The 57,671-nt window shown below is 71.9% G+C and carries 45 protein-coding genes (1 of these 45 running past the window's edge); 16 read left to right on the forward strand and 29 right to left on the reverse strand.

Annotation, left to right across the window (positions count from 1 at the left end; genetic code table 11):
* On the forward strand, positions 1-1,129 hold a 1,129-nt coding region (locus AC061S_RS28690; RefSeq protein WP_478688786.1), incomplete at its 5' end, for a hypothetical protein.
* A 74-nt stretch (positions 1,130-1,203) separates the two neighbouring features.
* Positions 1,204-2,418, forward strand: a complete 1,215-nt coding sequence (locus AC061S_RS28695; RefSeq protein ID WP_478688787.1) for a hypothetical protein — start codon at positions 1,204-1,206, stop codon at positions 2,416-2,418.
* Between the two features lie 211 nt (positions 2,419-2,629).
* Here AC061S_RS28695 and AC061S_RS28700 read toward each other — a convergent pair whose 3' ends face one another.
* From AC061S_RS28700 to iolC, 4 genes are all read right to left on the reverse strand, one after another.
* Positions 2,630-4,129 carry a CoA-acylating methylmalonate-semialdehyde dehydrogenase gene (locus AC061S_RS28700; RefSeq protein ID WP_478688788.1) on the reverse strand — a complete coding sequence of 500 codons (1,500 nt, stop codon included), beginning with the start codon at positions 4,127-4,129 and terminating at the stop codon, positions 2,630-2,632.
* An 11-nt stretch (positions 4,130-4,140) separates the two neighbouring features.
* A complete protein-coding gene (iolD, locus tag AC061S_RS28705; protein ID WP_478688789.1) occupies positions 4,141-6,129 on the reverse strand; it encodes a 3D-(3,5/4)-trihydroxycyclohexane-1,2-dione acylhydrolase (decyclizing) in 1,989 nt (662 codons plus the stop codon).
* A complete protein-coding gene (gene iolB / locus AC061S_RS28710) occupies positions 6,024-6,782 on the reverse strand; it encodes a 5-deoxy-glucuronate isomerase (protein WP_478688790.1) in 759 nt (252 codons plus the stop codon). Before iolB ends, iolD begins: the two co-directional genes overlap by 106 nt.
* Before the next feature lie 418 nt (positions 6,783-7,200).
* Positions 7,201-8,205 (reverse strand): 5-dehydro-2-deoxygluconokinase, encoded by a 1,005-nt coding sequence (gene iolC, locus AC061S_RS28715; RefSeq protein WP_478688791.1) that lies wholly within the window; start codon positions 8,203-8,205, stop codon positions 7,201-7,203.
* Between the two features lie 66 nt (positions 8,206-8,271).
* Here iolC and AC061S_RS28720 point away from each other — a divergent pair, with 66 nt between their 5' ends.
* From AC061S_RS28720 to AC061S_RS28735, 4 genes are all read left to right on the forward strand, one after another.
* Positions 8,272-9,186: a sugar phosphate isomerase/epimerase family protein gene (locus AC061S_RS28720; RefSeq protein WP_478688792.1), complete on the forward strand. Its 915-nt coding sequence runs from the start codon at positions 8,272-8,274 to the stop codon at positions 9,184-9,186.
* A gap of 44 nt (positions 9,187-9,230) precedes the next feature.
* Positions 9,231-10,244 (forward strand): Gfo/Idh/MocA family protein, encoded by a 1,014-nt coding sequence (locus AC061S_RS28725; RefSeq protein WP_478688793.1) that lies wholly within the window; start codon positions 9,231-9,233, stop codon positions 10,242-10,244.
* Between the two features lie 65 nt (positions 10,245-10,309).
* Entirely contained in the window at positions 10,310-10,846 is a 537-nt protein-coding gene (locus tag AC061S_RS28730; RefSeq protein ID WP_478688794.1) for a GNAT family N-acetyltransferase, read from the forward strand.
* Between the two features lie 259 nt (positions 10,847-11,105).
* On the forward strand, positions 11,106-11,306 hold the full coding sequence (locus AC061S_RS28735; RefSeq protein WP_053674774.1) for a helix-turn-helix transcriptional regulator: 201 nt from the start codon (positions 11,106-11,108) through the stop codon (positions 11,304-11,306).
* A gap of 44 nt (positions 11,307-11,350) precedes the next feature.
* On the opposite strand, the gene AC061S_RS28740 is transcribed toward AC061S_RS28735, so the two are convergent.
* Positions 11,351-13,597, reverse strand: coding sequence for an MMPL family transporter (locus AC061S_RS28740; protein WP_478688795.1), 2,247 nt, complete (start codon positions 13,595-13,597; stop codon positions 11,351-11,353).
* A gap of 141 nt (positions 13,598-13,738) precedes the next feature.
* On the opposite strand from AC061S_RS28740, the gene AC061S_RS28745 reads away from it, so the two are divergent.
* A complete protein-coding gene (locus AC061S_RS28745; protein ID WP_478688796.1) occupies positions 13,739-14,482 on the forward strand; it encodes a TetR/AcrR family transcriptional regulator in 744 nt (247 codons plus the stop codon).
* Here AC061S_RS28745 and AC061S_RS28750 read toward each other — a convergent pair.
* The gene (locus AC061S_RS28750; RefSeq protein WP_478688830.1) at positions 14,460-15,740 is read right to left on the reverse strand and encodes a cation:proton antiporter; all 1,281 of its coding nucleotides are present in this window, start codon (positions 15,738-15,740) and stop codon (positions 14,460-14,462) included. The two genes, AC061S_RS28745 and AC061S_RS28750, sit on opposite strands and share 23 nt — an antisense overlap.
* 175 nt (positions 15,741-15,915) lie before the next feature.
* Here AC061S_RS28750 and AC061S_RS28755 point away from each other — a divergent pair, with 175 nt between their 5' ends.
* Positions 15,916-16,149 carry a heavy-metal-associated domain-containing protein gene (locus AC061S_RS28755; RefSeq protein ID WP_266908685.1) on the forward strand — a complete coding sequence of 78 codons (234 nt, stop codon included), beginning with the start codon at positions 15,916-15,918 and terminating at the stop codon, positions 16,147-16,149.
* Positions 16,150-16,248: 99 nt separating this feature from the next.
* The gene (locus AC061S_RS28760) at positions 16,249-18,540 is read left to right on the forward strand and encodes a heavy metal translocating P-type ATPase (RefSeq protein WP_478688797.1); all 2,292 of its coding nucleotides are present in this window, start codon (positions 16,249-16,251) and stop codon (positions 18,538-18,540) included.
* A gap of 293 nt (positions 18,541-18,833) precedes the next feature.
* Here the strand turns inward: AC061S_RS28760 and AC061S_RS28765 are convergent, their stop codons facing one another.
* Together AC061S_RS28765 and recD2 are read right to left on the reverse strand one after the other, a co-directional pair.
* A complete protein-coding gene (locus AC061S_RS28765; protein WP_243335006.1) occupies positions 18,834-20,123 on the reverse strand; it encodes a citrate synthase in 1,290 nt (429 codons plus the stop codon).
* A 183-nt stretch (positions 20,124-20,306) separates the two neighbouring features.
* Entirely contained in the window at positions 20,307-22,553 is a 2,247-nt protein-coding gene (gene recD2, locus AC061S_RS28770; RefSeq protein ID WP_478688798.1) for an SF1B family DNA helicase RecD2, read from the reverse strand.
* Positions 22,554-22,853: 300 nt separating this feature from the next.
* Between recD2 and AC061S_RS28775 the strand changes: the two genes are divergently transcribed.
* Positions 22,854-23,450: a DUF937 domain-containing protein gene (locus AC061S_RS28775; RefSeq protein WP_478688799.1), complete on the forward strand. Its 597-nt coding sequence runs from the start codon at positions 22,854-22,856 to the stop codon at positions 23,448-23,450.
* 68 nt (positions 23,451-23,518) lie between these two features.
* Here AC061S_RS28775 and AC061S_RS28780 read toward each other — a convergent pair whose 3' ends face one another.
* The 3 genes from AC061S_RS28780 to AC061S_RS28790 are packed head-to-tail and all read right to left on the reverse strand — an operon-like array spanning position 23,519 to position 26,531.
* A complete protein-coding gene (locus tag AC061S_RS28780; RefSeq protein WP_478688800.1) occupies positions 23,519-23,893 on the reverse strand; it encodes a nuclear transport factor 2 family protein in 375 nt (124 codons plus the stop codon).
* Positions 23,894-23,949: 56 nt separating this feature from the next.
* On the reverse strand, positions 23,950-25,194 hold the full coding sequence (locus AC061S_RS28785; RefSeq protein WP_478688801.1) for an aminotransferase-like domain-containing protein: 1,245 nt from the start codon (positions 25,192-25,194) through the stop codon (positions 23,950-23,952).
* The gene (locus AC061S_RS28790) at positions 25,191-26,531 is read right to left on the reverse strand and encodes an MFS transporter (RefSeq protein WP_478688802.1); all 1,341 of its coding nucleotides are present in this window, start codon (positions 26,529-26,531) and stop codon (positions 25,191-25,193) included. Before AC061S_RS28790 ends, AC061S_RS28785 begins: the two co-directional genes overlap by 4 nt.
* A gap of 158 nt (positions 26,532-26,689) precedes the next feature.
* Between AC061S_RS28790 and AC061S_RS28795 the strand changes: the two genes are divergently transcribed.
* The gene (locus tag AC061S_RS28795) at positions 26,690-27,898 is read left to right on the forward strand and encodes an RNA-guided endonuclease InsQ/TnpB family protein (RefSeq protein WP_478688831.1); all 1,209 of its coding nucleotides are present in this window, start codon (positions 26,690-26,692) and stop codon (positions 27,896-27,898) included.
* Between the two features lie 12 nt (positions 27,899-27,910).
* Here AC061S_RS28795 and AC061S_RS28800 read toward each other — a convergent pair whose 3' ends face one another.
* The 11 genes from AC061S_RS28800 to AC061S_RS28850 form a co-directional block, all read right to left on the reverse strand.
* A complete protein-coding gene (locus tag AC061S_RS28800; RefSeq protein ID WP_478688803.1) occupies positions 27,911-30,523 on the reverse strand; it encodes an ATP-grasp domain-containing protein in 2,613 nt (870 codons plus the stop codon).
* A 98-nt stretch (positions 30,524-30,621) separates the two neighbouring features.
* The gene (locus tag AC061S_RS28805; RefSeq protein WP_478688804.1) at positions 30,622-31,902 is read right to left on the reverse strand and encodes an ATP-grasp domain-containing protein; all 1,281 of its coding nucleotides are present in this window, start codon (positions 31,900-31,902) and stop codon (positions 30,622-30,624) included.
* Positions 31,899-33,212, reverse strand: a complete 1,314-nt coding sequence (locus AC061S_RS28810; protein ID WP_478688805.1) for an amidohydrolase — start codon at positions 33,210-33,212, stop codon at positions 31,899-31,901. Before AC061S_RS28810 ends, AC061S_RS28805 begins: the two co-directional genes overlap by 4 nt.
* Before the next feature lie 13 nt (positions 33,213-33,225).
* Complete coding sequence (locus AC061S_RS28815) at positions 33,226-34,656, reverse strand: MFS transporter (protein ID WP_478688806.1); 1,431 nt, start codon at positions 34,654-34,656, stop codon at positions 33,226-33,228.
* The gene (locus tag AC061S_RS28820; RefSeq protein ID WP_478688807.1) at positions 34,637-35,374 is read right to left on the reverse strand and encodes a hypothetical protein; all 738 of its coding nucleotides are present in this window, start codon (positions 35,372-35,374) and stop codon (positions 34,637-34,639) included. Before AC061S_RS28820 ends, AC061S_RS28815 begins: the two co-directional genes overlap by 20 nt.
* Positions 35,375-35,448: 74 nt before the next feature.
* Complete coding sequence (locus tag AC061S_RS28825; RefSeq protein WP_478688808.1) at positions 35,449-36,783, reverse strand: diaminobutyrate--2-oxoglutarate transaminase family protein; 1,335 nt, start codon at positions 36,781-36,783, stop codon at positions 35,449-35,451.
* Between the two features lie 14 nt (positions 36,784-36,797).
* Positions 36,798-39,188, reverse strand: coding sequence for a carbamoyltransferase HypF (gene hypF, locus AC061S_RS28830; protein ID WP_478688809.1), 2,391 nt, complete (start codon positions 39,186-39,188; stop codon positions 36,798-36,800).
* A gap of 23 nt (positions 39,189-39,211) precedes the next feature.
* A complete protein-coding gene (gene hypE, locus AC061S_RS28835) occupies positions 39,212-40,237 on the reverse strand; it encodes a hydrogenase expression/formation protein HypE (RefSeq protein WP_478688810.1) in 1,026 nt (341 codons plus the stop codon).
* A 43-nt stretch (positions 40,238-40,280) separates the two neighbouring features.
* Positions 40,281-40,865 carry a cysteine hydrolase family protein gene (locus tag AC061S_RS28840; protein WP_266908656.1) on the reverse strand — a complete coding sequence of 195 codons (585 nt, stop codon included), beginning with the start codon at positions 40,863-40,865 and terminating at the stop codon, positions 40,281-40,283.
* A gap of 317 nt (positions 40,866-41,182) precedes the next feature.
* Positions 41,183-41,764, reverse strand: coding sequence for an N-acetyltransferase family protein (locus AC061S_RS28845; RefSeq protein WP_478688811.1), 582 nt, complete (start codon positions 41,762-41,764; stop codon positions 41,183-41,185).
* 170 nt (positions 41,765-41,934) lie between these two features.
* Positions 41,935-42,738, reverse strand: a complete 804-nt coding sequence (locus AC061S_RS28850; protein ID WP_478688812.1) for a hypothetical protein — start codon at positions 42,736-42,738, stop codon at positions 41,935-41,937.
* Positions 42,739-43,139: 401 nt separating this feature from the next.
* On the opposite strand from AC061S_RS28850, the gene AC061S_RS28855 reads away from it, so the two are divergent.
* Entirely contained in the window at positions 43,140-44,015 is an 876-nt protein-coding gene (locus tag AC061S_RS28855; protein ID WP_478688813.1) for a helix-turn-helix transcriptional regulator, read from the forward strand.
* A gap of 63 nt (positions 44,016-44,078) precedes the next feature.
* Here the strand turns inward: AC061S_RS28855 and AC061S_RS28860 are convergent, their stop codons facing one another.
* Entirely contained in the window at positions 44,079-45,098 is a 1,020-nt protein-coding gene (locus AC061S_RS28860) for an EamA family transporter (RefSeq protein ID WP_478688814.1), read from the reverse strand.
* Positions 45,099-45,214: 116 nt separating this feature from the next.
* Between AC061S_RS28860 and AC061S_RS28865 the strand changes: the two genes are divergently transcribed.
* Both AC061S_RS28865 and AC061S_RS28870 read left to right on the forward strand, forming a co-directional pair.
* Complete coding sequence (locus AC061S_RS28865) at positions 45,215-46,171, forward strand: LysR family transcriptional regulator (RefSeq protein ID WP_478688815.1); 957 nt, start codon at positions 45,215-45,217, stop codon at positions 46,169-46,171.
* A gap of 10 nt (positions 46,172-46,181) precedes the next feature.
* Positions 46,182-48,044, forward strand: a complete 1,863-nt coding sequence (locus AC061S_RS28870) for a glycoside hydrolase family 3 protein (protein ID WP_478688816.1) — start codon at positions 46,182-46,184, stop codon at positions 48,042-48,044.
* A 42-nt stretch (positions 48,045-48,086) separates the two neighbouring features.
* Here AC061S_RS28870 and AC061S_RS28875 read toward each other — a convergent pair whose 3' ends face one another.
* The 3 genes from AC061S_RS28875 to AC061S_RS28885 form a co-directional block, all read right to left on the reverse strand.
* On the reverse strand, positions 48,087-49,568 hold the full coding sequence (locus AC061S_RS28875) for a S28 family serine protease (protein ID WP_478688817.1): 1,482 nt from the start codon (positions 49,566-49,568) through the stop codon (positions 48,087-48,089).
* A gap of 85 nt (positions 49,569-49,653) precedes the next feature.
* A complete protein-coding gene (locus AC061S_RS28880; RefSeq protein ID WP_478688818.1) occupies positions 49,654-50,067 on the reverse strand; it encodes a hypothetical protein in 414 nt (137 codons plus the stop codon).
* Between the two features lie 71 nt (positions 50,068-50,138).
* Complete coding sequence (locus tag AC061S_RS28885; RefSeq protein WP_478688832.1) at positions 50,139-51,200, reverse strand: aldehyde dehydrogenase family protein; 1,062 nt, start codon at positions 51,198-51,200, stop codon at positions 50,139-50,141.
* A gap of 635 nt (positions 51,201-51,835) precedes the next feature.
* On the opposite strand from AC061S_RS28885, the gene AC061S_RS28890 reads away from it, so the two are divergent.
* Complete coding sequence (locus AC061S_RS28890) at positions 51,836-52,390, forward strand: EF-hand domain-containing protein (protein ID WP_478688819.1); 555 nt, start codon at positions 51,836-51,838, stop codon at positions 52,388-52,390.
* Positions 52,391-52,412: 22 nt separating this feature from the next.
* On the opposite strand, the gene AC061S_RS28895 is transcribed toward AC061S_RS28890, so the two are convergent.
* Positions 52,413-56,282, reverse strand: coding sequence for an ABC transporter ATP-binding protein (locus AC061S_RS28895; protein ID WP_478688820.1), 3,870 nt, complete (start codon positions 56,280-56,282; stop codon positions 52,413-52,415).
* A 47-nt stretch (positions 56,283-56,329) separates the two neighbouring features.
* Here AC061S_RS28895 and AC061S_RS28900 point away from each other — a divergent pair, with 47 nt between their 5' ends.
* Positions 56,330-56,716, forward strand: a complete 387-nt coding sequence (locus AC061S_RS28900) for an ATP-binding protein (RefSeq protein WP_478688821.1) — start codon at positions 56,330-56,332, stop codon at positions 56,714-56,716.
* Here the strand turns inward: AC061S_RS28900 and AC061S_RS28905 are convergent.
* Together AC061S_RS28905 and AC061S_RS28910 are read right to left on the reverse strand one after the other, a co-directional pair.
* Positions 56,706-57,371, reverse strand: a complete 666-nt coding sequence (locus tag AC061S_RS28905; RefSeq protein ID WP_478688822.1) for a hypothetical protein — start codon at positions 57,369-57,371, stop codon at positions 56,706-56,708. The genes AC061S_RS28900 and AC061S_RS28905 overlap by 11 nt on opposite strands.
* Positions 57,368-57,671, reverse strand: the end of a protein-coding gene (locus AC061S_RS28910; RefSeq protein ID WP_478688823.1) for a hypothetical protein. It continues 356 nt past the right edge of the window; the window shows 304 of its 660 coding nt (coding positions 357-660); its start codon lies beyond the right edge, outside the window; its stop codon occupies positions 57,368-57,370. Before AC061S_RS28910 ends, AC061S_RS28905 begins: the two co-directional genes overlap by 4 nt.

Here is a 57,671-nt window from a genome sequence, read left to right on the forward strand (position 1 = left end):
CGGCCCCCCCACCACCCTTCCGCGCACCACCCTTCCGCGCACCACCCCTCCCCCCGCGATCCCCCAGCTCACCCCCTCCCCGTCCGGCCCGACTGGAGAACCGCCCATGCGCACCCGCACCCTCCTCCTCGGCCTGCTCCTCGGCCTCGCCGCCCTGCTGCTCCCCGCCCTCCCCGCGACGGCCGCGGACAACGGCACCTGGGGCGTCTTCCCGACACCCCCGGCCGGTGCGGCGATGACCGACCGCGCGTACTTCTTCCACCAGGGCGAGGCCGGCACCACCATCAGCGACAGCGCGACGATCGTGAACTCCTCCGACAAGGAGCTGACGTTCCAGATATTCGCCACGGACGCCGTCAACACCCCGGTGGGCGGCGGCTTCGCGCTGCTGCCGGTGGAGACGAAGCCCAAGGACCTGGGCACGTGGGTCGCGCTGCCGCCCGAGACCAAGAGCACCGTCACCGTGCCGCCCAAGGGCCGCAAGGACATCCCGTTCTCCGTGAAGGTCCCGGCGGACGCGACGCCCGGTGACCACGTGGGCGGGATCGTCGCCCTCAACACCGCCGTGGAGGGGATCCAGCAGGAGGGCAAGGTCCAGGTCGGGGTGAAGCGCCAGGTCGGCGCCCGGCTGTACTTCCGGGTCCCGGGGCCGGTGACCCCGGGGCTGAGCGTGGAGGACGTGAAGGTCAGCCGGGCGGCGCCGCTGCTGCCCTGGGCCAAGGACGCCCGCGCCAAGATCACGTACTCCCTGGTCAACCGGGGCAACGTGGTCGTCGAGCCGAAGGTCGCCGTCTCCGCCGAGGGGCTGTTCGGCCGCCGGGTGCTGGACCGGCCGGCCCGCGAGCTGAAGATCGTCCTGCTGCCGGGCCAGCGGATCGAGCTGACCGAGGAGTGGGCGGACGCGCCCCAGTCCGACTGGGTCACCGTCGACATCACCGCCGGCGCCTCGGCCTACCCCGACCTCGTTTCCTCCTCCTCCACGGAGTTCCTCGCCGTGCCGTGGACCGCGCTCGGCGCCCTCCTGGTGCTGGTCGGTGCCGCCATCGCCGCCCGGGTGCTGCGCCGGCGCCGCGGAGCCGCCGCCTCCGAACAGCCGGAACCGGCACCGGACTTGGCTGAAGTGCGCTGATCGGCAAAGGTGTCCCCCAGGGGGACGGCATTCGGCCATCCCCGGGCAGGGGCAGGCGCCCGGAGGCACCACACATGGCACGACAGCACGGCGAAGCGGAGCCCGGCCGGCCCGCGCACGGAACCGTCCCCGCAGGCCGGCCCGCGGATCCCGTCGACGCGGGGATCGGGCTGCTGACCCTCGTCGAGCGGACCCTGGGCACCGGCACCGCGGTGTACGTCCCGGGGGACGGCTGGATCCGGCTCACGCTCCCGCTCGACGACGGCGGTCCGGCCCCGGTCACGGTGGACGTGGTCGCGGACACCCGGCGGGTCCCGCGCGGGATCGCGTACCTCCTGCCGGGCGGCGGCCTGAACTTCTGCGCGGGCTTCTTCACCCCGTCCCACCTGAACCTCGCCCACCGGCTGCGCCGCGAGGGCCTGCTCGTCGTCGGCGTCACCCCGCGCGAGGACGCCGCGACCGCCGAGGACATCGGCCCCGACCCGGGGCTCGCGGCGCACCGCCGGGATCTGGCCGCGGTCGTGGAGGCGCTGGACGGGGCGCTCGGGCTGCCGTACCAGTACGTCGGCCACTCCGCCGGGGCCCTGCTCGCCCTGGACGCGGCCGCGCACGACGACTCGCCCCGCCTGACCCGGGTGGTGGCCCTGGACACGACGGGCCCCTACTCCGGCGACCTGGCCGTACGGGCGGCCCAGACCCGGGACGCGTACGAGGCCGGGCTCGCGGGGGGCGCGTACGCCGTGGACCCGGGCCTGAAGGCGCTGGTCGCCCGGGCCGTCACCGACCCGGCGGGCCCCTCGGAGGTCCCCTGGCCCCCGGACCCCCGGCTCCGCTTCACCAACGCCGGGCTCGCCCATTTCGTGCTGGTCCGCACCTCCCGGCTGCCCGGCCCGGCGGACTGGATCCACACCCAGGGCCAGGCCGCGGGCTCGTACGTCTTCGGAGCCACCCCGGCCGAGGACCGCTTCAGCCTCACCCACACCCCGCTCGCCACCTGGCACGCGGCCACCGACGCCCTGGGCAGCGGGCTGATCCCGGCCGCCCTGGCGCGGGACCTGGCCGCGGTCTGGGCGGGCGACGAGAAGACGTACGCGATCGACTGGGAGCGGATCTCCGCCGAAGTGGTGTGGATCAACACGGAGCTGGGCCGCGGCGACCACACGCGCGGCCCCCGGCTGATCCGGGCGGGCGGCAACCGGCGGGTCCGCTTCACCGTCGTCCCGGGCTACGGGCACGGCGACCCCGTCTGGTCGAGGACGGCGACGGCGGACGTCTGGTCGCTGCTCTGAGCCCGGCCGGAAAGCCCCGCCGGAAACGGGCTCGCCCCCCGCGGTGAGGGTTGCGGGGGGCGAGCGGTCTTACGAGGCGAGCGGCCTTACGAGGCGTGCGGCCGGACGGGGCTCCGGCCGGGGACGCCGGACGGAGGCCGAGCCCGGGAGCTCCGGCCGAGGGGGCCGCGCGAGGACCCCTCGGCCGGAGAGCTGCCGCCGGGGACTCCCGTCAGTGGTTCCGCGGGAACCCGAGGTCCACGCCGGCCGGGGCGTCGGACGGGTCCGGCCAGCGGGTCGTGACGACCTTGCCCCGGGTGTAGAAGTGGGTGCCGTCGTTGCCGTAGATGTGGTGGTCGCCGAAGAGCGAGTCCTTCCAGCCACCGAAGGAGTGGTAGCCCACCGGCACCGGGATCGGCACGTTGACGCCGACCATGCCCGCCTCGATCTCCAGCTGGAAGCGGCGGGCTGCGCCGCCGTCGCGGGTGAAGATGGCGGTGCCGTTGCCGAACGGCGAGGCGTTCATGAGCGCCACGCCCTCCTCGTAGGTCTCGACGCGCAGCACGCACAGGACCGGGCCGAAGATCTCGTCGCGGTAGGCGTCGGAGTCGGTCTTGACGTTGTCCAGCAGCGAGAGGCCGATCCAGTGGCCGTTCTCGTTGCCCTCCACCGTGTAGCCGGTGCCGTCCAGGACCACGTCGGCGCCCTGCGCGGCCGCGCCCGTCACGTACGAGGCGACCTTGTCGCGGTGGGCGGCGGTGATCAGCGGGCCCATCTCGGAGGTCGGATCGTTGCCGGGGCCGATCTTGATCTTCTCGGCGCGCTCGCGGATCTTCTCCACGAGGGTGTCGCCGATGGAGCCGACGGCCACGACCGCGGAGATGGCCATGCAGCGCTCGCCGGCCGAGCCGTAGGCGGCCGAGACGGCCGCGTCGGCGGCGGCGTCCAGGTCGGCGTCCGGCAGCACCAGCATGTGGTTCTTGGCGCCGCCCAGGGCCTGTACGCGCTTGCCGTTGGCGGAGGCGGTGGTGTGGATGTGGCGGGCGATCGGGGTCGAGCCCACGAAGGAGACGGCCGCGATGTCGGGGTGCGCGAGGAGCGCGTCGACGGCGACCTTGTCACCGTGGACCACGTTCAGCACGCCCGCCGGCAGACCGGCCTGGCTCGCGAGCTGGGCGAGCAGCGTGGAGGCCGAGGGATCCTTCTCGCTCGGCTTGAGGATGAAGGTGTTGCCGCAGGCCACGGCCAGCGGGAACATCCACATCGGCACCATCGCCGGGAAGTTGAACGGGGTGATGCCCGCGACCACGCCGATCGGCTGGCGGATCGAGGAGACGTCCACGCGGCTGGACACCGAGGTGGACAGCTCGCCCTTGAGCTGCACGGTGATCCCGCAGGCCAACTCGACGATCTCCAGGCCGCGGGCGACCTCGCCCAGCGCGTCCGAGTGCACCTTGCCGTGCTCGGCGACGATCAGGTCGGCGATCGCGTCGCGGTTGGCGTCCAGCAGGGCGCGGTAGGCGAACAGCACCTTGGTGCGGGCGGCCAGCGAGGACTGCCCCCAGGAGAGGAACGCCTCCTTGGCGACCTGTACGGCCGCGTCGACCTCGTCGGCGGACGCGAGGGCGACCTGCGTGGTGACCTCGCCGGTGGCCGGGTCGGTGACCGGGCCGTAGTTGCCCGACGCGCCCTCGACGGTCTTGCCACCGATCCAGTGGTTGACGGTCTTCATGCCTAACTCCTTCACAGATGGCGACGTCGCTGCGCGGCTTGCCGGTCGTACTCTTCACGGGCCTGGGCCGCCGACGCACGGGTCGCGGTCTCGGCCACAGGGACATCCCACCACGCCTGTGCGGGGGGCGGGCCCGACACTGTGTCGGGTGTTCGGGTCTGCGCGTAGACACATGTGGGACGGTCCGCCGCGCGCGCCTCGGAGAGGGCTTTGCGCAGGTCACCGATGGTGCGGGGGCGAATTACGGTCATCCCGAGAGAGGCCGCGTTGGCCGCCAGGTCCAGCGGCAGGGGTGCACCGCTGTACGAACCGTCCACCGCCCGGAAGCGGTAGGCGGTACCGAACCCCTCGGCGCCCACCGCGTCCGAGAGGCCGCCGATCGAGGCGTACCCGTGGTTGTCGAGGATCACCAGCCTGACCGGGATCCCCTCCTGCACCGCGGTGACGATCTCGGTCGGATTCATCAGGTACGTCCCGTCGCCGACCAGCGCCCACACGGGCCGGCCGGGGGCGGCCAGTGCGGTGCCGATCGCGGCGGGGATCTCGTAGCCCATGCAGGAGTACCCGTATTCGACGTGGTACTGGTCCGCGGAGCGGGCCCGCCACAGCTTGTGCAGGTCCCCGGGGAGCGAGCCGGCGGCATTGATCAGGATGTCGTCACCGTCGACGAGGCCGTCCAGCAGACCCAGCACCTGTGCCTGCGTCGGGACGGCGTCCTCGTCGGGAGCCGCGTAGGCCCGGTCGACCAGCCGCTCCCACACCCTCTTCCCTTCTTTGTACGCCGCCTCGTACGGGGGGTCCACCCTGTACCCGGCGACCTCGGCCGAGAGTTCCTCCAGGCCCGCCCGCGCATCGCAGACCAGGGGGCGGGCGGCGAGTTTGTGGGCGTCGTACGGGTCGAGGTTGAGCCCGAGGAACCGCACGCCGGGGTGCTGGAACAGTGTCGCGGAGGCGGTGGTGAAATCGGTGAGCCGGGTCCCCGCGGCGATCACCAGATCGGCTTCGCGGGCCAGTGCGTCGGCGGTGGCGGTGCCGGTGTGACCGATCCCGCCCACGTCGGCGGGGTGGTCCCAGGGCAGGGCCCCCTTGCCCGCCTGGGTCGAGGCCACCGGGATCCCGGTGGCCTCGGCGAACTCCGCCAGCGCCGCCCCCGCCGCGCTGTGCCGAATCCCGCCGCCGGCGATGATCAGCGGCCGCGCGGAGCCCCTTACGGCCCGGGCGGCCGCCGCCAGCTCGGTCCGGTCGGGGCGGGGCCGGCGTACGCCCCACACCCGCTCGGCGAAGAACTCCGCGGGCCAGTCGTACGCCTCGGCCTGTACGTCCTGCGGCAGCGCGAGGGTGACGGCGCCGGTGCTCACCGGGTCGGTGAGGACCCGTACGGCCTGCAGGGCGGCGGGGATCAGGGCTTCGGGACGGGTGACGCGGTCGAAGTGGCGGGAGACGGGGCGCAGGGTGTCGTTGACGGAGACATCACCCGCATGGGGGACCTCCAGCTGCTGGAGCACGGGGTCGGCGGGACGGGTCGCGAAGGCGTCCCCGGGCAGCAGGAGCACCGGGATCCGGTTGATGGTGGCGAGGGCGGCCCCGGTGACGAGGTTGGTGGCGCCCGGGCCGATGGAGGTGGTGACGGCGTGCGCGGACAGCCGCCCGCTCTGCCGGGCGTACCCGACGGCGGCGTGCACCATGGCCTGCTCGTTGCGGCCCTGCAGGAAGGGCATCTCCTCACGGCCGCTCTCCAGCAGGGCCTGGCCGATGCCGGCGACGTTCCCGTGACCGAAGATCCCCCAGGTGGCGGCGATCAGGCGCCGGCGGTGTCCGTCGCGCTCGGTGTACTGCCGGGCGAGGAACCGGACGAGGGCCTGCGCGACGGTGAGCCGGACGGTCTGCGATGTGCTCACGCGGGGTCCTCCGCTCGGTGGAAGGGCAGCCGGGGGTCGACGTCCCGGCCGGTCCAGGTGGAGCGGATCCACCCGTGGTCGGGGTGGTCCCGGATGAGCCATTCCCGGGTGGCGCCGGGTCCCGCCATGACGTTGAGGTAGTACATGTCGTGGCCTGGCGCGGCGATGGAGGGGCCGTGCCAGCCGTCCGGGATGAGGACCGCGTCGCCGGTCCTCACCTCGGTGAGGATGTCGGTCTTCCCCGCCGGGGAGGGGCTGACACGCTGATAGCCGAGGCCGGGTGTGTCCCCGTGCGGGGCGATCTCGTAGTAGTAGATCTCCTCCAGCCGGGATTCCACGCCGGGGTGGTGCTCGTCGTGCTTGTGGGGCGGGTACGAGGACCAGTTGCCGCCGGGGGTCAGCACCTCCACGGCGATGAGCCGGTCGCAGTCGAAGACGCCGGCGGCGGCGAAGTTGTTGACCTGGCGGGAGCACTGTCCGGCTCCGCGGAGCTCTACGGGCACCTCGGCGGCGGGCCCGTACCGGGCGGGGAGGCGCTGCTCGCAGCGGGCGCCGACGAGCGCGAAGCGGCCGCCGCCGGCGGAGGTGACCTCGGCGTGGCCGTCCCGGGGGAGGTAGGCGAAGTCGGTGGGGCCGTCGAACACCCCGCGGCGCCCCCGCAGTCGGAAAACCCGCGCTCCGCTCCCGGGGCGCCGCCCCGGACCCCGCTCCTCAAACGCCGGAGTGGCTGGATTTTCACCGGCGTCAGCCGGCACGTGCGCGTGGCGCACCGTGCGACCTGAGGCGCGGGGTGCACCTCCGGCCTCGCCGGCACTGGGCGCGCGGGCAGCCTCGCCGGCACTGGGGGCGCGGGCAGCCTCGCCGGCGCTAGGGGCGCGTGCGGCCCCGCCGGCGTTTGAGGCGCCCGGGGCAACTCCAGCCTCGCCGGCGTTTGAGGCGCGGGGGTACGGGGGCGGAGCCCCCGCCGGGGCCGGGGCGGAGCCCCGGGACGGGGGGCTGGGGGCGGAGCCACCAGTTCCGGGAAGGGGCGGGGAGGGGAACGGCTCCGCGCAGCGGACCTCGCAGCCGCCTGCCAGGGGGAGCACGATCCACTCCGACTCCCCGCACGCGTGCGCGTACACCTCCCCCGGCGCGAGGTCGAGCACGCGCAGCCCCGTCCACTCCATCGCCCACTCAGACACCACCGGCACGGCCGAGCACCTCCTCCACTTCCTCTCCGAACGGCATCGCCGTCGAGCACGCCAGCCGCGAGGCCACGATCGCCCCGGCCGCGTTCGCATAGCCGATCACCCGCCTCAACTCCCATCCCGCGAGCAGCCCGTGGCACAGGGCCCCGCCGAAGGCGTCTCCGGCGCCCAGCCCGTTGACGACCGTCACCGGTACCGGAGGGAGCTCCGCCACCGTCCCGTCGCGGTGGACGGCCAGGACCCCCGCCGGGCCCCGCTTGACCACCGCCAGCTCCACTCCGGCGCCGAGCAGGGCCCGCGCGGCCGCGTACGGTTCGGTCTCGCCGGTGGCGATCGCGCACTCCTCGGCGTTGCCCACGGCCACCGTGGCGAGGGACAGCGCCCGGCGGTACCACTCCCCCGGCCCGGCGTCCCCGTCCTCGGATCCGGCCCCGGACCCGGCCCCGTCCCCGGAGGGCCACAGCATGGGCCGCCAGTCCAGGTCGAACACCGTCAACGGGCTCCTGCCACGCGCCTCCAGCGCGGCCAGGGTGGCCGTCCGGCTCGGCTCCGCGCTGAGCCCCGTACCGGTCATCCAGAACACTCGCGCCGCCCGCACCGCGTCGAGGTCGAGCTCGTCCGCGGCGATCTCCAGGTCGGGCGCCTTCGGGTGGCGGTAGAAGTACAGCGGGAAGTCGTCCGGCGGGAAGATCTCGCAGAAGGTCACCGGCGTCGGATAGGCCGCCACCTCCCCGGCCCACCGGTCGTCCACCCCGAACCCGCGCAGCTCCGCGCGGAGATACGCGCCGAAGGGGTCCGCGCCGGTCCGGGTGATCACCGCCGTCCGCCGGCCCAGCCGGGCCGCAGCGACGGCGACGTTGGCCGGGGAACCCCCCAGGAACTTCCCGAAGGTGTCCGCCTCGCCGAGCGGTACGCCCGTCTTCAGGGGGTAGAGATCCACCCCGATCCGCCCCATCGTGATCAGGTCGAACGCCAACGGATCCGCAGCCATCACCACACCATTCCTCCCGACCGAGTGCTCCCCGTACCCAAGAGCCTCGCACCCTAAGGTGGCCGTATGACGTCCTCACCACCCGCGTTGACCCGTATCCGCGTCGGTTCGGCTCCGGACTCCTGGGGGGTCTGGTTCCCCGACGATCCCCGGCAGACCCCGTGGGAGCGGTTCCTCGACGAGGTCGCCGAAGCCGGGTACGAGTGGATCGAGCTCGGTCCCTACGGCTATCTCCCCACCGATCCCGTCCGGCTCGCCGACGAGATCGGGGCGCGCGGCCTGCGGGTCTCCGCGGGAACCGTCTTCACCGGACTCCATCACGGGCCCGCCGTGTGGGAGGACACCTGGGCTCACGTGTCGCGGATCGCGGAGCTCACCCGGGCCATGGGCGCGGCGCACCTCGTCGTGATCCCGTCCTTCTGGCGGGACGACAAGACCGGCGAGGTGCTGGAGGACCGCACCCTCACCCCCGGGGGCTGGCGCGAACTGACCACACAGACCGAGCGGCTGGGGAAGCGGGTCCAGGACGAGTACGGGCTGCGGATCGTCGTCCACCCGCACGCGGACACGCACATCGACACCCCCGAGAACGTGGCGCGCTTCCTCAACGCCACCGATCCCGCGCTGGTCTCCCTCTGCCTGGACACCGGGCACTACGCGTACTGCGGCGGGGACAGCGTCCGGGCGATCGAGACCTTCGGCGAGCGGATCGGCTACCTGCACCTCAAGCAGGTCGATCCGCGGATCCTCGCCGAAGTCGTCCGGGACCAGGTCCCTTTCGGGCCGGCCGTGGCCCGCGGGGTGATGTGCGAGCCGCCGGCGGGGGTGCCCGCGCTGGAACCGGTGCTGGCGGCCGCCGAGCGGCTCGGCGTGGACCTGTTCGCCATCGTGGAACAGGACATGTATCCGTGCCCGCCCGACCAGCCGCTGCCGATCGCCCGCCGCACCCGCGCCCACCTGCGCTCCTGCGGCGCCCGCTGAACCGCGTCCCCAGGCCGTACGAACCCTCGTGGAGGATACAGAACATGACCAGCACGCTCGGCATCGCCGTCATCGGTACCGGGAAGATGGGCTCCGACCACGTCCGCCGCTTCGGCCGGACGGTCGGCGGGGCCCGGGTGGTGGCCGTGGCCGACCCGGACGGGGACCGGGTCAAGGAGGTCGCGGCCGGTCTGGAGGGGGCGAGCGCGCACACCGATCCGGCGGCCGCGATAGCGGCGCCCGGGGTGGACGCCGTACTGATCGCCTCGCCCGGGCCCGCCCATGAGGAAGCGATCCTGCACGCGCTGGAGCGGCGGCTGCCGGTGCTGTGCGAGAAACCGCTGACCCCCGATCCTGCGGGCGCGCTGCGGATCATGGAGGCGGAGGCGCGGCTGGGCCGCCGGCTCGTCCAGGTCGGCTTCATGCGGCGCTACGACGCCGAGTACGCGCGGCTCAAGGAACTGCTCGACGCGGGCGGCATCGGGCGGCCGCTGTTCCTGCACTGCCGGCACCGCAACGCCTCCTCGCCGTCCTTCTTCACCAGCGACATGCTGATCAGCGATTCGGTGGTGCACGAGGTGGACGCGGCCCGCTGGCTGCTGGGCCAGGAGATCACCGCCGTGACCGTGTTCTCCCCGACGCCCGCCGCGGCCGCCCGGGAGGGACTGCGCGATCCCCGGTTCGTCCTCATGGAGACCTCGGGAGGCGCCGTGGTCGACGTGGAGATCTTCGTCAACTGCGGCTTCGGCTACCAGGTGCAGTGCGAGGCGGTCGGCGACTCCGGCACCGCCCGGATCGGCGACGGCCACGCGATGGTCGTCCAGTCGGCGGGCCGGTGGGGCGGGGAGATCGACCAGGACTTCACGGTGCGGTTCGCCGACGCCTACGACCGCCAGCTCCGCCGCTGGGTCGCGGCGGCCGCGCTGGGCCGGGTGGACGGTCCCGACGCGTGGGACGGCTACGCGGCGGCGGCCGTCTCCGAGGCGGGCCTCGCCGCGGCGCGCAGCGGCGTACGGACCGAGGTGGCGCTGGCCCAACGCCCGGCCCTCTACCGCTGATCCGCCCGCCCCGGCCTCGGGACGCACGCCCTCGGCCGGTCCCGGAGGAGGGGCATCATGGAGGGATGTCCGAGATACCTCCCTCCGCGGCCCCGACCGCCATGCGGCTCCCCCGGTACACGAGGACGGAGCAGGACGAGATCCTCGGCGGCGGAGCCGACCCCTTCGGTGTGGGCTCCACCGGCTTGACCTGGCTTCCCAAGGAGCAGCACTTCGGCGTCGGTTACGGCGACCGCCTGCTGGCACACGCGGGCCTGCTCCGGCTGCCCGTCGCCATCGGCGGCGCCGAGACGGAGGTGGTGGGCGTCGGAGGAGTGGCCGTCGCACCGGACGTGCGGGGGCGCGGACTGGCCCGGCTCGTCGTCGCGGCCGCACTCGACCACGCGCGCACGATGGGCCCCCGGCACGCGCTCCTGTTCTGCCGGCCGCCGCTCGTGCCACTGTACGAGCGCCTCGGGTGGCACCCGCTGGACGAGGAGGTCCTCGTCCAGCAGCCCGGAGACCACGTGGTGACCATGCCGCTGCGCACCATGGTCACCCCCTTGCACGATGACGCACCCTGGCCCCCGGGGCCGGTACGGCTGCTCTCCCTCCCGATTTGACGCGGCACCGCAGGGGGCGCCCCACATGTGCCACCCGCGCGGTGTGCCCCACATGTGCCACCGGTGTCACGACCGTCGCCCTTGTGTCACGCATGTCCGCATGACGCGGGTCTTCCGTCACAGGCGGACGACAGCCCCTCCCCTGGCCTCACCCTGCGTCGTTCCCCCGGCACAACCTGAGTGATCGTCAGTGTCCACGCGCCGGCTCCCCCGACGGCCTCCCGGCCGGCCCCGCGGCGTGGACAAGGAGGTGTCGAGGATGAGCGACCGACAGCTGTGGTCGTACAAGGAGATCGCCGCTCACATCCGGGTCCAGCCGGACACGGTGCGCTCCTACCGCAAGCACGGGCTGCTGCCCGCACCCGACCACGTGGAGGGCGGCAAGCCCTACTGGTACGCCGATACCATCCGCGCCTGGGTGGCGCGCCGGCCCGGCAACCGCGGACGCCGCGAGGACTGACACGGCGTCCGGTCCAGGGACGGGACCCTCCCGGGCCCCGTCCGCTAGCGGCTTCCGGCGGTCACCGGCTCGGGCTCGGGCCGCTCGGCGGCCGGCGCCGGCTCCCCCTCGCTCAGCCCGAAGCGCTCGTGCAGTCTGCGCAGCGGCGCCGGCGCCCACCAGGTGGCCTTCCCGGTCAGCTTCATCACCGCCGGCACCAGCAGGCTCCGCACGACCATCGCGTCCATCAGCACCGCCAGCGCGATCCCCAGGCCCAGCATCTTGGTGTTGGTCACCCGCGAGCTGCCGATGGCGACCATCACCACCGCCAGGATCACGGCGGCCGCGGTGATCAGTCCGCCCGTGCGGGTCAGCCCGGCGCGCACCGCGCCCTCGTGGTCCCCGGTCCGGTCGTACTCCTCCTTGATCCGGGATATGAGGAACACCCCGTAGTCCATGGAGAGCCCGAAGGCGATGCAGAACATCAGCACGGGCAGCGTGGTCTCGATGTCTCCGGTCGGGGTGAAGGAGAGCAGTCCGGAGAGGTGGCCTTCCTGGAACACCCACACCACCGCCCCGAACATGGCCGTCAGGCTCAGCGCGTTGAGCAGCACGGCCTGGACGGGTATCAGCAGGCTCCCGGTGAGCAGGAAGACCAGGAGCAGCGTGGCCAGCACCACGACGGCCAGGGCCAGGGGCAGTTTCTCGGCTATGGCCTCACGGGCGTCGACGAGCACCGCCGCCTGTCCGGTCACGGCGGTGTCGAAGGGCGCGTCCACCGCCCTGACCAGGCCCACGAGGTCCTGGGCTTCCTCTCCCACCTCCTCGCCTTCGGTGAGCACCGAGAAGTAGGCGTATCCGGTGCCGGCGGCCGAACTCACCGGCCCTTCCACCCCCACCACGCCGGGCAGGGCTTCCACCCGCCGCTTGTAGGCGTCGAGATCGGCGGTGCCGGAGGCCCCCTCGGTCAGTACGGTCAGCGCTCCGCCGGGACTGCCCGGGAAGCCGGAGCGGATCTGCTGCTGCACCACGTGCGATTCGGCGGTCGTCGGCAGTTGCCGGTCGTCCACGGTGCCGAACTTCACGCCGAGGAAGGGCAGTCCGAGGAGCAGCAGTCCGGCCGTGGTGGCCACGGCGAACACCGGGGCACGGCGCATCACCAGACCGGTCAGCCGGTCCCAGCCCCGCCCGCCCCCGGCCCGGCCCTGGTCGCTCCCGGACGGCCCGGACCGGCGCCACAGCCGGCGCAGGTCGAAGGAGTTGACCCGCTCCCCCAGCAGCACGAGCGCCGCGGGCAGCAGGATGAGCGCGGCCGCCGCGGCGAGCAGGACCACCGCGACTCCGGAGTAGGCGAAGGAGCGCAGGAAGTACATCGGGAAGAAGAGCATGGCCGAGAGGGCTACGGCCACGGTCAGCGCCGAGAACAGGACCGTCCGCCCGGCGGTGCGCAGGGTGATCCCGACGGCCGCCACCGGGTCGTGCCCGGCGGCCAGCTCCTCGCGGAACCTCCGCACGATGAACAGGGCGTAGTCGACGGCGAGTCCGAGCCCGAGGGCGGTGGTCAGGTTCTGCGCGAAGACGGAGACCTCGGTGAACTCGGTGAGTCCGCGCAGCACGGCATTGGTTCCGAGGACGGCGACGATGCCGACCCCGAGGGGCAGCAGGGCCGCGACGGCGCTGCCGAAGACGAGGACGAGCAGGACGAGCGTCACGGGCAGGGCGATCAGCTCGGCGAGCAGCAGGTCCTCCTGGACGGTGGAGGTCACCTCGCGCTGGACGGCGGCCGGCCCGCCCAGGGAGACCTTCACCGGTCCGTGCGCGCCGCGGTAGCTCGGAGCGATGCGGTCCAGGACGGCGTTGGCCGCCTTCTCGTCGCCGAGCACCCGGGCGATGATCAGGGCCTGCCGGCCGTCCTCGGAGCGCAGGGTGGGCAGAGCGGTCCGCCAGTACGAGCCCACGCCGGTCACCCCCTGCTCGGCGGCGAGCCTCGCTGTCAGCCGCTCCGCTTCCGCGGCGACGGCGGGGTCGTCCACCCCGGCCGTCCCGGCGGCGGCCCCGGCGTCGACGAGCAGCAGCAGATTGGGCTGGGAGCCGGGGAACTCGCGCTCCAGCGCTTTGGTGGCATAGGTGGAGCGGGCGCCGGGATCCTCCCAGCCCCCGCTTCCCAGACGGTCGGCCACGCCGCCGCCGGCGAAGACGGCCAGGGCCGTGACCACGAGGGCGAGCAGCAGCGAGAGCCTCGGCCGTGTGGTGACGAACCCCGTCCACCGGCCGCCCTCCCCAGGCGACGGCGGATTCTTGACTTCGGACATGTCTCGGTGTCCCCTTCACCGTGATTGCCAGGGCACTTAGACTGGCAAACACGAGCAGTCGCTCGCGTTCCTCCAGAATGCGAGCGACCTCTCGTGTTTGTCAATCACCCACGGGAAGCAACGGGAAGCAAGGGATTGGACATGCGGCAGACCTCTCGGGCCAAGAGCGCGGCCAAAGCGGGTGAAACGACCGCCGAGACGGCCCTGGGCGCAACCCCGGGAAAGGCTCCGGGAACAGCCCCGGAGAGCCCCCCGGAAGCCGCCCCCCGCCGCCGCCAGGCCCGCGGTGAGCGCCGGATCGCCCAGCTCCTGGCAGCCGCCGCCGGAGTGTTCTGCCGTACGGGTTACGCGGCGGCCAGCACCAACGCCATCGCCCGCGAGGCCGGCGTCTCCCCGGGCACGCTCTACCAGTTCTTCCCGAACAAGGAGGCCATCGCCGTCGAGCTCGGCGGCCACCTCCTCCAGCGCGCCCACGAGGCGCACGGCCGGGCGTTCCTCCCGGAGAACCTGGACCGGCCGCTGCCCGAACTGCTCGACGCCGTCCTGGACCCGGTCATCGCCTTCAACTGCGAGAACCCGGCCTTCTGGGCGCTCATGCACGGCTCCGGCGTCCCCGGCATCGCCCAGGAGCACGATGAGCTGCACGTCGGCATGCTGACCCGCGTCGAGGAGGTGCTGCGCGCCTGCGTCACCCCGGACCCGGATCCGGACACCACCCCCGCCGAGCTCACCCACGTCGCCCACATGGTGCTCGGGATCGTCAAGAGCTCACTCGAACTGATCCTGGCCAGCGAGGGGGCCGAACGGGCCGCGTACGTCGCGGAGCTGAAGACCGTCCTGTTCCGCTACCTGGACCCGATGATCACCACGCCTCCTCCTCGCTGACCATCTTCCCGACGTCCGCGGGCCCACCATTCCCAGGCCCACCATTCCCGGGCCCACCGGACCCGGGCCCACCGGTGCCGGACTTGCCACCGGACCCCGCCCGCAACCGCAGCCCCACCAGCGGGAAGACGAGTACGGACACCATCCCGGCCCCGACCAGCGCCGCCGCCTCCCCGGACTCCAGCTTCCCGTCCTGCACGCCCAGGGTGGTGATCGCCACCACCAGCGGCAGCGCCGTGGAGCCGAACAGCACCAGCGCCGACCGGTCCCGGCGCCCGAGGTCCCGGGGGGCCAGCAGCCACATCGGCAGCCCCCGCACCAGGAGGAAGAGCAGCAGGAACACCGGGAGCAGCACCAGCGCCCACCCGCCGCCGAGCAGTGCGGCGAGGTCGAACTCGATCCCGGTGACGACGAAGAACAGCGGTACCAGGAAGCCGAAGCCCATGGCCTCCACCTTCGACAGCACGGCCTCGCTGCTCTCCGGGGCGGCCCCGTGCAGCACGAGCCGGGTGATCAGGCCGGCGGCGAAGGCGCCGAGCAGGACGTCGAGGCCGAGCACCTCGGACAGCGCCAGGAACGCCACGAGGATCAGCACGACCAGGCGCACCGCGAACTGACCGCTGCTGTGCAGGGTCTTGGAGATGACCCGGGCGAACCACGGCGGCTTGGGCCGCATCGCCCAGAACACGGCGGCGGCCGTCAGCACCGCGAAGCCGATCAGCAGCGCCGCCGACTGCCCCGGCGCCCGGCCGCTGAGCAGCAGCGCCATCGCGATGATCGGCCCGAACTCGCCGACCGCGCCCATCGCCATCATCACCGAGCCGAACCGGCTCTGGAGGTCCCCGGAGTCCCTCAGGACCGGCAGGATCGTACCGAGGGCGGTACTGGTGAGCGCGGTGCCGATGTAGACGCCCTTCTCGAATCCGCCGCCCGAGAGCAGCAGGCCGAGCCCGAGCCCCAGCGCGAGGGCGGCCACCCAGGCCCACACCGACCGTTTCAGGGTGTCGCCCTTGACCTGGGCGAACTGGATCTCGTAACCGGCCAGGAAGATCAGCATCGCGAGGCCGAGCTCGCTGAGTACGTCGATGACCTCGGTGGAGTGTGCCCAGCCGAGGACGTCGGGCCCGACCAGGACGCCGAGGACGATCTCGAAGATCACCAGCGGAACGGGGAGCCAGCGCGAGACCCCGTACGCGAGCAGGGGCGCGAGCACTGCGATCGACATGATCAGGATGAGAGTGGTCCCCGAGTGCGCCATGTGTGCCATTTACATACGCTTCACGACGATTGTCCACCGCAAAAGATCTCGTCGAATAGTCGCGTCGATACCCCCTAGGGGTATAGTCTCGAAGTGTCGGTATGAACGGTGGACTCTCCACGAGCGATCCGCCGTCTTCCGGCCGCCCGGAAACGCCCTTGAAGAGGAGAACGACATGAGCGCCGACACGGACACCCAGACCACCACCGTCTACCGGGTGACCGGCATGACCTGCGGGCACTGCGAGGGCGCGGTGACCACCGAGCTCTCCGCCCTGGCGGGCGTCAGCTCGGTCAAGGCCGTCGCCGCGACCGGCGAGGTCACCGTGGTGTCGGCCGCCCCGCTCGACGAGGCCGCTGTACGCGCCGCCGTCGACGAGGCCGGCTACGAGTTCGCCGGCCAGGCCTGAGCACCTCCTCTTCGGCAGTACCCCGCAGCACCCCGCCGGGCCGTACCGGCCAGCTCATACTGGTTCCGTACGGCCCGGCCCTCCCCCTGGAGCCGGAACATGAGCAGCAGCACAGTGCACGACGGACCCATAGCGGCGGCCGGCGCGGCCGCGCCCACGGCCGAGGTCGAGCTGACCATCGGCGGGATGACCTGCGCCTCCTGCGCGGCCCGCATCGAGAAGAAGCTGAACCGGATGGACGGGGTCACCGCCTCGGTGAACTACGCCACCGAGAAGGCCAAGGTCTCGTATGGCGCCGACATGCAGGTCGCCGACCTCATCGCGACGGTCGTCAAGACCGGCTACACCGCCGAGGAGCCCCCGCCGCCGGAGCCCGAGCCCGGATCCGAGGCTCAGGACGCCGCGCCCCAGGAAGCGCGCGACCCCGAACTGGCCGCGCTGCGCCAACGCCTCCTGGTCTCCGTGGCGCTCTCGCTGCCCGTCGTCCTGCTCGCGATGGTCCCGGCCCTCCAGTTCGACAACTGGCAGTGGCTCTCGCTGACCCTCGCCTCCCCCGTCGTCGTCTGGGGCGCCCTCCCCTTCCACAAGGCCGCCTGGACCAACGCCCGGCACGGCGCCGCGACCATGGACACCCTGGTCTCGGTGGGTACCGGGGCCGCCTTCGCCTGGTCGCTGTGGGCCCTGTTCTTCGGCCACGCCGGAATGCCCGGCATGCGGCACGGCTTCAACTTCACGATCTCCCGTACGGACGGCTCCTCGGCGATCTACCTGGAGGTGGCGGCCGGAGTCGTCAGCTTCATCCTGCTCGGCCGGTACCTGGAGGCCCGCTCCAAGCGGAAGGCCGGCGCGGCCCTCAAGGCCCTCATGCGGCTCGGCGCCAAGGACGTGGCGGTCCTGCGCGACGGGACCGAGGTACGGATCCCCGTGAGCGCGCTCGCGGTGGGTGACCGCTTCCTCGTCCGGCCCGGCGAGAAGATCGCCACCGACGGCACGGTCGTCGAGGGCAGCTCCGCCGTGGACGCCGCGATGCTGACCGGTGAATCCGTCCCGGTCGAGGTCACCGTGGGCGACACCGTCACCGGAGCCACCGTCAACACCTCGGGGCGCCTCGTCGTCGAGGCCACCCGCGTCGGCTCGGACACCCAGCTCGCCCGGATGGCCAAGCTGGTCGAGAACGCGCAGAACGGCAAGGCCGAGGTCCAGCGCCTCGCCGACCGGATCTCCGGGATCTTCGTACCGATCGTGCTCGTACTGGCCCTGGGCACCTGGGTCACCTGGCTGCTGATCACCGACGACCCGACGGCCGCCTTCACGGCCGCCGTGGCCGTCCTGATCATCGCCTGCCCCTGCGCCCTGGGCCTGGCCACCCCGACCGCGCTGATGGTCGGCACCGGCCGGGGCGCGCAGCTCGGCATCCTGATCAAGGGCCCCGAGGTGCTGGAGTCCACCCGCCGCGTGGACACCGTCGTCCTGGACAAGACCGGCACCGTCACCACCGGCCGGATGACCCTGATCGGCACCCACCCCGCCGAGGGCGTGGACCCGACCGAACTGCTGCGCCTGGCCGGGTCCCTGGAGCACGCCTCCGAGCACCCGATCGCCCGGGCCGTCGCCGCAGCGGCCGCGGACCTCGCCGAAGGCCTGTCGATCCCCGAGGGCTTCGAGAACCACGGCGGCCTCGGCGTCCAGGGCGTGGTCGACGGACACGCCGTCCTGGTGGGCCGCGAGAAGCTGCTCGCCGACTGGTCGATCACACTGCCCGCCGCCCTCGCCGAGGCCAAGGCCGCCGCCGAGACCGAGGGTTCCACCGCCGTCCTGGTCGCCTGGGACGGGGAGGCCCGCGGGGTGCTGACCGTGGCCGACGCGGTCAAGGAGACCAGCGCAGAGGCCGTGTCCCGGCTGCGGGCGCTGGGTCTGACCCCGGTCCTGCTGACCGGAGACAACCGGGCCGTCGCGGAAACGGTGGCCCGTGCGGTGGGCATCGACGAGGTCATCGCCGAGGTCCTCCCGCAGGACAAGGTCGACGTCGTCCGCCGGCTCCAGGCAGAGGGCCGTACGGTCGCCATGGTCGGCGACGGGGTCAACGACGCGGCCGCGCTGGCCCAGGCCGACCTGGGCCTGGCCATGGGCACCGGCACCGACGCGGCGATCGAGGCGAGCGATCTGACCCTCGTACGGGGCGACTTGCGGGTCGCGGCGGACGCGATCCGGCTCTCGCGCCGGACCCTGGCCACCATCAAGGGCAACCTCTTCTGGGCCTTCGGCTACAACGTCGCGGCGCTGCCGCTGGCCGCCGCCGGACTGCTCAACCCGATGATCGCGGGGGCCGCGATGGCCTTCTCCTCGGTCTTCGTGGTCACCAACAGCCTGCGGCTGCGCTCCTTCCGCTAGTGATCACCCTTCACGTCTCACGCACATCCCCTTCACACGAGACGCAGATCACAGCGATCCCAACGTAACCATCGGGCGGCCCCGTGGGTCTAATGGGGCGATGCCGGAAACGTGTTGGGATGACTACACGTTGCCTCGGCACGCAGACACCCGGTCCGGGTCCCGTGGGGGGAATCCGTTCCGGGGTAAGGAAAGCGCCCCGACCTTCGACCCGTGGGGGGATCGATGGCGGGGCGCTTTTCCTGTTTTGAGCGTTCTACGAGTCCTGCGGGTACTGCGGCTCGACCCTCGGGTCAGCGGGACTCGACCGGAACGAAGTCGCGCAGGACCTCGCCGGTGTAGATCTGGCGCGGGCGGCCGATGCGGGACCCGGGCTCCTTGATCATCTCGTGCCACTGGGCGATCCAGCCGGGCAGCCGGCCGATCGCGAAGAGCACGGTGAACATCTCGGTCGGGAAGCCCATGGCCCGGTAGATCAAGCCGGTGTAGAAGTCGACGTTCGGGTAGAGGTTGCGCTCGACGAAGTACTCGTCGGCCAGCGCGTGCTCTTCCAGCTTCAGGGCGATGTCGAGGAGCTCGTCGTCCTTGCCGAGCGCCGAGAGGACATCGTGCGCCGCCGCCTTGATGATCTTCGCCCGGGGGTCGAAGCTCTTGTAGACGCGGTGCCCGAAGCCCATCAGGCGGACGCCGTCTTCCTTGTTCTTCACCTTGCGGATGAAGGCGTCGACGTCGCCGCCGTCGTTCTTGATGCCTTCGAGCATCTCCAGAACCGACTGGTTGGCGCCACCGTGCAGCGGACCCCACAGGGCCGAGATGCCGGCGGAGATCGAGGCGAACATGTTCGCCTGCGAGGAGCCGACCAGGCGCACGGTGGAGGTCGAACAGTTCTGCTCGTGGTCCGCGTGCAGGATCAGCAGCTTGTCGAGCGCGGCGACCACGACCGGGTCCAGGTCGTACTCCTGGGCCGGCACCGAGAAGGTCATGCGCAGGAAGTTCTCGACGTAGCCGAGGTCGTTGCGCGGGTAGACCACCGGGTGGCCGACGGACTTCTTGTACGCGTACGCCGCGATCGTCGGGAGCTTGGCCAGCAGCCGGATCGTCGAGAGGTTGCGCTGCTTCTCGTCGAACGGGTTGTGGCTGTCCTGGTAGAACGTCGACAGCGCGCTGACCACGGAGGACAGCATCGCCATCGGGTGCGCGTCGCGCGGGAAGCCGTCGTAGAAGCGCTTGACGTCCTCGTGCAGCAGCGTGTGCTGGGTGATCTCGTTGCGGAACGACGCGAGCTGGTCGACGGTCGGCAGCTCCCCGTTGATCAGCAGGTAGGCGACCTCGATGAAGGTCGAGCGCTCCGCCAGCTGCTCGATCGGGTAACCGCGGTAGCGCAGGATGCCCTGCTCACCGTCGAGATAAGTAATGGCGGACTTATAGGCGGCGGTGTTTCCGTAGCCGCTGTCCAGGGTGACCAGCCCGGTCTGAGCCCTGAGCTTCGAGATGTCGAAGCCCTGGTCACCGACGGTGCTCTCGACCACCGGGTAGGTGTATTCACCGTCCGCGTACCGCAGTACTACAGAGTTGTCGCTCACGTCATCCCTCACCGACGTAGTGCCTCTTCTTCGAGGTGCCCTGACTGCCTCTACCTTCCCCCATTTGGCGCAGGTGAGTGCACTCGGGGTCGAGCTTTGGTGTTTTCGACGGCACTCAGTGCCGCCAGCGTGCACATCCTGCCCCCTCCGCAACCGTTGTAGGAACCCCAAATGATCGATCATCTAGGTGATGTTTCCCACCGGTATGCGGCCGGACAGCCTGGGTGCGACGGCCGTGTACCTCCTGCCTGCGGAAACCGTACGCACCGCCTGCCCCAGGGCTTTGCGGGACCCGACCAGGACGACCAGTTTCTTCGCCCGGGTGACCGCGGTGTAGAGGAGGTTCCGCTGGAGCATCATCCAAGCACCGGTCGTGACCGGGATCACCACGGCCGGATATTCACTCCCCTGGGAGCGGTGGATGGTGACGGCGTACGCGTGGGCCAGCTCGTCGAGCTCCGCGAACTCGTAGGCCACTTCCTCGTCTTCGTCCGTGCGCACCGTCAGCCGCTGTTCCTCCAGGTCAAGGCCGGTGACCACGCCGACCGTGCCGTTGAAGACCCCGTTGGCGCCCTTGTCGTAGTTGTTCCGGATCTGGGTGACCTTGTCGCCGACCCGGAAGACGCGGCCGCCGAACCGCTTCTCGGGCAGGCCCGGCCGGGCCGGGGTGATGGCCTGCTGGAGCAGCGCGTTGAGGTTTCCGGCGCCGGCCGGGCCGCGGTGCATGGGGGCGAGGACCTGGATGTCCCGCCTCGGGTCCAGGCCGAATCTGGCCGGAATACGACGTGCGGCGACATCGACGGCCAGCTTTCCGGCCTCCTCGGTGTCCTCCTCGGGGAAGAGGAAGAAGTCGGGCAGCCCGTCGGTGATCGGCGGCAGGCCGGTGTTGATCCGGTGGGCGTTGGTGACCACGCCGGACTGCTGGGCCTGCCGGAAGATGGTCGTCAGCCGGACGGCCGGAACCGGTCCGCCCTCGGCGAGCAGATCGCGCAGCACCTCGCCCGCGCCGACCGAGGGCAACTGGTCCACGTCCCCGACCAGCAGCAGGTGTGCACCCGGTGCCACCGCCTTGACCAGCTTGTTCGCGAGGAGCAGGTCGAGCATCGAAGCCTCGTCCACGACGACCAGGTCCGCGTCGAGCGGCCGCTCCCGGTCGTACGCCGCGTCCCCGCCCGGCTTGAGCTCCAGGAGCCGGTGCACGGTGGAGGCCTCGGCCCCGGTGAGCTCGGCCAGCCGCTTCGCCGCCCGGCCGGTGGGGGCGGCGAGCACCACCTTGGCCTTCTTGGCCCGGGCCAGCTCCACGATCGAGCGGACGGTGAAGGACTTCCCGCAGCCCGGCCCGCCGGTGAGGACGGCGACCCGGCGGGTGAGGGCGAGGCGGACCGCGTCCCGCTGCGCGGGAGCCAGCGTGGCTCCGGTCCGGCCGGCAAGCCAGCCCAGGGCCTTGTCCCAGTCCACGTCCCGGAAGGCGGGCAGCCGGTCCTCCTCCGCCTGCAGGAGTCGGCGCACCTGCCCGGCCAGGGACAGCTCTGCGCGGTGGAACGGCACCAGGTACACGGCGGTGAGGGGGTCCGGGCCGCCCTGCGGGTCGGGCACGGATTCCCGTACGACCCCCTCCGGATCGGCGGCGAGCTCGGCCAGGCAGTCGATGACCAGCCCGGTGTCCACCTGGAGCAGCTTGACCCCGTCGGCGATGAGCCGGTCCTCGGGCAGGAAGCAGTGGCCCTGGTCGGCGGACTGGGACAGGGCGTACTGGAGTCCGGCCTTGACCCGCTCCGGACTGTCGTGCGGGATCCCGACGGCCTGGGCGATGCGGTCGGCGGTGAGGAAGCCGATGCCCCAGACGTCGGCGGCGAGCCGGTACGGCTGGTTCTTCACCACGGAGATGGAGGCGTCGGCGTACTTCTTGTAGATGCGCACCGCGATGGAGGTGGAGACGCCGACTCCCTGGAGGAAGACCATGACCTCCTTGATGGCCTTCTGCTCATCCCAGGCCGCGCCGATCATCCTGGTGCGCTTGGGGCCGAGGCCGGGCACTTCGATCAGCCGTTTCGGCTGCTCCTCGATGACGTCGAGGGTGTCCAGGCCGAAGTGCTCCACGATCCGGTCGGCGATCTTCGGGCCGATGCCCTTGATCAGGCCGGAGCCGAGATAGCGCCGGATCCCCTGGATGGTCGCGGGCAGCAGCGTCGTGTAGTTCTCCACGGTGAACTGCCTGCCGTACTGGGGGTGCGAGCCCCAACGGCCCTCCATGCGCAGCGATTCACCCGGCTGGGCCCCCAGGAGGGAGCCGACGACCGTGAGCAGGTCACCGGCGCCGCGCCCGGTGTCCACCCGGGCGATCGTGTATCCGCTCTCCTCGTTGGCGTAGGTGATGCGCTCCAGCACCCCCTCGACCACCGCCGGCGCCACGGCCGCGTTCGTCGTCATGGCCCGAAGCTACAGCCCGGGTGCGACAGCCATACCGGGGCTGTGGAAAACGAAGGCGGCCGGAGCCGACAAACCAAAAGGGGGTCCCGCCTTCCGGCCGGACCCCCTCACGGTTACCCCTCCCTCATCGGACTTCCCGTATCCCCCCGGATCCCCCCCGGAAGTCCCGACGCAACATACGACCCACGACCCCTGCCCGTGGTTGCACGCGAATCCGGAACTTTACCTTTCCATTACCCAAGGGGGTTCCGGACGCCATCCGAGGTGCCGCCGAATCGCCACAGAAGTAGCGTTTCGGGCATGAGCGAACCTTCCTTCCAGGACGACGTGCTGACCGAACTCGGCGACGACCGGCTGACCGAGATCGCCGGCCTCCTCGGCACCGACACGAACGGCGCCCGTGACACCGTCGCGACCACGGTCGGGGCGATGACCGGCGACCTCCAGCAGAAGGCCGACGCCGATGACGACGACGGCAACGAGGTCCGCCAGGCCTTCGCCGAGGTCACCCAGGCCCCGCTGGAAGGCGTGGCCACCCTCGGCGGCGGTCTGGGCGGCATGCTCAGCGGCGGGATGATGGCCGGGGTGCTCGCCAAGGTGAGCAGGCCCGTGGCCAATGCCGTCTCGAAGAAGACCGGCATCCCCGCGCCCACCGTCGCCCGGGTCATCGAGCTGCTGATCCCGGTCCTGCTGGCGGTCTTCGCCAAGCGCGCGGCCTCCAAGAAGGGCGGCGGCGGAACCCCGGCGGCGGCCGGCGGCGAATCCCCCATCCCGTCTCCCGGAGCGGTACCGGGAGCGGCGGGCGCCGCCCCCGCGGGTCAGGCCGGCGCGGCCCCGGCGGCCGGAGGCAGCCTCGGCGACCTGCTCGGCCAGATCCTCGGCGGCGGCAAGAAGTAGGGCGGTTCACCCGTTCGGACGAAGCGGACCCGGCCCACTGCCAGAGGCCCGCCGCCAGAAGCCCGCCGTCAGATCGCCGGACGGTAGAAGAAGGTCTTGCGGCGCTCGATCCTGCCGTCGCGGACGAGGTAGGTGTCGGCGAAGGCCTCGTCCAGGGTCCTGCCGTCCTTGTCGGCACCCTGGAAACGCCCCCAGCAGGCGGCCGCGGCCAGGCCCCCGGTCACCTGGCTCACCTCGTGGGCACCCGAGGTGATGATCCGTTCGTGCTCGTAGAACCGGCGGATCCGGTCGAGACCCTCCAGCGCCGGGTAACCCGGCCGTTCGTACACGGCGTCCGGCGCGAAGACCTCGCCGAGCCGGTCCCACGAACGGGTGTCGATCACCTGGAACAGCCGGGCCACCAGGGATTCGGCGGTCACCGGTGCGGGCGACGTCGTTGTCACGGCCTTGCTCCTTAAGGGTGTGGACGAAAGACGGAACACGGAACGCAGAGGACCCGTCACGGCCCGTCGGCGAGGGCCTTCTCCCAGGCCGCGGCCAGCCGCGAAACCCCCTCCTGGCGCTGCGCGCCGTCCAGGGAGGCGAAGGACAGCCGCAGGACCCGCGAGCCGTCCTCCTCTATACAGAACGGCGTACCGGGCACGATGGCCACTCCCTGCGCCAGCGCGTGCGCGTACAGCGCGTCCGAACCCACCCGGGGATCGGTCAGCCGGCACCAGAAGAAGAGCCCGCCGCGCGGCCGTTCGAAGTCCAGCCAGGGCAGCCGCTCGCGCAGCAGCGTCTCCATGTCGCGGGCCCGGCCCCCGTACAGCGTGCGCAGGCCCGCCAGGTGGGCCGGCAGGAATTCCGGGTCCCCCAGCAGATCGGCGAGGAGGTACTGGCCGAAGGTGTTGGTCTGGAGGTCCCCGCACTGCTTGGCGGCGACCAGCTCCCCGATCAGCTCGGCCGGGGCGACCAGTCCGGCCACGCGCAGTCCCGGGCAGACCGTCTTGGAGAGGCTCATGAGCCGGACCACCCGCCCGCTGTGGACGTCGGTGGACGGGAGCCTGCTCCCCTCGTAGGCCAGGTCCCCGTACGGGTCGTCCTCGACGACGAGGAAGCCGAACCGTTCGGCCAGCGCGGCCAGGTGGCGGCGCCGCTCCTCGGAGAGCACGGCTCCGGTGGGGTTGTGGAAGTGCGGTACGACGTAGACCAGTTTGGGCCGGGCCCCGGCGAGGAGGCGCTGCTCCAGGACGTCGGTGCGCATCCCCTCCGCGTCGCCGGGCACCGGCAGCAGCCGTGCTCCGGCCCGCCGGAAGACCTGTACGGCGCCCAGGTAGCTCGGGTCGTCCAGGGCCACCTCGTCGCCCTCGTCGACGATGGTCTGGGCGACGAGGTCCAGGCCCTGCTGGCTGCCCGCGGTGACCATCACCCGGTCGGGGCCGACGGGGGCCCCGGTCGCGCTCGCCCGGGCGGCGATCACCTCGCGCATCGGGGCGATGCCGTCCGTGGGGGCGTACTGGAGCGCTCGTGCCGCAGACCCGCCCGCCCCGCCCGACCCGGCGAACAGCCGGTCGGTGGCCTCGGCGAGCCGGGCCACGGGGAAGCTGTCGGGGGCCGGGATCCCGCCGGCCATCGACAGCACCCCGGGGGCGGCGGCGGCCGCCAGGATCCGGCTCACCGCGTCGGAGCGGCCCCAGCCGGTCCGGCGGGCGAGCAGGCTCCCGATGGCGCCGGGGGCGGCGGGTTGCTGCGCTGTGCTCACCTTGCTTCCACCTTCCGCGGCTGCGCGACGATCTGGGGCGGGAAGTCCTTCAGTCGCCACACCGGCGATTTCAGGACCACAAGGACCGCGGTCAGGAAGAGCGCGGAGGTGACGAAGAGCGTTTCCCGCAGCCCGATGAGGTCGCCGAGCCAGCCGCCCAGCAGGGCGCCGAGCGGGAGCGTGCCCCAGGAGACGAAGCGGTACCCGGCGTTCATCCGGCCCAGGAGGTGATCCGGGGTCATGGACTGGCGCAGGCTGATGATGTGGATGTTGGCGATGGTGCCGCCCGCGCCGATCAGGCCGAACGCGGCGACGAACAGGACCAGCGAGAGCGCCCCGCCGTTCGCCGGAGCGGCCGGGATGGCCACCGGGGCCAGGCAGCACAGCAGCAGGGCCGTCAGGATGGCCGGGCCGAGCCCGGTCCTGCGCTTGAGCCACTGGGCGGCCATCGAGCCGGCGAGCGAGCCCACCGCCCCGGTGCCCAGCAGCAGGCCGATGCCGCCGGGCGAGATGCCGAGCGTGCGGGCCGCGTAGAGCACGAACACCGTCTGGAGGGACATCCAGCACAGGTTGTACAGCCCCGACTGGAGGGCGCAGGCCCGCAGGTGGGCGCTGTCCCAGATGATCCGGATGCCCTCGGCGATGCTGGTCCGGATCCCGGTCCGCTCCTGCTGGGGCTCCGGCTCCGGCTCGACGCGCCGTACGGCGAGCAGCGTCAGCACGGAGACGAGGTACGAGATCCCGTTGATCAGCAGGGCGTAGGGGGCGGTGACCCAGCCGATGAGCAGCCCGGCCAGTCCGGGCCCGCCGATCTGGGCCAGCGAACTGGTGCCCTGGAGCTTGCTGTTGCCCTCCACCAGGTGTTGCTTGCCGACCAGGGTCGGCAGGTAGGACTGGTAGGAGACGTCGAAGACCACCGTGAGGGTGCCCACGAGCAGCGCGGCGACGTACACGTGCTCGATGCGGAGCAGGTCGAGCACGGCCAGCAGCGGCACCGCGCTGACCAGCAGCGCACGCCCCACGTTGGCCATGATCATCAGGGGCCTGCGCCGCACCCGGTCGACCCAGACGCCGACCAGGAGGGTGACCATCAGGAACGGGGCGTAGGAGGCCGCGTTGACGAAGCCCACCTGGGAGGAGCTGGCGTCGAGCGTCAGCACCGCGGTGAGCGGCAGCGCCAGGGTCGTGACCTGGGCCCCGACCTGCGAGATCGCCTCCCCGGACCAGAACTTGAGGAACTCCGGGTCCCGCCAGAGCGTGGCGGGTGCGGCGGCGGCCGGAGCTGCGGCCGCCTCCTCCTCCACCGGCTCGGCGGCCCCGTTCCCGATGTCGGTCACTTCATCTCTCCCAGGACGGCCTGGGCATCAGCCCGGGGAAGAACGGGTCCTTGAAACGGAGCCGCGAAGCGGCTGAGCGCACTGCGCATCTTTTGCGACCTGCACATTCTTGGATTGTCAGTGGCCTTGGTTAAGTTGACCGCGTGACGACAGCGCAGATGGCCGAGGATGCCGGGCACGCCCGGTACACCTATCGACTTCGCGTGTCGGCCACTGCCTGCGGCGCTCTGGAGGCGGAGTGGGCGCGGTGCCGGTGGATCTGGAACGAGTCCGTGGCCCGGTCCAAGAAGGCCCACGCCGAGGACGAGAAGTGCGGTCCGGCCCGACTCGACAAGATGTTGACCTTGGCCCGCACGGCGAACACGTGGCTGCGTGAGGGCAGCAGCGTTCCGCAGCAGCAGCTCATCCGGGACTTCGGAAAGTCCCGCGCCAAGGCGCTCAAGGACATCAAGGCACGGCTGCCGCTGCGCCAGAGGGCCGGGATGCCGAGGTACAAAAAGAAGAACCAGGCCGGCCCGAGTCTGAATTACACGCAGCGCGGATTCCGGTTGAAGGACGGGTGTCTGCACCTGGCGGGCGGCATCGCCGTGACGGTCGTGTGGTCGCGGAACCTGCCCAAGTCTCCGTCCTCGGTACGGATCTACCGCGACACCCTCGGCCATTGGTACGCATCTTTCGTCGTCGCCGCCGAGGTGCAGCGGCTTCCGGAAACGAGTGCGGTGATCGGGATCGACTGGGGCGTGAAGGAGACCGCGACCACCACCAGCGACGCCCACGACCTCCCGCACCCCGAGCACGGGCGGAAGGCCGCCGCCGGGCTCGCCCACTACCAACGGATGATGGCCCGCCGGAAACCGGCGAAGGGCAAGCCCAGTTCGAGGGGCTACCGGGCGGCGAAGAGGCTGACGGCGAAGCTCCACAAAAAGGTGGCCCGGCAACGCCAGGACACCGCCCGCAAGTGGGCCAAGACTGTGGTTCGAGACCATGACGCCCTCGCGGTCGAGGACTTCCGACCGAACTTCCTCGCCAAGTCCACCTTGGCCCGCAAAGCCGCCGACGCAGCGATCTCCGCCACCAAGACGGCGCTGATCGAGATGGGCCGCAAGCACGGGCGCATCGTGCACCTTGTCCACCCCGCGCACACCACCATGGACTGCGCACAGTGCGGAGCGAGAACCAAGCACGCGCTACCCCTCTCGATGCGAACGTATACGTGCACCGCCTGCGGAGCCGTCTCCCCCAGAGACAAGAACTCCGCACGCGTCATGCTCGTCCGGGCTGGTCTCAACCCGGCTGGTGCTGATCTCGTAAGACCTGCGCGCCCGCCGGGCCGCGGGCGAAGTGAGCCAGGAATCCCCGCCCGTTAGGGCGGGGAGGACTCAATTCGCGTTCACTCCCTCGGCCGCCGGGTCGACGTGGAACGCGCAGCCGATCTGGGCGCCGCGCAGCATGCTCACGATGCCCACGGCCGTGTCGGTGACGCCGCGGGCCAGGGTGCCGGCGTAGCGTCCGTCGACCATCAGCGTCCCGTAGGCGACGGCCATGTCCTCGCAGGTCTCGCCGTCCTCGGAGAGGAACCGCTCGGTGGTCGGCAGCAGGCGGTGCTGGAGGACGTACGGGCCGTCGACGGCCTGGCGCAGCTTGGCGACCCATTCCTTCTGGTCGGTGGTCCAGCCGGGGGTGACGCCGACGCCGCCGTAGAGCAGGGTGGGCTTGAGGACCAGGTGGTCCTTGTTGGCGATGGCGTAGGGCAGCAGGTCGATCTTCTCGCCGCCGAAGGTGACCTTCTCGTCGCGGACGAAGCGGGTCCAGGGCAGGATCCGGTCGATCAGCTCGCGCTCGGCCTCGGTGAAGACGGCGCGGTTGCGCTCGTCGCTGAGCATCGCGAGGCTGCCCTTGTTGCCGTACAGCTCGCAGTCGAGCGGGGCGAACAGTTCGACCGTGCCGGCCTCGACGGCGTCGAGCAGCGGGTTGACGAGGTCGTAGGTGCGGGGCTCGTCGGGCATTTCCCCGGGCAGGAACATCCGGTAGACCACGTCGACCTTGCGGCCCTCGTGGAGGACGTTTCCGTTCTCGTAGGCGAAGTCGCCCAGGTGGCAGACGACGGTCTCGAAGCCGAGGCGCTCGAAGGCCGGTACGACGAACTCCATCCAGCACTTGGACTTCTCGAAGCCCTCGGGCCAGTCGGTGATCGCCAGCAGCGGCCGCTCGATGCCTTCGAGGGAGGGTGCCTGGCGGCGCAGCACCTCGGTGATGCGGGCCAGCGGGTCGGGGTAGACCAGGCCCTCGGCGGCCGCGAACTCGGCGAAATCGGCGTCCTGGATCAGGGCGCGGGCGAACTCGCCCATCTGCCAGCCGCCCAGCGAGGAGCCGGTGTTGAGCTCCATGACGCGGAAGCCGCCGGTCTCGCGGTACAGGTCGGCGCGGGAGAGCGGGGCGAGCTCGTCCACGGAGCCGCGCAGGACCAGGTCGGCCTGGGTGGGGGACATCCCGACGGCGGTGGCGAAGGCGCGCAGGTCGCCGCCGAAGAGCCGGGCGGGCACCGCCTTGAGCAGGTCGAAGAGGCCGTTCAGGTCGTTCTCCAGGCCCGCCACGTCGGCCTCGCTGAGGAAGACGGGGCGGTTGAGCCCCTCGCCGCCGCCGGCTCCGTAGCGGAACCACTCCACGCCGCGGACGCCGGAGACGGTCTGGCGGCGTGCGGTGCGCTCGTGGTCGAAGAAGCGGCGGGTCACGGCGTTCTCGACGCGGGCGCCGAGCCGGTGCGCGGCGACTCCGGAGACCTCCGTACGGGAGAGCGCCTCGGCGCGGTCCAGGGCGCGGCGGGTGCCGGCCGGGGTCTCGCTGACCGCGACGAGGGCGGCGGAGCGGGGGGTCAGGCCGCGGGGCGGGAGCAGCAGCTCGTCGCCGGGCTCCACCAGGGCGACGGCCTCGGCCAGGTCTTGGACGTCCTCGGGGCTGGGCAGGACGACGCGGTCGACGGCGCCGTCGTAGGCGGGGTAGAGGAAGCGGACCTCGGCGCTGAGGGCGCGGGTCGGGGTGATGTCCGGGGTCTCCTCGAAGGCGATCCGGGCGGCGGCCAGCGGCAGGTCCACGCCGGTGGCGAGCTCGTTCAGGTGCGGGATGAGGTCGCCGCCGAGGCGGCCGTTGAGCTCGATCAGGCGGGGGCCGTCCGCGGAGACGCGCAGTTCGGTGTGGGTGACGCCGTAGTCGACTCCGGCGGCGCGGTGGGAGTCCTGGACGAGCTGGGTGACGGCCTCCGCCCACGGCTCGTGGCGCCAGTCGGTGACGAGGTGGCCGACCTCTTCGAAGTACGGGTGGGCGCCGAGGCGCTTGCGGGCCACGCAGACCGGGGTGGCGACGCCGTCCACGACGACGCTGTCCACGCTCAGTTCGGGGCCTTCGACGAACTCCTCGATGAGGACCGAGGCGGTGGTGCCGGCGCCGCGGAGCCGGCTGGTGGAGGCGAGCCGGAAGGCCCGGCGCAGGCCGTCGACGTCCCGGGCCATCATCACGCCGAAGCTGCCGCCGAGGGTGCGGGGCTTGACGACGACGGGGAAGCCGATGGATTCGGCGGCGGCGACGGCCTCGTCCTCGGTGGTGGCCGGGACGTAGCGGACGGCGGCCATGCCGGCCGCTTCGAGGGCCTGGCGGGTGGCGTACTTGTCGCGGCAGATCTTGGCGGCCGCCGGGTCCATGGCCCGCATGCCGAGCTTCTTGGCCACCGAGGACACGGCGACGAGCGACCACTCGTCCCAGGTGACGATCGCGGCGTTGGCGACCTCGCCGCGCAGGTCGGCGACCGGGGCGTACAGCTTGGCGGCGTCCGTGGTGTCGGCGATCCGGTGGGTCTCCACGTAGCGGGCCTGCCAGGTGGGCGCCTCCGGCGCGACGAGCGTCACCTCGTAGTGCCGGGCGAGGGAGGCCAGGGCGTACTCCCGGTACTGCTGTATGCGGCTGCCCACGAGGATGACGCGGCGGGGTTCAGAGGTCATGACGACCACGGTGGATTCCTTTCCGGTACGGGGCGTGGAGCTGGTTCGCCCCGGAGAACAGGGGGTGCGAGGGGTGGTACGAGAGGTGCGGTGGGGGGTCAGCCCGCGTCGGCGGGCGGGGACCCGACCGGTACGCAGGTCAGCCGGAAGGAGTTCGCGGACTCGGTGATGGCCGCCTCGACCTCCCGGGTGGTGGCGCCGCGGAAGCGGAAGCGGGTCCCGACGTGCTCGTAGCCGCTGATCGCCGGGGCCGTGGCGCCGACCGGGGTGTGTTTGACGGCGTACGGGAGCCGGCCCGGCGCGGGTTCCCGTACCCAGCCGGCCGCTTCGACCCGGCAGGGGGCGGGGACCGGGAGCGGGAGCAGCAGGTAGCCGCCGACCTCGCCGGTCTTGAGCGGCGGCAGGACCGGGGTCAGGCCGAGCTGGATGTCCACGGCCGCGGCCATCAGGTCGATGCCGTGGACGTCGCGCCAGGTGAAGGGGATCTCCCCGCCGCCCACCCGGGCCCCGCACTCCAGGAAGACCAGCGCGGGTCCGCCGCCGGGCGCCGGGGTGACGAAGGCCTCCAGGTGGAAGACCCAGGGCTGGGAGCCGCCGAGGGCGGGTCCGACCGCGGTGGCGAAGGCCTCGACCGCGTCCAGCAGCGCGGGGTCGTCCTCCTCCACGGAGCCGAGCCAGGTGCCCTGGGTGAAGTCGGCGCAGGTGCCGCCCACGTAGCGGGAGACGGTCCAGCTGCCGAGCGAACCGCCTTCCCACAGGCCGTCGATGTGCAGGATCGGGCCGTCGACGTAGCTCTGCACGAGGTGCGGCTCGGCGGCCAGGGCGGCTTCCAGTCTTCTGTCCTGCCCGGTCAGCGCGGCCAGTTCGGCGGCCGAGTCGATCTGGACCACTCCCCGGCTGGCGGTGCCGCGGTGCGGTTTGACCACCAGCGGCCAGCCGTGTAACTCGCCGAAGGCGAGCACGGCGGCCACGTCGGGTGCGGGGGCGAAGGCGGGCACCGGCAGGCCGGCGGCCTCGGCCGTGCGGCACATGGTCAGCTTGTCGCGGAACACGGCCAGTTCGGCGGTGTGCTGGCCGGGGATCGCGAACTCCTCGCGGATCAGCGCGGCCATGTCCAGGTCCCCCTCGTTGAGGGCGATGAACCGCGCCGGGGCGCCGAAGCGGTCCACTAGCCCGGCGACGGCCGCGCGGACGGCGGGCAGGTCGTCGGTCAGCCCGACGGTGGTCACCGCGGCGGCGGCCTCCGGCAGCGAGGCACGGCCGAGCTCGGTGCTCACGTAGGTGACGTGGGCGGAGTCGTGGTCGAGGTAGTCGGCGTAGTGCGCGTGGGTGTCCCGCCAGCGGTGCAGGACGATGATGTGCGGCCGGTCGGCGCTCATGCCGTCTCGCCTCCCTCACCCGCGTCGGCGACGGCCGGGGAGGTGGCGGCCAGGGCGGCGGCGAGCCAGGGCAGGGCGGCCGTCGCCATCGTGCGGACCCCGACGGACAGCGCGGGTCCGGCGACCGGCGCGAAGGTGGAGGAGTGGTTCTGCGGGAGCTCGTCCAGCTTGCCGGCCGCGAAGGCCTCGCCGAAGGCCTGCGGGTCGAGGCCGCCGTAGAACCAGTACACGGAGGGGACTTGGGCGGTCGTGGCGAGGATCCCGAAGTCCTCGCTGGCGGTGGTCGGGCCCATCGTCATGACGGCTCCGGCCCCGAAGTGCTCGCGGTGGGCGTCGGCGACCCGCTCGGCGGCCGCCGTGTCGTTGACGGTCATCGGCAGGTGGTAGACGGCGGTGATCTCCGGGTCGGCGGTCGCCCCCGCGGCGGCCGATTCGGCGCGGGCGAGCCGCTCGATGGCCGCGAGGACCTTCTCGCGGACCGGCGCGGAGCTGGTGCGCACGTTGATGCCGAGCTCGGCCGTGTCGGGTATGACCGCGGCGGTGGTGCCGGCGTGCAGCTTGCCCACGGTGACCACCACCGGTTCCTGGGCGGCGATCTCGCGGGAGACGACCGTCTGGAGCCGCAGCACGAGCGAGGCCGCCATCACCACGGGGTCCACGGCCGCTTCGGGCTTGGAGCCGTGGCCGCCGCGCCCGAAGAGCGTGACGGTGATGGAGTCGGTGGCGCCCATGACCGTGCCCGGCAGGGTCGCGATGAGCCCGACGGGGCCGGGTCCCACGTGCGAGCCGAGGATCACGTCGGGGCGCGGGAAGCGCTCGAAGAGGCCGTCCTCGACCATCTCGCGGGCTCCGTAGCCGCTCTCCTCCCCCGGCTGGAAGACGGCGACGACGGTGCCGCTCCACGCCCCTCGGTTACGGGCGAACAGGGCGCAGGACCCGATCAGCGCGGCCACGTGCAGGTCGTGGCCGCAGGCGTGCATCACCGGGACCTCGGCGCCCGATTCGTCGGTGCCGGTCTCGGTGCTCGCGTAGGGCAGCCCGGTGGCCTCCTTGACGGGCAGCGCGTCCATGTCGGCGCGCAGCATGGCCACCGGTCCCTCGCCGTTGCGCAGGACGGCGACCACGCCGGTGCGGCCGACGCCGGTGGTGATCTCCCAGCCGCCCTGGGAGGTGAGCCGCTCGGCGACGAGGGCCGCCGTCCGCTTCTCCTGGAAGGCGAGTTCGGGGTGGGTGTGCAGTTCGCGGTAGTCGGCCTCCAGGGCCGGCATCAGCGCGTCAAGGCCTTCGAGCAGGGCATTCGTGTCGGTCATAGCGGTGACGTCCTTATCGGGCATGAGGGGTTACGGACGCGGGGTGTTCGCGCACACCCCAGGAGGCGGCCAGCGCCGCCGCGGCGGTCAGTGCGGGCCACCACGGCAGCCAGGCGTTGTGGCCGGCCGACCTCAGGAGTTCCGCGAGCATCGGGAACGTGCCGCCGAACAGGCTGATCGCGGCCGCGGTCGGCAGGCCGACGGCGACGGCGCGCACCGCCGGCGGGAAGAGCTGCCCCGTGAAGACGTTGCTCACCGCGAGCGGGAGGCCCAGGAGGAAGAGCAGGACCACGGTGACGACGGGGACGGGGACCCGTCCGGAGGTCATGGCCGCCAGCAGCGGGACGGTGCCCAGGGCGAGTCCGGCGAAGCCCAGGCGCAGCACGGGCAGGGCGCCGAACCGGTCGGCCGCCTTGCCGCCGCCGAGCATCGCCGCGAGCAACGCCACCATGCCGAGGAGCAGTGCGGCGGAGGTCTCCTCCTTGGTGGCGGCGCCGGCGCTGGCCGCGTAGGACGGGAAGTCGACGGTGACGAAGTAGAAGGCGGTGGTGGCACCGGAGGTGATGGCGAACACCACGGCGAGCCGCCCGAGATGGGCCCGCAGCACGGGCCAGGGGCTCGGCGCCTTGGCCTTCGGTGCCGGCTTCGGTGCCGCCTTCGGGGCCGCCTTCTCCCCGGCCGCCGTGCTGGCGTTGCCCGCCGTGTCGGCGGTGGCCGCCTTCCCCGCGGCGGCCGTGAAGACGGCGCTCTCCGCCGCCCCGCGCCGGATCCACAGGGCGGTCAGGCCGAGCAGTCCGCCGAAGGCGAAGCCGTAGCGCCAGGCGCCGTCCTCGACCCCGCTCTCCCCGAACACCCCGAGCAGGACGTTCATGACGATGAAGGAGAGCGCGCTGCCCAGCACCACGCCCCCGTAGGAGACCGCGCTGTAGAAGTAGCGGCGCCCGGCCGGCGCGGTCTCGGTGACGTACGCGGCCACGCTCGGGTTCTCCGCCCCGACCGACAGGCCCTGCACCAGCCGGGCCCCGACCACCAGGAGCGGAGCCGCCAGGCCGATGGAGGCGTAGCCCGGTATGACGGCCAGGAACAGGGAGCCCGCGGCGATCAGGCCGACGGTGAGGGTCAGTCCGTAGCGCCGGCCGCGGGTGTCCGTGAGGCGGCCGATGAGCACGCTGCCCAGCGGGCGGACCAGGAAGCCGAGGGCGAAGCCCAGGTAGGCGGCGATGAGTTTGGCGGTGGGCGAGGTGCCGGGGAACAGGGCCTCGGCGAAGTAGGGGGCGAGGATGCCGTAGATGGTCCAGTCGTAGGCCTCGACCACCGATCCGACGGTGGCGGCGGCCAGTTCCCTGCGGGGCCGCCGGGCCGGCGCGGCGGCGGTGGTGGCCGCCTCCGCCCCGGCCGCCGGGAGGCCGCCCCCCGCGTGACCGTCAGTCTTGGTGCTGGTCATCTGTCACTCCGTAGACCCTGATCAATGAGTTGTCCCGGCCGGGGAAGGGCACGGCGTGCAGCCGGACCCCGGTCGCCGGGAGGGCGTCCAGGCCGGTCAGTCCCGTGAGGGCGGGGAGGCCCGCGGCCGCGAGCGCCGCCGCCGCGGGCCCGTTGCCCTCGCGGCTGTCCGTGGCCACGAGGAGCGCGCCCTGCCCGGCGAGCAGCGCCACGGCGTCCTCGGTGAGGTACGGGCCGGCCGCGCGGCCGGTCTGCACGACGACGGCGTGCCCCGCGAGGTCGAAGGGCGCCAGTGCGAGCCGGTCGGCGACCGGCTGTCCGGCTCCGAGGAGCCGGACCAGGACCACGGGAAGGTCCACCAGGCCGGCCAGGCCCGGTGCGGCGCCGCCCGCGCCCGTCGGCCAGGCGGCCCGGGTCGCGGGGCCGGTCAGGTCCGTCGTGGTGCGGCCCGAGCCGGCGGAGCCGGGGTTCCCGGAGCCGGTGTTCCGGGAGCCCTTGTGGGGCTCCTGGAGCAGCTCCCGGCGGGTGATCTTCGTACTGCCGACCATCAGCAGTCCGAGGTGGCGGACGATCAGTTCGCCCAGTTCCCCGTCGGCGATGTCGTCGCCGGGGATGTCCAGGCGGAACCCCTGCATCTGCAGGGCGCCTCCGTTGCTGAAGACGACCTCCGCGTCGAAGTCGACCCGCCACTCACCGCTGTTGTTCGTTCCCGTGGCCATTTCTCTGTCCTTCTCTTCTTGGATCCGTCTCTTCTCGGATCCGTGCTCTGCCGTGCCGAGCCGGCTTCTCCGGCTCAGGCGCAGTCGATCAGAGCTTTCTCCAGCGCCGCCGCCATCTCGTGGATCTCCTCGCCGGTGATCACCAGGGGCGGGAGCAGCCGGAGCACGGCGCCGTGCCGGCCGCCGCTCTCCAGCAGCAGCCCGTGGTCCAGGCAGGCGCGCTTGATGCGCTTGGCCCGGGCCCCGTCGGCGGGTAGCGAACCGAGCCGGTCGGCCGGGCCCGCGGGGTCGACGATCTCGATGCCCCACATCAGGCCCCGGCCGCGGATCTGGCCGATCTCGGGGTGGCCGGCGGCCAGGCGGCCGAGCAAGGTGCCGATCAACTCTCCCTTGGCGGCGGCCTTTTCGATGAGCCCCTCGGACTCCGTGACCCGCATGGCGGCGAGTCCCGCGACCAGGGCGATCTGGTTGCCGCGGAAGGTGCCCGCGTGGGCTCCGGGCGCCCAGGCGTCGTACTTGCCGTGGTAGAGCAGCAGCGACAGCGGGAAGCCGCCGCCGGCCGCCTTGGACACCAGGACGGCGTCCGGCTCGATCCCGGACTCCTCGAAGGCCCACATGGTGCCGGTGCGTCCGAAGCCCGCCTGGATCTCGTCCAGGACCAGCGGGATGTCCAGCCGGGCGGTGATCTCCCGCAGCCCGCGCAGCCAGGCGGCCGGCGCCGGGATCACCCCGCCCTCGCCCTGCACCGCTTCGACGAAGACCGCGGCCGGTGTGGTGATGCCGCTCTCCGGGTCGGTGAGCAGCCGCTCGATGTAGGTCAGGCCGGCCTGGATGCCCGCCTCGCCGCCGATTCCGAAGGGGCAGCGGTAGTCGTAGGGATAGGGCAGGTGGTGGACGTCCGGCATGAGGGAGGGCACGGACTCCTTGGCGCCCAGGTTGCCGGTGAGCGCGAGGGCGCCGGCCGTCATGCCGTGGTACGCCCCGTGGAAGGAGATCACCGTCCGGCGGCCGGTGGCGATCTTGAACAGCTTGATGGCTGCTTCGGTGGCGTCGGTGCCCGCCGGTCCGCAGAACTGCGTCTTGAAGGTGTCCGCCATGGTGCCCGGCAGCCGCGCGTACAGCGCCCGGAGGTACTCGTACTTGGCCGGGGTGGTCAGGTCCAGTGCCTGCTGGACCTGACCGGAGGCGAGGTACTCCCCCACCGCGGCCAGTACGCCGGGGTGGTTGTGCCCCAGGGCGAGGGTGCCCGCCGCGGCGAGGCAGTCCAGGTACTCGCGGCCGTGCCCGTCGCGGATCCGTGCGCCGTGGCCTTCGGCGAGGAGCCTGCCGAAGGCGCTGGCGTAGGTCCGGGCGCCCGATTCGCGCGCCTCGACGAAGGTGTACATCTCGTCCGGCGTGAGGGTGGTCACGTCGTCACTCCTCTTCAATTCCTCAGGCGTGAGCGGGCGTCCGCGACCATGACCTGGCCGAGGGCGATCCCTCCGTCATTGGTCGGGACGAGCCGGTGGACATAGGTGTCGAAACCGTCGGCGGTCAGCCCGGTCAGACAGTTGAGCAGCAGGAACTCGTTGAGGAACACGCCTCCGGACAGGGCGACCTGGTTGACCCCGGTCTCCTCCCGCACGGCCTTGCAGCGCTCGCGCACCATCTCGACGACGGCCGTGTGGAACCGGCGGCTGATCCGGTCCACGGGCAGTCCGGCGGCGAGGTCGGCGGCCATGGCCCGGATCACGGGCCGCGGGTCCACCTCGGTCAGCCCGTCCGCCCCGTAGGCCCCGAAGCGGTACGAGGCCTGCGGCTCCGCGGTGGCGTCGCGGTCGAGCAGCCCCTCCAGCTCGATCGGGCCCTGGGCCTCGTACTCGGCCTTGGCGCAGACCCCGGCGAGGGCGGCGGCCCCGTCGAAGAGCCGGCCCATACTGGACGTGGGCGGGGAGTTGATCCCGCGGGCGGCCATCGTGGCGAAGACCTGGCGGCGCTGCTCGTCGAGGGCGGCGAGGGCGGGGAAGCCCGCCAGGGCCCGGTCCCCGTCCCCGTCGAAGGCGTCCAGGGCGAGCGCGTACCCGGTGCGGATGGGTTCGCGCACGGCCTGGTCCCCGCCGATCAGCGGCAGCCGGCGCATCCGGCCGACCCGGCGGTAGGCGGCGAAGTCCCCGAGGAGGAACTCCCCGCCCCAGACCGTGCCGTCCTCGCCGTAGCCGAAGCCGTCGAAGACCACGCCGAGGGTGGTGCCGCTCACGTGGTTCTCCGCCATGCAGGAGGCCATGTGGGCGTGGTGGTGCTGGACTTCCACCGTGGGGAGCGCCGGGCCCGTGCCGTCGTCGTCCAGGGCGGCCCGGGTGGAGCGGAACTGCGGGTGCATGTCGTGCGCCGTGATCTCCGGCTTGAGCGCGTACAGCTGCGCCAGGTGGCGGGCGGTGCGGTGGTGCGCGGCGAAGGTCTCGTCGTTCTTGAGGTCGCCGATGTGCTGGCTGAGGAAGACCTGGGAGCCGTTGGTGAGGGCCACGGTCGTCTTCAGTTCGGCGCCGAGGGCGACCACGGGGGCCACCTCGCGGCCGACGTCCACCGGGTACGGGGCGTAGCCGCGGGCCCGGCGGATGAACTGGAGCAGCGGCTCGTCGAGTTCGGGGTGGTCGGAGAGGCGGACCACCGAGTCGTCGACGCGGATCTCGATGTCGCGGTCGTGGTAGAGGATCACGTCCGCGATCTCGAAGAGCTGCTCCAGGGCCTCTTCGTTGCGGTAGGCGATGGGGTAGCCGGAGAGGTTGCCGCTGGTGGCGACGAGCGCTTCGAGGCCGGGCTCGTCCAGCAGCAGGTGGTGGTGGGGCGCCGAGGGCAGCATGATCCCCAGGTTGGGGTTGCGCGGGGCCACGGACTCCGGGAGGGAGCCCGTGCGCTTGCGGGCCAGCAGGATGGGCCGGGCCGGCGAGCGCAGGACGTCGATCTCCGCTTCGGAGAGCTCCACCAGGCCCTGCGCCGTGGTGAGGTCGCGGACCATCACCGCGAACGGCTTGGAGTCGCGGCGCTTGCGGCCGCGCAGCAGCGCCACGGCCTCGGCGTTGGTCGCGTCCACCACGAGGTGGAAGCCGCCGACGCTCTTCATGGCCGCGATCCCGCCGTCCGCGAGGACCCGGGCGGCCCGCAGGAGCGCCTCGTCCCCTTCGGCCGTGTTCCCCTCGCGGTCCTGGAGCAGCAGCCTGGGGCCGCAGTCCGGGCACGCGTTGGGCTGCGCGTGGTAGCGCCGGTCCATCGGGTCCTCGTACTCGGCCTTGCAGTCCGCGCACATGGTGAAGGTGGCCATGGTGGTCATCGGACGGTCGTACGGCAGGTCCTGGATGATGGAGTACCGGGGCCCGCAGTTGGTGCAGTTGATGAAGGGGTAGCGGTGCCGGCGGTCCTTCGGGTCGCGAAGTTCCGCCTGGCAGTCGCCACAGACGTGGGTGTCCGCCGGGAGCAGCGCGGACCGGGCTCCGGTGTGCTCGCTGTGCACGATGGTGAACGGGCCCGCGGGCACGGTGCCGCGGTCCAGTCCCCGGGTCGGCCGGACCTCGTCCACCCGGGCGAGTTCGGGGGCGCGGCCGCTGAGGCCCGCCGCGAACTCCTCCAGGGCGGCGACCGGTCCGGACGCCTCCACCAGCACGCCCTCGGGGTCGTTGCGAACCCAGCCGGAGAGGCCGAGTTCACGGGCCAGCTTGTAGACGAACGGCCGGTAGCCGACGCCCTGGACCACGCCGGTGACGCGGATGCGCCATTCCTCAACGGCGCCCGTGATCCCGTCGGGCCGCTCCGTGACGGTCTGCTGCTCGGTGCTGCTCATGGCGGTTTCCTCGGTCCCTTGTCTCAGCAGAGCCGGGGGAGTTCGGCGCCGAGGAGTTCCTCGAGCTGGGTCTCGCGGCCGTCCTTGTCGCGCAGCAGCACCAGCGCCTCGGTGTCCTCGGAGATCTCGCCGATGGTGACCGCGTGCTTGCCGTAGGGCAGGGAGCGCAGGGCGGCCAGTACGTCGGCCTCCGCCTCCGGGGCCACGAAGACCGCGAGGCAGCCCTCGTTGGCGCAGTGCAGCGGGTTGATGCCGAGCATGTCGGCGGCCATCGCGGTCTCGTGCTGGATGGGCAGGTCGTCCTGGGCGACGCGGATGGTGCGGCCGAGCTTGTGGGCGTACTCGTGGAGCACGGCGGTCAGGCCGCCGCGGGTGACGTCGCGCATGGAGCGGACCGCGCCGGCCTCCACGGTCGACAGGACCGTGTCGACCAGGCCGCCCAGCGGCGCGCAGTCGCTGTCCACGCGCTGTTCGAAGCCGAGGCCCTCGCGGATGGAGAGCAGGTGCACCGTGTGGTTGCCGATGGGGCCGCTGAGGATGACCTTGTCGCCGGGGCGCACGTCGGTCATGGTGAGCGGCTCGCGCTCGAAGACCCCGACGCCCGCGGTGTTCAGGTAGATCTGGTCGGCCTCGCCCTTGCGGACGACTTTGGTGTCCCCGCCGACGATCTGTACGCCGGCCTCGCGGGCGGTGTCGCGGATCGACTCCAGGACCTGGACCAGCTTGGGGATGGGGAGCCCGGTCTCCAGGATCATCCCGAGGGTGAGGTACTTGGGCCGGGCGCCGGCCACGGCCAGGTCGTTGACGGTGCCGCAGACCGCGATCTTCCCGATGTCCCCGTTGCCGAAGAACGGCGGGTCGATCACGAAGGAGTCGGTGGTCATCGCGATGCGGTCGCCCTCGATCTTGAGGACCGCACTGTCCTCCATGATGCCGACGTACACGTCGCCGAGGGTCGCCGCGATCAGCTGGACCAGGTCCTGGCTCAGCTTCGCGCCGGTTCCGTGGTCGAGGACGATGAATTCGGTGGGATCCACGCTCGTGGTCATTCCTGTTCCTTTCTGGAACGGGGAGGTGTGGGGAGGGGCGTGGTCACGGGGTCTTGATGTTCTTGCGGGGCAGCCCGCCCTCGGCGTCGAGGACCTTGATGACCTCGGCGGAGTCGCTCACCGTGGCGCAGTAGCCCTCCAGCCAGTCCAGGGCGCGCTGCTTGTCGTCCAGGCGGGCCGAGACGACGCAGTCGGACGGGACCCAGATGTTGTAGCCGCGGAAGAACGCGTCGGCGGCGGTGGTCTGGACGCATATCTGCGTCTGCATGCCGGTGATCAGCACGGTGTCCACGCCGAGGGCCTGGAGGCGCTCGTGCAGGTCGGTCTCGTAGAAGCCCGAGTCCTTGCTCTTCTCCATGACGACGTCCTCGGGGGCCAGGAAGGCCTCGATGATGTCGGCGCCGTGGGTGCCGCGCTGCACCGGGAGGTGGCCGTCGTAGCGCTCGGCGTTCGGGTCGTCCGGGTCGTTGACGAGCTGCAGGTGGAAGATGTGGTGGCCGCGGCTGCGCATCTCGTCGAGGAAGCCGGTGAAGTGGGGGGTCGCGGCCTCGACGGCGGCGACGCGCTCCGGGTTCTTCTCTACCAGCTCGTACTGGAGGTCGTTGGTCAGGACGGCGATCTTGGACATGGCTGTGCCCTTCGGTGGAGTGGTGTGGTCCCGGAGCCCGGCCGGCGCACGTCGACGTGCGCCCCGGCGGGCGGTGGGTGAGCTGAGAGCGGTGCGTGGGGCGAGAGGGTGCGCACCGGCATGTCGGGCGCGCCCGGGGCCGGTGTACGGCGTGCTCGGTGCGGCGTCCTCGGTGCGGCGTCCTCGGTGCGCGGGGGCCTGCGCGGCCGGTTCGGGCGGCGCGGCGGTCGGGAGGGGCGCGGATGCGGGTGCGCGGGACGTACGTCAGGCGTGGTGCGCGTACGACGTGCTACGCGTACGGCCTGCCGGTGGGGAGGTCAGCTCGCGACCGCGACGCGGTCGGACTCGACCTCGTGCAGCCAGGTGCCGGTGGCCTCGAAGTGGGCCGTGATGTCGGCGAGCCGGGCGTGCATGTAGAAGCCGGTGACGGGGCGGCCGTCGGCGCGGGCGTAGTCGGGCAGCCGGCCGTATTCGCGGAAGCCCAGGCGCTGCCAGAGCACGGAGGGGCCGTCGTCGCGGACTTCGAGGGTGATGACGTCGCAGCCCATCTCGCCGACCTTGCGCAGGGCCTCGGCCCAGCCTTCGAGCAGGAACTGCCCGCGGTAGTCGGGGGCCACGACGCAGCGGCGCATCTCGACGATGTGGCGCCGGGCGGGCAGCGGGGCCCGGGCGAGCGTCACCATGCCGACGATGCGGCCCTCGTCGGTGCGGACGTGCAGGAGGTCGACGGCGCCCTTGCGCAGGTCGGCCTCGAAGGCCCGCATCAGGGGCAGGCCCTTCTCCAGGCCCACCGGTTCGTAGAAGCCGAGGGTCATCTCCTTGACCGCGACGGCGTCCATCAGCTCGATCATTTCGCGCATGTCCTGTTCGGACAGCTCACGAGGCCATGAATAGTGCATCGTCTTCCTTGGTGAGTAGACGGGTGGAGCAGCCGGACCCCGGACATCGCGGCACGACCCCCGTGGGGGCGGTGCGGCACATCTGGAACGCAATGCCCGGGATCGCCGGACTGCGGGAGTGTCGGCCCTTCGCGCCTTCAGAGCGTCACCGGCAGGTGTGGGCCGGTCGGTCAGACCGAAGCGGTGGCCTTCGTCTGCAGGTTGGTCTGTACGGCGGCGGCCGGTGCGGCCTGGGTCAGCAGCGAGGCGTCGGCGCCGGCGCCGAGCACGGTGGCCGCGTAGACCTCGACGAAGTAGGACACGAACAGCGAGTTGATCTTGATGAGGTGATCGACGAAGCGCTCCTCGTCGGCCTCGTCCTTGATGACGCGCATGATCAGGTTCCAGACCATGTCGACGTGGTCGTCGTCGTCATCGAGGGCCAGGTGGGCGCGGGCGCCCTTGGTCTTGTCGGCGCCGACGTGCTGCTCCATGATGTCCAGCCAGTCGGGCTGCGTCTTGCCCGCGATGTACTCCAGGTAGAACCCGCTGATCATCGCGGCCAGCGGGCCCTCGGTGGCCATCGTGTAGTAGAAGTAGCCGTTGAGCAGCTCGGTGGCGAAGGTCGGACGGATCGCGTAGATCTCCTCGTCCGTCATGCCGACCTTGTGCAGGTCGCCGGCGAACATGCGGTCGTGGCGGCCCTCTTCCGCGCCGTACATGCCCCACTCCTTGCAGAGCTGCGGGTCGCGAGTGGCCCAGTAGTTGGCGATGAGCGGGTCGACGGCACGCTTGAGGCCGATCCGGATCATCGTCTCGACGTTGTGCCGCTTGTACAGCTCGAGGTCGAACTTCTCCTTGTCGAGCATCCCGTCGGCGCCCGCGCTGCGCTCGTAGAAGTCCCGCTCGAACTTCAGCAGGAGCTCGTCGACGCGCTTGCGGAACTCAGGGCGCTGCAGGTTGGAGTACGTGTTGTACGACTTACTACGAGGCATCTCATCCCCAGCCGAGATCGTTGGCTACCTGACCCGGACCAGTGGCGCCGGCGAGGTTCGCCGCACCACTAGTCGACGGGGCGAGGAAGACGGTCACCGAGAAAGTTGCCGCAATGGCGATGAGGAAACTCGCTATACGTGGCATGCTTGCCTGCCCCTCAAGATGGCTTGCGGTCCGGATCAGCTTCGGCCTCATCCTGTCCGTTTGACTACATCCGGAGCCATCCCTTTCTGGGATCATGTTGCCGCTGGCGAAAACATGACAGGGGGATGAATTGAACACAATCAGACAAGTCCACCCTTTTCCCGTGCCCCGGCTCACCCCTGCCGGAGACCGTCTCTACCGGTTCTGTACACAGACACCGGGAACAACGTGCGATACAGCCTCCGCGGCCCTCGGCATGACCACCGAGGAAATAGAGGCGGCCGCGACCTCCCTGGAATCCCTGGGGCTGCTCGGCAAGTGCCCCGTGACCGACATCTACACCCCGTACCCCGTGGACCACGCACGCATCAAGGTCCTCAACCCGGCGCAGCACAGCCTGAACGAGACCCAAACCTTTCTCGATCAACTGCGCGGGGACTTAGACCTGTTGACCCTCACAACGGCGCACCTGAAGGACGACACGGCACTGGAGTTGGTGCCGGGCGTGGGGGACGTGCGCAAACTCATCGCCGGCCTCGCGGTCGGCTGCCGCACCGAGGTCATGACCTCCCAGCCCGGCGGAGCCCGGGACACGGAGGTGCTCGAGGAGAGCCTGGAACGCACCGAACGACTGCTGGAACGCGGCGTGCGGATGCGGACCCTGTACCAGCACACGGCCCGGTTCAGCCCGGCCACCGCCTCCTTTGTCGGGCGGGTCGCGCCGCTCGGCGCAGAGGTGTGCACGCTCGCGCACGGCTTTCCGCGCTGCATCATCTTCGACAAGGAAGTGGCGATCTTGCCGCTCTCGGACGGATCCCACGGCGCGGCAGTATCGAAAAACAGCCACCTTGTCTCATTTCTTGTGGAGGCATTCGAGCGGGCCTGGAGCGCGGCCGAGAAATTCACCTCGGACGACGACCGGCCCGCACGCGCAGCCATTACCTCGGATATTCAGCAGACCATCGTCTCGCTGCTCATTCAGGGTGAATCGGACAACCGAATAGCGCATGTCGTCGGAATATCGTTGCGCAATTGCCAGCGTCACATCGCAAACATCATGAAGAGCATCGGAGCCCGTAACCGGCTGCACGCCGGATATCTGCTGGGCAAGGAGCCTTTCAACGGCGTCTGAGCCTCCGGCCGCCCGGGCCGCGCACGTGCGGCCCGGGTGTCCGGGGAGCCCGAGGCGTTCCCGCTAGCGACCGCCCGCGACCGGAAGCGGAACCGATCCGGGGTCGGGTGCGGGCACCGCCGCGGCCTCCGGATCCGCCGCTGCCTCCGGATCCGCCGCCGCCTCCGGGTCCGCCGCCGCCTCCGGGTCCGGCGCGGCCTCGGGCGCGGGTGCCGCGGCGGGCCGGGGCTTCGACGGCACCAGCGAGGTCACCGCCACCCCGCCGACCAGCAGCACGGCCGCCACCCAGCGCAGCCCGCTCACGTCCTCCCCCAGCACCAGTGCCGCCGAGCTCATCCCGAAGACCGGCACCAGCAGCGAGAAGGGGGCCACCGAGGAGGCGGGATAGGTGCGCAGCAGGAACCCCCACGTCCCGAAGCCGAACACCGTGGTGATCCAGGCGAGGTACACGATGACCCCGACCCCGCTCCAGTCGAGACCGCGCAGCGCCGCCAAGTCCCGCTCCGGGCCCTCCAGCAGGAGCGAGAGCCCCGCCAGCGGCAGCACCGGCACCACGCTCACCCACACCATGAAGTTCAGCGCGTCGGGCGGGGAGGCCTTGCGGGTCAGCACGTTGGAGACGCCCCAGCACGCGGCGGCCGCGATCACCATCGTGAAGCCCAGCACCGGCCCGGAGGCGCCCTCGTCCACGGCGGCCACGGCGATCCCCGCGAAGGCCACGGCCATGCCCGCGATCCGCAGCCGGCCCGGCCGCTCCTTCAGCACGACCGCCGCGAACACGGCCGTGAACACCGCCTGCGCCTGCAGGACCAGCGAGGACAGCCCGGCCGGCATCCCGTTGTCCATCCCGGTGAACAGCAGCCCGAACTTCGCGATGCCGAGGACCACGCCGACCGCGATGATCCACTTCCAGGCCACCTTGGGCCGCCCGACGAAGAACACCGCCGGCAGGGCCGCGACCAGGAAGCGCAGGGCGGACAGCAGCAGAGGAGGGAAGGATCCGAGCCCGAACTCGATGACGACGAAGTTGAAACCCCAGACCGCGGCCACGAGGACCGCGAGGGCAGTGTGCATGGGTCGCATGATCCGAGCATCGGCTCATCAACCCTTTAGCACCAGCACGGATGTCTTCAGGGTCGGATGTAGCAATGCTTCATCCAGCGATCCGCCGGGCCCAGGCCGGGCCTAAGCTGACCGGCATGCTCGACCTCTCCAGGCTGCGCGCCCTGCACGCCGTCTCCGTCCACGGCTCGGTCGGTGCCGCCGCGGCCGCCCTCGGGTACACCCCCTCCGCCGTCTCCCAGCAGATCGCCAAGCTGGAGCGGGAGACCCGCACCACCCTGCTCGAACGCCACGGCCGCGGGGTCGCCCTCACCGAGGAGGCCAAGCTGCTGGCCGCGACGGCCCAGCAGCTGATGGACATCTCCGAGCAGGCCGAGACCGCGCTGGAGGAGTCCCGCGGCCAGCCCATCGGCCGGCTGCGGGTCGCCGCCTTCGCCTCGGCGGCCCGCGGCCTGCTCCCCGGGGTCCTCGCGGACCTGGCCCACCGTCACCCGGCCCTGGAGGTCCGGCTCACCGAGATCAATCCGCACCTGTCGATGGACCTGGTCTCGCGCGGGGTCACCGACCTGGCCGTGACGCACGACTGGGACATCGCCCCGCTGCCCGCCCCCGAGGGCGTGGAGCAGGCGGTGATCGGGGACGACCGCTGCGACCTCCTCGTGCCCGCAGGGCACCCCTTCACCTCCCGCGCCGTCATCCATCGCTCGGACCTGGGCGGGCAGCGCTGGGTCTGCCAGCCGCCCGGCCGGGTCTGCCACGACTGGCTGGTACGGACCCTGCGCACGGCCGGGTTCGAGCCCGACATCACGCACGTCGCCGAGGAGAACCACACCATCGTCGCGCTGGTCGCCGCCGGCCTCGGGGTGGCCGTCGTACCGCGGCTGGGCACCGGGACGCTGCCGCCCGGCGCGGTGGCCGTACCGCTGGAGCCGGGCCCCGTACGCCGGGTGTACGCCCTGTGGCGGACCGGGGCGGCCCGCCGGCCGGCGATCACCGAGGCCGTACGGACCCTGCGCGAGCACTGGCCCCGGGTGGCCCCCCGTCCGGGGGACTACGCGAGTGTCCCCCGCTCCGAAGGCCCCGCCCCGCAGTAGCGTCCGGCGCGTGCCGAACCACGCCTCCCGCCGGACCCTGCTCACCGTGGCCGCAGTGGCCGCCGTCACCGCCGCGGGGGCCGCGTCCGCCGCGGTGGGCTCCGACCCGAACCCCGACGGCCCGGCCCCCGACGACCCCCGGCCGGGCGACCGCGCACCGGGGCACACCCCGGCCCCCCGGGTCCGGCCGCGCGAGACGATGGCGCGGATGAGCCTGGCCGAACTGGTCGGGCAGCTCTTCGTATCGCGGGCGTACGGGCATTCCGCGACCGAGCCCGACTCCGGGGACGCCGCGCTCAACCAGCAGATGTTCGGGGTGCGCACCCCCGCCGAGCTGGTCGCCCGCTACCACCTCGGCGGGATCGTCTACTTCGGCTGGGCGCACAACACCCGCTCCCCGCGCCAGGTCGCCGAGCTGTCGGCCGGGCTCCAGCGGGCGGCCGCCGGCTCGGGCGCGGGCATCCCGCTGCTGCTCTCCATCGACCAGGAGCACGGCGCCGTGGCCCGCGTGGGCCGGCCCGCGACCCTGCTCCCGGGGGCCATGGCGCTGGGGGCCCTGGCCCTGGGGACCGGCGGGTCCACCGCCGAGGCCCGCCGGGCCGCGCGCATCGCGGGCGCCGAGCTGGCGGCCATGGGCATCCGGCACAACTACGCCCCGGTGGCCGACGTGAACGTCGACCCCGCCAACCCCGTCATCGGCGTACGGTCCTTCGGCGCCGACCCGCACGCCGTGGCGGCCCTGGTCGCCGCCCAGGTCCGCGGCTACCAGGGCGCCGGGGTGGCCGCCACGGCGAAGCACTTCCCGGGGCACGGGGACACCGGGACCGACAGCCACGTCGGGCTGCCGATGATGAAGCACACCCGGGCTCAGTGGGAGGAGCTGGACGAGCCGCCGTTCCGGGCGGCCGTGGAGGCCGGCGTGGACGTGGTGATGACGGCGCACATCGTCTTCCCCGCGCTCGACCCCTCGGGTGATCCGGCGACCCTCTCCCGGCCGATCGTCACCGGGATCCTGCGCGAACGCCTGGGCTTCCGCGGGGTGGTGGTCACCGACGCCCTCGACATGGCCGGGGTCCGCCAGAAGTACGGGGACGACCGGGTCCCGGTGCTGGCCCTGAAGGCGGGCTGCGACCAGCTGCTGAACCCGCCGGACCTGGGGCTGGCCGTCCGCAGCGTGCTGGCGGCCGTGGAGTCCGGGGAGCTGACGCGGGCCCGGATCGAGGAGTCGGTGCTGCGGATCCTGGAACTGAAGGCCCGCCGGGGCCTGTTCGACGCGGCGGCGCAGGCCGTGGACGGGGCGCGGGCGAGGGACACCGTGGACGCGGCCGTCGGCATCCCGGCGCACCTGGCGGCCGCCGGGGAGATCGCGGACCGTACGACGACCCTGCTGGCCAATCCGGTGAAGCTGCTGCCGCTGGATCCGGCGGCCCGGCCGCTGCTCCTGGTCACCGGGACCGATCCGGTCTCCCCCACGGGTACGACGGGACCCCCTACCGCGGTACTGGCCCGGGAGCTGTCCGCGCTGGGCTGCCGGGCGACGGCCCTGCCGCCCGCCCGCGCGGTGGCGGCCGCCCCCGGCAACGCGGCCGTGCTGGTGTGCACGTACAACGTCCCCGAGGGCGAGAGCCCGCAGCGCGAGCTGGTCACCCGGCTGCTGGCCACCGGGGTGCCGGTGGTCCTGGTGGCGATCCGCAACCCCTACGACCCGGCCCGTCTGCCGGCCTGCGCGGCCGAACTGGCCACGTACACCTGGACGGACCTGGAGCTGCGGGCGGCGGCCCGGGTGGTCACCGGGACCGTACGGCCCACGGGGCGCCTGCCGGTCCCGGTGCCCGGCCGCTACCCGCTGGGCCACGGGCTGGCGTACGGGTAGCCCCGTACGCCTCCCGCGGCCCCACCCGCGGCCCCACTGGTCCTACGGGCGCAGTTTCGGCTCGCGCTCGATGTCGCGCTGGTCGAGCTGCGCGTCCGGCGCGGCCAGCGGGGCGGCCTTCGCCGCACCGGTGGGCGCGTTGGCCGGGGCCACTCCGGCCCACTGCAGGATCTTCTCGGTGGCCAGCGCCTTCTCGGCCTCCATGAGCTTGGAGACGTTGGCTCCGTGGTTGGCGCCCGGGGCGACCATCACGTAGCTGTCGCGGGCCCCGTAGCCGAGGTGGAACGGTTCGGCACCCCAGGGGTCGTTCTGCCCGTTGACGAAGAGCATCTGGTGCGCGTTGTTCTTCACCCAGGTGTCGATGTCCCGCATGGCCGCCGGCTGGAAGGTCATCGGGATGTCGCGGGGCACGAAGTTGCGCGGCGGCTGGTAGCCGTAACGGCTCAGGTCACCGAGGTGGGGCTGCTTGATGTCGGGGGAGCCGAGCTGGGTGCCCGCCTGGTAGTAGTACGGGGTGTACGTCTGCAGGCCCTGGTCGGAGTAGGCCGAGAAGCCGGAGATCGCGTCGATCGTGTCCCAGATCTCCTGGTCGGTCGCGGTGGCGGCAGCCGGGATCGCGGCGCAGTCGGCGAGCAGGCTGTACTGCCAGAAGGCCCACACGTAGTCGAGCACGACGGCCTCGTAGGCCTTGTCGAGGTTGCCGACGGTGGTGAAGGTCCAGCCGTTCTCGGCGGCGGCGGCCGCGTACTTGGCCTCCAGCGGGACGCGGCGCACGAGCGCCTCGCGCTGCACGGCGTTCAGCCTGTCGCGGCACTCCTTGGTGCCGACCTTGGCGAAGAACCGGTCGTAGGCCGAGTCCTCCTTGTTCACCACGTCGTTGGGGGCGACGTAGGCGACGACGCCGTCCATGTCGCGCGGGTAGAAGCGCTCGAAGTAGGTGGCCGTCATCCCGCCCTTGCTGCCGCCCGTGGCGAGCCAGTTCTTCTTGTAGACCCTCTTCAGGGCGGTGAAGACGCGGTGCTGGTCGCTGGCGGCCTGCCAGATGTCGAGGTTCGCCCAGTTGGCCGGGTCGGGCCGGGACGGGGTGAAGAATCGGTACTCCAGCGACACCTGGTTGCCGTCGACTATGGTCGTCGGCTCACTGCGGCGCGGGTTTGTGTTGACGTTGTAGCCGGAGGTGAAGAACACCGTGGGCCGCGTGACGTCCTTGTGCAGCAGGGTCAGGCGCTGCTTGAAGGTGCCCTTCCACGGCGCGCGGTGATCGACCGGCTGCTCATAGTTCAGTACGAAGAAGCGGTAGCCGGGGTACGACTTCTCCTCGATCAGGCTCATCCCCGGGATCGCGAGGATCCGGTCCTTGATGTCTTCCGTGGCGGCCGCGTCCGTGGCGGCCGCGTCCGTGGCGGTGGCATCCGTGGCGGCGGACGGTTCCGCGGCGGTGGCCGCTTGCGCCGTGGTGCCGACCGCGCCCGTCGTGCCGATCAGCACCACGAGCGACAGCAGCCATCCGAGCTTCTTGCGCATTCACACTCCCCATTGGGTTCACGTCGGTCGCCGTGAACCTAGCGGGGGGAACACACGGCTGAACAGACCTAGTTGGGCCGCTCCATCAGCAAAGGATCCAGCCGGAGGCGACGGATCCGGCCCCCACGCTCCCCTTGACGTACACGCAGCGGTTGATCGCGTGGGCGGTGACGGGTCCGGCGTACCGGGTGAACTGACCCGCGTCGCGCACCGGGTAGCCGCCGCGCGGCTGGATGCTCACCGACATCGCCCGCCGCTGACCGGGCTCCCGGGCGACCGCCACCGCGCAGGCCCGGTCGCGGGTCTTGTACACGCGCACCTCCCCCGTAGAGAACGGCAGCGTCCGCACCAGGTTCCCCGCGCACCCGCCGGTCGCCGCCTGCGCCGGCTGCGCCGCCATCAGTCCGGCCGCGCCCAGCCACAGCGTCACCGTGATCACCACGGTGCGGGCGGCCCATCGCCCGTTGCGGTTCCGCGCCTTCAACACCCTGTCCCCCATCGGTCGTACGTACAACGTGCGCACGTTCGTACGACGCCCGACCCCCTCGAATGGTTGCGTGGAACGAGACCTCAGCCCGTGGAGCCCGCCGGGCCGGTCAGTGCGCCGGGGTCCGCCCCGCACGCCGCCGCGTGGTCGAAGACCGACTCCCGCGGCCGGACCAGGGTGGCCACGGCGATCGACTGGAGGTGGGTGGTCCGCACGACGGGCAGGTTGGCCTCGCCGAAGATCCCGCCCGTCGCTCCCGTGCCGCCGTTGTACGGGATCCCCGGCAGGCAGCCGATGTGCGAGTCGTTGACCTTCAGCATGCCGCCGTTGACCACCTCCTCGCAGAACCGCTCGACGACCCGCTCGTCGCGGGTCCACAGGGAGTTGCGCAGGCCGTAGCGGTTGGAGTTGAGGAAGCCGATGGCCTCCTCCAGCCGGACCGGCTCCTCGGGGACGACCACGCACAGCAGCGGGAAGAAGGTCTCCTCCCGGAAGGCGCGCAGCCGGGCGGCTCGGGCCAGCCCGTCCACCCGGACGACCGCCGGGCGGATGAACGGCCCCGCCGCCGCCGGCTCGTCGTCCACGTCCACGAACTCCCCGCCGCACAGCAGCTCGCCGCCGGCCGCCAGCACCTCCCCCAGCACCTCGGTGAACTCCGCCCGCTTGACCACCGGGCTCAGCACCGTGCGCGGATCCTCCGGCGGCCCGGGCCGGATCTCCCGTACCTGCTCCACCAGCTCCTTCAGCAGCCGGTCGGCCGCCTCCGGGTGGACGATGGCGAACTTCGGGGTCATGCAGATCTGCCCGGAGCCGTAGTACCGCTCGCACAGGGCCCGCGCGGCGAGATCGGCCTCGGCGTCGTGCCACACCAGCACCCCGTCGTTGCCCGACAGTTCCAGTACGGGCTTCTTCCCCGCGGCCACGCACTCCCGCTCCAGCTTGAGGCCCTGCTCGGAGCCGCCGAAGAAGACCAGGTCGTCGCAGTCGGGGCTGTCCAGCCACTGGCGCACCACGGCGCGGGCGTGCGTGCAGACCACGTTCAGGGTGCCGGGCGGGGCGCCGAGCCGCTCCAGGAGGGGGGCCACGATCTCCCGGTAGACGAAGCTGACGCCCAGCGGGGCGGTGGGCGGCGCGTTGACGATCAGGCTGTTGCCCGCGGGCGAGTGCCAGCACTCCGTAGAAGGAGTTGGGCCTCATACTCGGACACCGAGTCAGGGTGGAAAGTGCAGGCGCCGGCGGCGCGCTCCCACGTGACCAACCGGTCGTCGTACCGAGGTTCTCGCCGCACTCCGGCCGGGCCTTGAGGTCGAGGACCGCGAATGGGGCGCGCTTAGTCGACCCACCCGAGGCCAATACACCCGACGGGTGCCGGGCCTCTCGGCACCGGCCACCCCTACCTCATAAGAGTGCATCCACAACTTCCTAAGACTTGATCCGTGATTCCCGAAGGTGGTACGGACTGCATCCGGTCGGCTGGTCCTGGCGCTCCGACGTGGTCACCTAGCGGTGTCTCATCCGGGGTTGCTCGGGGCCGTTCCGGAGTTCGGTGAGCAGAGGCCCGCAGTTCAGCGGACTGCCGCAGGCGCTGCACCGGGAAGCCGGTGGTCAGCACCTCACGCGGTTGACTCACACTGGCCGTCTTCTCGGCCGCTGCCAATCGTAGCGGCGACAGTCCTACGAAGGGACACCTCTTGATCGGGGAACATGAGTTCGCCCTCAAGAAGGACGTTACGGTGGGTGACTGTTAGCCGCTCACCGTAGCCACGAAAGGCGAACTGAAATGACGAACGACCTGCTCGACCGCAAGCTGGACCGCGCCTTCGCCCACCTCGACGTCAATGACGACCAGGTGATCGACGAGCACGACATCATCGGGCTCGGTTCCCGCCTGCTGTCGGCACTCGGCGAGCCGGCTGCCTCCCCCAAGGCGACCGAGGTGATGGGTGGGCTCGTCGACTTCTGGCAGGACCTGTTCACCGAGCTGGACTTGGACCGGGACGGCAAGGTCACGCCCGAGGAGTACAGGCTGGGCATGACCCGGCTGTACGCACAGGGCGGGCCCGCCTATGACCGCTCTTTCCGCCCGATGATGCGGGCGATCCTCACCATCGTCGACAAGGACGACGACGGCCGGATCAGTCCGGAGGAGTTCCAGAAGGCCCAGACGGCCTTCGACACGAAGCTGAGCCACGCGGACGCGGAGGCGCTCTTCGCCCGGATCGACGCGGACCACGACGGGTTCCTGTCGGTGGACGAACTCCTCGGCGCGGTGCGGGAGTACTACACCGGCACCGAGGAGGACGCCCCCGGCAACCTGCTCTTCGGCGAGCTTTAGCCGTAGGGGGCCCCTGGCTCCGCTAAGCCGCGGCGGCCGGCTCGTCCTCGCCCGCGAAGGTGCGCCACAGCTCGGCGTACCGGCCGCCGCGGGCCAGCAGTTCGGCGTGGGTGCCGTCCTCCGCCACCCGGCCGCGGTCCATGACCACGACCCGGTCGGCGCGCGCGGCGGTGGTCAGCCGGTGCGCCACGACCAGGGTGGTGCGCTTGCCCGCGAGCCGGTCGGTGGCCTGGTTGACCAGGGCCTCCGTGGCCAGGTCGAGGGCGGCGGTGGCCTCGTCGAGGAGCAGCACGTCGGGGTCGACGAGCTCGGCGCGGGCCAGTGCGATCAGCTGCCGCTGGCCCGCCGAGAGGTTGCGGCCGCGCTCGCTGACGGTGTGCAGGTAGCCGCCGTCCAGCGTGGCGATCATGGCGTGGGCGCCGACCGCGTGGGCGGCGGCCTCCACCTGGGCGTCGCTCGCCTCGGGCCGCCCGTAGGCGATGGCGTCGCGGACCGTCCCCGGGAAGAGGTACGGCTCCTGGGGGACGACGCCGAGGCAGTGCCGGTAGCCCGTCAGGTCCAGCTCGCGAAGGTCCACCCCGTCGGCGGTGACCCGGCCGGAGGTCGGATCGTAGAACCGGGCCACCATCTTGACCAGCGTGGACTTGCCGGCTCCGGTCTCGCCGACGAAGGCGACGGTCTGTCCGGCGGGGATGCGCAGGCTGATCCCGGTGAGCGCCTGCTGCTTCTCCCCGCGCTCCTCGGCCGTGCCGTACGAGAAGTGCACCCCCTCGAAGGCGATCTCGCCGCGCAGCTCGGGGACCGGGCGGGGGTCGGCCGGGCGGGGGGTGCTGGTGGGCTCGCGCAGCAGGCCCTGGATCCGGCCCAGGGAGACGGTGGCCTGCTGGTAGCCGTCGAAGACCTGGGAGAGCTGCTGGACCGGGGCGAAGAACAGGTCGATGTAGAGCAGGTACGCGACCAGCGCGCCGGTGGTGAGCGTGCCGGCCTCCACCCGGCCCGCGCCGACGATCAGCACGGCGGCGGCCGCCCCGGAGGACAGCAGCTGAACGAAGGGGAAGTAGACGGATATCAGCCACTGGCCGCGGACCCGGGCCTCGCGGTACGAGTCGCTGCGCTCGGCGAACCGGACGGCGCCGGCCCGCTGGCGGCGGAAGGCCTGGACGATGCGCAGTCCGGCCACGGACTCCTGGAGGTCGGCGTTGACCAGTCCGACCCGGTCGCGGGCGAGCTCGTAGGCGGCCACGGACTTCCGGCGGAAGAAGACGGTGCCGATGATCAGCACGGGCAGCGTGGCGAAGACGATCAGCGCCAGCTCCACGTCCAGGACCAGCAGGGCGACCAGGATCCCGAAGAAGGTGAGGACGGAGACGACGGCGGTGACGAGCCCGGTCTGCAGGAAGCTGGACAGGGCGTCCACGTCGGTGGTCATCCGGGTCATGATCTTGCCGGTCAGCTCGCGCTCGTAGTAGTCGAGGCCGAGGCGCTGGAGCTGGGCGAAGATCTTGACGCGCAGGGCGTAGAGCACGCGCTCGCCGGTGCGGCCGGTCATCCGGGTCTCGGCGAACTGCGCGGCCCACTGGGCCAGGACGACGCCGAGCGCGAGGAAGGACGCCACCCAGACGGCGCCGAGGGCGGCCGCTTCGACGCCCTGGTCGATGCCGTGCCGGATCAGGATGGGCAGGAGCAGTCCGGAGCCGGCGTCGAGGGCGACGAGGCCGAGGGATATCGCGAGCGGGGCCCAGAAGCCGCGCAGCAGACGGCCCAGGTTGTAGCTGTCCTCGGCGGACGCGGCGCGGGTCTCGTCCACGTCGGGGGTGTCGTCGGCGGGCGGCAGCGCGGCCACCTGCGCGAGGAGTTCGGGGGTGGCGGACATCCCGGCGAGGGCGGTGGTCTTCTCGTCCGCCTCCTCCTGGCGCTGCCAGAGCTCGGGGGTGATCCCGCCGGCCACCCGGCGCTTGGCGTTGACGGGCTCGGAGTCGATCTCGGCTTCGAGCTCGATGTCCCGCGCCATGTCCCGGTCGAGGGCTCGCTCGAACTCGTCCATCGGGGGCGCCTCGGGCGTCCGCGGGGAGCCCGCGCCCAGCGCGTCCGGGTCGGTGAGCAGCCGCCGGTAGAGGGCGGAGCGGCGCTCCAGCTCCTCGTGCGTCCCGACGTCGGAGAGCCGCCCGTGGTCCAGTACGGCGATCCGGTCGGCGAGCGCGAGCGTGGAGCGGCGGTGGGCGATGAGCAGGGTGGTGCGGCCGGCCATGACGGCGCGCAGCGCCTCGTGGATCTCGTGCTCGACGCGGGCGTCGACGGCGGAGGTGGCGTCGTCGAGGAGCAGCAGCCGGGGGTCGGTGAGGATGGCGCGGGCGAGCGCGATGCGCTGGCGCTGGCCGCCGGAGAGGGTCAGGCCCTGCTCGCCGACCTTGGTGTCGTACCCGGCGGGCAGCGCCTCGACGAACCCTTCGGCCTGGGCGGCGCGGGCGGCGGCCCGGATCTGCTCGTCGGTGGCGCCGGGGTGCCCGTAGGCGATGTTGGCGCGGATGGTGTCGGAGAAGAGGAAGGAGTCCTCGGGCACGAGCCCGATGGCGTCGCGCAGGGAGTCGTAGGTCAGCTCGCGCACGTCGTGGCCGCCGACGCGGACGGCGCCGCGGTCGGCGTCGTAGAAGCGCGGCAGCAGCAGCGAGACCGTGGACTTCCCGCTGCCCGAGGAACCGACGAGGGCGACGGTCTCCCCCTCGGCGATCGACAGGCTGAACCCGTCGAGCACGGGCCGCTCGGGGTCGTACCCGAACCGCACGTCGTCGAACTCGACGGTGGCGGGCGCGTCCGCGGGAAGCTCCTGCTTGCCCTCCTCGATCACCGGCTCGGTGTCGATGAGCTCGAAGACCCGCTCCACGCCGGCGCGGGCCTGCTGGCCGACGGTGAGCACCATGGCGAGCATGCGGACGGGGCCGACGAGCTGGGCGAGGTAGGTGGAGAACGCGACGAAGGTGCCGAGGGTGACCTGCCCCTTGGTGGCCATCCAGCCGCCGAGGGCCAGCATGGCGACCTGGCCTAGGGCCGGTACGGCCTGCAGCGCGGGGGTGTAGCGGGAGTTCAGCCGGATGCCGCGCATCCGCCCGGCGAACAGCCGGCGGCCGGCGTCGCGGAGCTTGCCGGTCTCCTGCTCCTCCTGGCCGAAGCCCTTGACGACGCGGACGCCGGTGACGGCCCCGTCGACGACGGTGGCGACGGCGGCGGCCTGGCTCTGGGCGTACCAGGTGGCGGGGAAGAGCTTCTTGCGGCTGCGCTTGGCGATGAACCAGAGGGCGGGGGCCATGAGCAGCGCGACGACGGTCAGCAGCGGCGAGAGCCACAGCATGATCCCGAGGGATATCCCGAAGAGCAGGAAGTTGCCGATGGTCATGGGCAGCATGAAGAGCAGCCCTTGGATCAGCTGGAGGTCGGTGGTCGCCCGCCCCACGACCTGCCCGGTGGACAGCTCGTCCTGGCGGCGGCCGTCGAGCCGGGCGATGGTGGCGTACATGTCGGTGCGCAGGTCGTGCTGCACGTCGAGGGCGAGCCGCCCGCCGTAGTACCTGCGGATGTAGGTCAGCACGTACACGAGGACCGCGGCGGCTATGAGCATCCCGGCCCAGGGCCCCATGGGCTTGCTCTGGTCGCCGATGACGTCGTCGAGGATGACCTTGGTGACGAGCGGCACCAGCGCCATGACGGCCATGCCGCCGAGCGAGGACCCGAGGGCCAGCAGCACGTTGGCCTTGTACCGCCAGGTGTAGGCGGCGAGCCGCCTCCCCCACCCCTGTTTGCTTCCAGCCGCCGTTTCCGCCGTCGCCGTAGCCACGTACTGCCTCCCCGTTCGTCCTGCCCTACCGGAAGCGCCAACGCTCCGACCGGCGGATTTCATCCCGCCGCAACAATTCGAACTGGATTGCGCGGGTTCCGCGCGCGGTATTGCGCCTACGGAGCTCCTACCGGGCTCCTACGGGGTCCTACGGGGTCCTACGGGGCGTCGAACTCGTACTCGAGGACGTAGGCGGCGGAGTCGAGCACCATCTCGTTGACCTCGACGACCCGCCCGTCTGCGGCGAAGGCGGTACGGGCGACCAGGACGACCGGGGTCCCGGCGGCCAGCCGGGTGCGGCTCGCCCGCTACGACGGGGTGTGCGCGTGGAGGTCGCCGACGCCGGCCCCGCCGTGAAGCTCGCACCACACGTCGTGGCGGACACGGACGAGCGGGGCCGGGGGCTCGCGATCGTCGCGGCGCTGGCCGAGCGCTGGGGCTGCTGCCCCCGGCGGCACGGCATCGGCAAGGCCGTCTGGGCCGAGGTCAGGACGTAGGCGACGGCGACGGCAGCGGCAGCGGCTTCACCACGGGGGCCCGCTTCAGCGGCTTGTTCTCGCAGCCGAGGGCTTCGGTGACGCGGCGGGCCATGAGATAGGTGAAGGCGGTCTGCCGGTCCCGGTCCGCCTGGGTCATGCCCGTCCGAGGGACGCGGATTCCGAAGGAGCCTTCCACCGACAGCAGGGCCCTGTCGGACAGGCCCCGGAGGTCGCCGGGCATGTCGCAGCGCACGCGCAGCAGCGACCCGATGTCGTCGGCCCTGCCGACGGACCCGTTCACCTCGAAGGGCATGCTGCCCTTCGGGATCTGCTCCCGGTGGTCCTGGGGCTGCCAGCGGACCTGCAGTTGCACGCGGCCGCCGTCCTTCCCCTGTGTGGGGACGTACCCGCACATGAGCCACGGCGACGACGGCACCGCCCGCAGGTCCCGCTTGAGGCTGTCCACCAGGTGCTCGGTGGTGGCGTTGATCCGGGTGTCGAAGTCACTGGACCCGGTGATCTGCCGCAGGAGATCCCTTTCCTCCGACGGATCGGCGATCACGCACGGGTGAGCAGCGAGAGGCTCGGCTTCCTGCGCGGAACACCCGGCCGCCGCCAGCACGCAGACGAGGGCGAGCACGGACCGCTTGGTCGCGGCCGAAACGGTGGTCACTGGCTGTCTCCCGACTTCACCACGGGAGTCTGCTCCAGCGGGTTGTTCTCGCAGCCGAGGGCGTCGGCGGCGCGGCGGGCCATGAGGTAGGTGAGGGTCATGCGCCGGTCCCTGGCGACCTGGTCCGCATCCGGCCGGGACGGAGTGAACGTGTACCTGGTGTCCGAAGTGAGCCACACCTTCTGCGACTGCGCCCTGTGTTCGCCGGGCAGGTCGCACTGGACGAGCAGCGTCGAGCGGCTGTTGCTCGTCACGCCGCGCGCCCCGTTCAACGAATAGGTCGATTCGTTGGGGAAGGAG

It is taken from the genome of Streptomyces sp. CA189 (assembly GCF_056428985.1).

What these genes read in the sequence shown, in the direction of transcription:
- AC061S_RS28795 (WP_478688831.1), top strand. Translation starts at nt 26,690, where the DNA reads ATGGCCGAGGATGCCGGGCACGCCCGGTACACCTATCGACTTCGCGTG.
- AC061S_RS28745 (WP_478688796.1), top strand. Translation starts at nt 13,739, where the DNA reads ATGCGGCAGACCTCTCGGGCCAAGAGCGCGGCCAAAGCGGGTGAAACG.
- recD2 (WP_478688798.1), bottom strand. Translation starts at nt 22,553, where the DNA reads ATGACGACGAACGCGGCCGTGGCGCCGGCGGTGGTCGAGGGGGTGCTG.
- AC061S_RS28880 (WP_478688818.1), bottom strand. Translation starts at nt 50,067, where the DNA reads ATGGGGGACAGGGTGTTGAAGGCGCGGAACCGCAACGGGCGATGGGCC.
- AC061S_RS28810 (WP_478688805.1), bottom strand. Translation starts at nt 33,212, where the DNA reads ATGACCGACACGAATGCCCTGCTCGAAGGCCTTGACGCGCTGATGCCG.
- AC061S_RS28740 (WP_478688795.1), bottom strand. Translation starts at nt 13,597, where the DNA reads ATGTCCGAAGTCAAGAATCCGCCGTCGCCTGGGGAGGGCGGCCGGTGG.
- AC061S_RS28820 (WP_478688807.1), bottom strand. Translation starts at nt 35,374, where the DNA reads ATGGCCACGGGAACGAACAACAGCGGTGAGTGGCGGGTCGACTTCGAC.
- AC061S_RS28855 (WP_478688813.1), top strand. Translation starts at nt 43,140, where the DNA reads ATGACCACCGAGGAAATAGAGGCGGCCGCGACCTCCCTGGAATCCCTG.
- hypF (WP_478688809.1), bottom strand. Translation starts at nt 39,188, where the DNA reads ATGAGCAGCACCGAGCAGCAGACCGTCACGGAGCGGCCCGACGGGATC.
- AC061S_RS28845 (WP_478688811.1), bottom strand. Translation starts at nt 41,764, where the DNA reads ATGCACTATTCATGGCCTCGTGAGCTGTCCGAACAGGACATGCGCGAA.
- AC061S_RS28860 (WP_478688814.1), bottom strand. Translation starts at nt 45,098, where the DNA reads ATGCGACCCATGCACACTGCCCTCGCGGTCCTCGTGGCCGCGGTCTGG.
- AC061S_RS28720 (WP_478688792.1), top strand. Translation starts at nt 8,272, where the DNA reads ATGACGTCCTCACCACCCGCGTTGACCCGTATCCGCGTCGGTTCGGCT.
- AC061S_RS28815 (WP_478688806.1), bottom strand. Translation starts at nt 34,656, where the DNA reads ATGACCAGCACCAAGACTGACGGTCACGCGGGGGGCGGCCTCCCGGCG.
- AC061S_RS28840 (WP_266908656.1), bottom strand. Translation starts at nt 40,865, where the DNA reads ATGTCCAAGATCGCCGTCCTGACCAACGACCTCCAGTACGAGCTGGTA.
- AC061S_RS28730 (WP_478688794.1), top strand. Translation starts at nt 10,310, where the DNA reads ATGTCCGAGATACCTCCCTCCGCGGCCCCGACCGCCATGCGGCTCCCC.
- iolD (WP_478688789.1), bottom strand. Translation starts at nt 6,129, where the DNA reads ATGGCTCATCCGGGACCACCCCGACCACGGGTGGATCCGCTCCACCTG.
- AC061S_RS28895 (WP_478688820.1), bottom strand. Translation starts at nt 56,282, where the DNA reads ATGAAATCCGCCGGTCGGAGCGTTGGCGCTTCCGGTAGGGCAGGACGA.
- iolC (WP_478688791.1), bottom strand. Translation starts at nt 8,205, where the DNA reads ATGGCTGCGGATCCGTTGGCGTTCGACCTGATCACGATGGGGCGGATC.
- AC061S_RS28750 (WP_478688830.1), bottom strand. Translation starts at nt 15,740, where the DNA reads ATGGCGCACTCGGGGACCACTCTCATCCTGATCATGTCGATCGCAGTG.
- AC061S_RS28700 (WP_478688788.1), bottom strand. Translation starts at nt 4,129, where the DNA reads ATGAAGACCGTCAACCACTGGATCGGTGGCAAGACCGTCGAGGGCGCG.
- AC061S_RS28890 (WP_478688819.1), top strand. Translation starts at nt 51,836, where the DNA reads ATGACGAACGACCTGCTCGACCGCAAGCTGGACCGCGCCTTCGCCCAC.
- AC061S_RS28865 (WP_478688815.1), top strand. Translation starts at nt 45,215, where the DNA reads ATGCTCGACCTCTCCAGGCTGCGCGCCCTGCACGCCGTCTCCGTCCAC.
- AC061S_RS28875 (WP_478688817.1), bottom strand. Translation starts at nt 49,568, where the DNA reads ATGCGCAAGAAGCTCGGATGGCTGCTGTCGCTCGTGGTGCTGATCGGC.
- AC061S_RS28760 (WP_478688797.1), top strand. Translation starts at nt 16,249, where the DNA reads ATGAGCAGCAGCACAGTGCACGACGGACCCATAGCGGCGGCCGGCGCG.
- AC061S_RS28695 (WP_478688787.1), top strand. Translation starts at nt 1,204, where the DNA reads ATGGCACGACAGCACGGCGAAGCGGAGCCCGGCCGGCCCGCGCACGGA.
- AC061S_RS28805 (WP_478688804.1), bottom strand. Translation starts at nt 31,902, where the DNA reads ATGAGCGCCGACCGGCCGCACATCATCGTCCTGCACCGCTGGCGGGAC.
- AC061S_RS28725 (WP_478688793.1), top strand. Translation starts at nt 9,231, where the DNA reads ATGACCAGCACGCTCGGCATCGCCGTCATCGGTACCGGGAAGATGGGC.
- AC061S_RS28735 (WP_053674774.1), top strand. Translation starts at nt 11,106, where the DNA reads ATGAGCGACCGACAGCTGTGGTCGTACAAGGAGATCGCCGCTCACATC.
- AC061S_RS28850 (WP_478688812.1), bottom strand. Translation starts at nt 42,738, where the DNA reads ATGCCTCGTAGTAAGTCGTACAACACGTACTCCAACCTGCAGCGCCCT.
- AC061S_RS28800 (WP_478688803.1), bottom strand. Translation starts at nt 30,523, where the DNA reads ATGACCTCTGAACCCCGCCGCGTCATCCTCGTGGGCAGCCGCATACAG.
- AC061S_RS28775 (WP_478688799.1), top strand. Translation starts at nt 22,854, where the DNA reads ATGAGCGAACCTTCCTTCCAGGACGACGTGCTGACCGAACTCGGCGAC.
- hypE (WP_478688810.1), bottom strand. Translation starts at nt 40,237, where the DNA reads ATGACCACGAGCGTGGATCCCACCGAATTCATCGTCCTCGACCACGGA.
- AC061S_RS28755 (WP_266908685.1), top strand. Translation starts at nt 15,916, where the DNA reads ATGAGCGCCGACACGGACACCCAGACCACCACCGTCTACCGGGTGACC.